Here is a 50,112-nt window from a genome sequence, read left to right as displayed (position 1 = left end):
CAATACAGTCATTTTATCATTCATTATCGACATAACCGCCACTAACAAAGGGAAAGGCCAATTATGAAAAATTCATGATAACTTTTATGACTATAATATTTATAGTCGAGGTATTGATGATTGCCCATTATTTTTCCGCAGTTAAATATCAGATAGGAATGGCAACCGATATCTCAAATATCCTTGGGGCAGTATATTCTATGTTTGATAAACTAAGTATGACCATTGTTTTGTCATTTATGCTAGTTGAAACTTTTCTTTCAATCTTTTTAAAAGAAGGCTTTCAATGTAAAAATAAAAAGAAATCATTAACTGTTCGAGCGGAATATTATATTCTAATATAAGAAACTCCCTTGCATTGAATACATCATTTATTTTTTGTACTACCTTTTCGCCATTACAATCTAAATTAAAAAATGTCTTGTATAAATTATGTAAATCTTTCGCGTTTACTGATTCAATTGCAAACACTCTATCTCTATTCTGAATAACATAGGGTAAGTTATGAGTTAAAAACAAGTTAAAGGATAAGATTAATTAGCTATTCCTATCTTTTTAGAGATATTTACTCAAAAATTCCAAACCCACTTATTTGATATCAATATTTTCTGTATTACATATAATTGACAATAATATTAGAATAAAAGATACTAATATTATGGATAGAATATCCATCAAAAAAGGATCCATAAATGATTATTAATTTTACTGTAGAAAATTTTCTTTCTTTTAAAGAACCCCAAACTTTAAGTTTGGTTGCAGAACCACCCTATGATAATAATAAAGATAATTTATTTGATACTCCTATAGAAGGAATTAAGCTTTTAAAAGCAGTTATTATTTATGGAGCTAATGCATCAGGAAAGTCTAATTTTATTACAGCCCTCGCTCACTTGAGAAGTTTGGTCTTAGAGTCATTGAAATTTACTCCTGATGATAATTTATGGGATCTCTCATCTCCTCAGTTTGCATTAAATTCTGAAAGTCGGCATTCTCCATCACGTTATGAAATTAACTTTTTTTGTAATAATATTCGATATAACTATTCTATTTCATTTTATAAAGACAGAATATTTAATGAACATCTCTCTTATTTTCCAAAACGGTACGAAAAGCTTATATTTGATAGATTTTTAGATACTCAGGACCAGTATATCTTTAATTTTGGTACTGATTTGAAGCCATTAAGGATCTTTAACGATATAGCAAGAAAAACAGCTAAAAATGTACTTTTTTTATCAAAAGCAGTTCAAGAAAATACCCACTTTTTAGAACCTATTTATAATTGGTTTGCGAAAGGCTTATCTGAAGAACCTGAAATGATAGATTTAGCCAGGATGTGTTGCAATGATAATTCTTATAAAAAAAATATATTAGATTTTATTCGCTCTCAAGATATTAATATTGTTGACTTAAGCATTGATGAAAAAAAAATGGAATCAGTTCTTTTTGATGATAATAATATTCCTGAAGAGATAAAAAAGAAATTACTTGATAATTTAAAAGACCAATTTACTTATAAAATATCTACCTACCATAAAGATAATAATGATGACTTAATTGAGTTTCCGATAAAATTTGAATCAAGAGGAACTATTAAGCTACTCGAGCTTTCACCAATTATGATGACAGATTCAATCTATGAGTCAAAAGCTTTTTATATTGATGAACTAGGTTCTGCTTTACATCCACTATTAGTGAAAAACTTTGTAAGTAGTTTTCAAAAAACAAACAATCAGCTTATTGCTGCAACACATGATACTCATTTAATTGACTCTGAATATTTAAGAAAAGACCAAATTTATTTTATTGAGAAAAATTCAGAACAAGCATCTGTTTTATATTCTTTATCAGACTTCCGTCCAAGAAATGATAGAGAAAATTGGGAGCTACGCTATTTAAGCGGAAGATATGGCGCTACACCATTTTTCAAAGATTAAAGCTGGGAGTCTTTAATGGGAAGTGAAGATTTAAAAAAGAAAAAAATAATTGAAAATAAGAAAAACCGGGCCAATAGAAAAGATATAAGACGAAATATTAATCATAGACGTTTAATAATACCCAAAATTTTGATATTGACAGAAGGTGTTTCGGAGAAGATTTATTTTGATGGATTAAAAAATAAGCTTTCTTTATCGACACTATCAGTAATAAAAAGTGAATATACTGATAGTGTTGGAATCATTAAAAATGCTATAACAATCGCAGAAGAATCAATTCAAAAGCTTGAGCCATTTGATTACATATTCTGCATATTTGATCTAGATACGGTTAAAGATAAGAATTTTATTAATGAAGTCACAAATTATGAGAATCAAAATCCTAAACAACCTAAAGTAAAAATTTTTCCAATTTATACTTATCCGTGTTTTGAAATATGGTTCATTTTGCATTTTTGCTTATGCACTAAGCCATTCACTTCTAAGGGTAAGAAATCTATAGGGGATACGGCAAAGTCTTATTTGAAAAAACATGCTAATGAATATAACGAAACAAATAAAAAATGTATAGAAAAATTTATTGATAATTATAAAGAAGCACTAAATAATTCGATGAAACTAATTGAATGGCAAAAGGATAACGAGTCAATTAATCCAATATGTACTATACATAAATTAGTCAAATTATTAGAAAATATTAATCAAAGAAATCATGAGGGATACATTTTTACTAAGGACCATGAAGAAAAATTCATAGAGCTATATATTTAAACATATCAACGGTTATCGATACAGCATAGATAGATAAATTAATATATTTTGCTAGCACAAACTGGGGCTAGCTGTTACCGGTTTTCTATGATCAACTGTTCAAAATTAATACCAAATTGAAAACCTAGATTCGTTTTAACTTTTAAATTTTAACTAAAATCAGTAAGAATAATTTTTCAAATATTAAATACCTCCTCTAACTAAAAATAGAAATTAACACAAAAAATAAAAATTTTATTTATTATGAGTTTTAACAAATTTAATAAGGGAAATAGGTTATTTACATTAATTCCCCCAAATCCTTCCAAAACACCAAAGCGTTTGATAGTAAATGTCATACGTTATTTTATCACGTTATTAATGCAATATTATTCAAATAAAACTTTTATGCTAAGATAATTGGTATCGGTACAAGTTCATGTCAAACTTGACAATTATTTAATTAAAATCATCTAAAACATTTCATGCTATATAAACTAGTACCATAAGAAATATCTGTAGAAAAATAAGAAATGAATTTATATATTATGTGAATGATAGGGAATTAGATGTCGCAAATACTTTATCGATTTCTGATAATACTTAAAGGGCTAAACTAACTTAATTATGGTGTTCAAAATGTCAGTAAAGCCCATTGACTTATTATCTATTAGAACAGAAAAAGTTTTATTTAATCAACAATAACCCGTCCATGTAATGGCTGAATTGGGCGATTATTATCATGGTGCATGATCGAGTGGAATTTTTCGATTTGTTCTGCTGAAGCTTGGGATTGTTGTTGTAACACGATCCATCTTACCCCTTCTGTACATGGAGGAGTTGTTAACGATCCGCTAAAACGGTAATAACTCAATTCTTTGGGGAATAACGCCTTAATATCAACGGCGTTTGCTAAAATGGTGCTTTTTCCTGATTCTGTCGGCATTTGTTGCCATGCTTTTGCTAATTCTGAATTAGCCTCACCTTTATTAAACATTAATGCGATTACGGCCAATTCATTATCTTTGTTTTTATAAACAAAGTGTGCTGCCATTGGGAAATATTTGCCTTTAATGGTGTTTTCACTCGGTGTATGGAAATGAAATTGTTGTAATGTGAATATTTCATCGTCTATTTCTAATTGGTTATTTCCGGAAACATCGATCTCAATAGTATGGCCGTTGTTAATAATATTTTGCTGACCGTCTTCAAAAGTAAGTTTAAGCTTGCTATGTTCTGTTTTTAATACATGATCAATATTGATTGGCGATTGATTTTTACCATTTTCACAAGTTGAATATTCCGGTGAAAGTTTTCCCCAGTTTTCTGGTTTTTCCTGCCCTTCATACCCCCAATGTGGGTGATGTTCTGCTGCGGCGCAAGATAAGCTTGCTAGCATAAACATTGCGATAATTGCGTTACGTTTCATGTTTGCCTTCAATGAGAATTAAATTTCAGTGTATAAATTTTATACCTCATTTATAAAGATGTCTCAATAAAATATATTTTTTTGCCTCGAAATCTAAATAAAAAGCCTTGAACATACTTCTTGTATTATTCCCGCTAATTTTCAATAAATTAAGTGAGATTGATAGTGCAGATATTCTTATTTTATTTCATCAAAATGAGCAAGTCTTATCAAAATATCAAAATTGTAGATGAAAATAATACTGGAAAAATGTATGGCTAAACCCAAAAGGTAAATAGTTTTAGCTTGATGCATGTATTTATGAAGTAAAGATTCAATTAAAAATGAAATACCGAGTTAATAATCACCCTAGCTCTCCTATTAAGGATGAAACCACCGATCATTTTATTGTAATAGTGAGAATGAGGAATGATTCAGCTAGAAAATATTTATTATTTTATGATAATGCTATTGGAAATAAAAACGTAGGTGCCTTCAATGAAAATAAATTGTATTTTATATGCAAAAAATATAAAGTTGAAGGTGTAGCTAATAAAAGAAATACTTATTTTTCACCAACCGGATATAAAAAAATATATAGTATCCCAAATAAGAAAATCTAAAAGAAAATGAAAATAATAGCTCTCTGTTTACTTGTTCCCTTTATCGCTAATTGCAGCAAAGGAAATGTGTCTAACGCCATTAAAAAAAATATAGAATCAGAAGAAGTAAACTTCATTCTTAGTAATTCCCTCACCCTAATAAATGGTGAAAAAATCTCATTATCAAATATATATGCTATACCTAACAATATAGATTCTATACAAGTGGATAATGTGCAATTTGAAGCAACATTATCTGATTATTGTGGGAAAGGAAACTATATATATGATGAAGAAAAAATGGATGGTTTTTTACCTAAAAAACTCAAATTTATCCTTTATTATCAATATAAAAAAAATAATACAGAACCCACCGCATTTAACTTTAAACAAGATAATGCAAATCTTTACTTAACCGTTACTAACCATGAAATAATTACAAAATATTGTAGTAAAACAAATATACGAACACGAAATAACGCATTTTTATTAAAGGTTTATTCAAACGGAGCTAGATATAATTTACTGGCTATTAATGATGTAAAAACTATTGAATAAATATTAAAACAAAAGAATAATGAGGTGAAAAATTTATTTGGCAAGTATAACCGATAATTGAAAAAAAAGATTAAAACCAATGAAATATATTTTAACAATATTAAGCTTTTTAGTTATAGGATGTGTAAATAGTAACATTCAAGGTATTTATTCATTATCTAATAACAGAGTTTGTCACGAACCATTGAAAATAGAATTAACAAATAGTGAAGCTAATAATCTAAAAAAGTTTTCAATAAACTTTATAGAAGAAAAAAGCAGCGCAGAAGAATTCAGTCATATGAAAAAAATTTATGACCCTATGATTGAAAAAAATGATAAAAGATTCATAAAAAAAGAAGAATATCTAAATGTAAATAATAAAATTTATACAAATATTTTAAATGATAACGAACTCATGAAAATTTATAACTATTATGGCTATTGGAAGCCCTTGAATAGCGATATTATTACAGTTTCATATTATGAGGATAGCGAAGTTAAAATTCAGGATAACAATAATAATACAATTACTTTACAAGCAATACCTTATATAAATAAGGCCCAAACGCATTTTACTACCTTTTACATAGATTATGAACAATCAAAATCCATTATAGATTTATATGAGATTGAAAATAATCATATCAAGCATATTTCTTGTTTCGAAACAGAAAAATGGATTATTTGGGATTTGGCTTGGAATGACAATATTTTATACATAAAAGTAACTGATACTATTTGGAACGAAAAAGGTTTTTATAGCACTGATTATAAATATAAAAAATTAATTATTGAAAAAATCAACTAACTTCCTGATAAAAATTAGAATGCAAATTTGTGGATAAACAAATTGATGAATTGAATTAAAGGTTGTGTAGTAAACAAACGATTATTATGCTTATCACTCTCATAATTATGAACGGTAGTAAGTAAACTGATATAAATGAGTAAATTAAAACGAATAATCATTCAAAACTAATCATTATAATGGCGTTAGTTTTTTTGAAATTTAATAACAAGAGTCCGATAACAAAAGATATGTAACTAGAGTGTTTTTTATGATGATATCCCTAAATAATAAATTGATTATCACTACTCTATTAAGCCTTTTTTTATTCAGCTGTAACCCCAATAAACAAGGAAATATGAAATGGATAGCCAAATACGATTTTAATCAATTATACCAATTAACCGACCAAGCAACTGTCTTAGATCCGATGTCTGCTTTTCGTTTTGAAGATTTTATAGCCCCTAATGAAAACACCATTATCTTAATCGGAAGTAAAGATCTTAACGATTTAGATTCAAGCCAAATAGGAGATCAAGCAGTAATACTTATATCGAAAGATCGGGGCAAAAGTTATCAAGAGTTAACGCTTCCTGAACAAGATATGAGATGGATTTATCCCAGCAATGATTATTCATTAATAAAAGCTCAAAGTAGATTACCAGACAACAGTAAAAAAAATTCCATGTATCTTTTAGATAACAACAGCTTAAAAATCGTTAAAATAGATGAATATGATTCTGAAGCTGATATCTCCTATTATAATTTTAATGGAAAATATGCCGTGTATTCCCATAACAAGGCATTAAAACTGGTTAATTTATTGAATCGAGAGGAACACTATCCTTTACCCTACGAATTAAACAACCGTTCTTTTTGGGTTACTGCTGATGATACATTACTTATTCTCGATGCCAAACAACTCATTCGCTACGACCCGAAAAATAATACAAAAACGGTCATACAGCAATTACACAATGATTATGATGTGCTGACTTATAAGGATGGTGAATATTTTTTTACTAAATTCAATGAAAATAAGTCTAAAGGTGGAGGTTCTTATTATAATAATAAAGAAGAGCTTTTATATACTTTCGAAAAAGGGGATAGAAGTAGATATTATCGCTATAAAAATTTTGCATGCGATTATAAACTTACTTCAGCCCTTTATCCTATTTTCCGATATTCGTATGATTATGGTAAAACATGGTATGAAAAAGAGTTTAAGGGCTTTTTTATTGCCTCTAGACCTGTCGGATTTTATAAGGATAAGTTTATCATGTTAGATGCCACATTTTATGATAAAAATGAGAGTGATGACGGAGGAGGAAGGTTATTAATCGGTGAGTTTGAAAAATAGGACGATGTTAAACACGCTTAGTATAATATAATTATTTTTGATTTAATTTATCTATTAATCATACAAATTTTATTGGTATCATGAGCAATTAATGAAATTTAAAAGTCCCCAATGGTTTAGAAGAAGAAAGAAGTTTACAGAAATATTAAAAGGTATAATAAAATATAATGAGTGTATTAATAAAAAATAAAGGAATCTTTTTTATTCTAATAATGATATTAACTTTTTCTTGTCAAGGACAAGTTAAAAATGTTTATAGTAAACAAAAGATTCAAGATGAGAGCGAAGCTGATATTATTAAAAATAATATTTTTCATATTCAATTTGATAATGCAGGGGAACTCCATAAAAATTTAGTATCGGATCAACCGCATGATCATTTTATAATTCAAATAGAACAAGGAAATATAAAATTTAAAGAAAACTATAAATTATTAATTAGTAACTATGGTGATAGAAATGATCTAACATTTACTTTGACAAAAGTAAGTAAAAAAGAATATACCTTAGAAATTATACAAGAAACCAGACATTTAACGGTTGATAAATTCATCTTTGAAAAGGATAAAAACAACTTATTAGAATTAATATCCATGGAACAAATCCAATCAGGAAATACTATTCAAATCTGTAAATATAGTATGTCAAGAAAGAAAGGAAATGAAATTAATTTAATCATAAATTCAATTGATGATCCTAAATGTTTCAACGTCAAAAATAAATAATATTAAAAGTTAGATACATAAACAAAAAATAAGTCTACAACCCAAAATGGAAAAAAGAGCAACCTAGCCGGACAATAAACAATCATAACCCAATCAACCCGACAACAAGGTATTACAACCTCAAACCGATTCCTATTCAGCCAACCCCAATCAAATTGTCTATGATGTGTTACATCAATTTGATTTTGACATTATTGATTTATAAACAAATAGAGATGTATAGATATGAGATAAAGTGGAAAGTTGGCTCCTCCAACTGGACTTGAACCAGTGACATACGGATTAACAGTCCGCCGTTCTACCGACTGAACTATGGAGGAACACTCGACGGACAGAATATTAACTATCTATGACGATTATGTCAATCTATAAAACACTAATTAAGTTTAACTGCTCAGCTTGTAAGCAAATAGCGTGAATACTATGCTAAAATAGTACAGATTAACAAGTAGAGTAAAATTTATGAAAAAGAATATTTGTGTTTTTTGTGGTGCTAGTGAAGGGAATCGTCCAGAGTATCGTACAGCGGCTATGCAATTAGGCAAGGTTATTGCCAATCAAAATAGACGATTAATCTATGGCGGAGGCAATAAAGGATTAATGGGCATAATTGCTAATTCCGTTTTAGATCATGGTGGTGAGGTTATTGGCATCATTCCAGAAAAATTAGTCAAAGCCGAAACTGCACACCTTGGTATTACTCGATTAGAAGTTGTTGAAAATATGCATCAACGTAAAGCAAGACTAACTGAACTTGCCGATGGATTTATTGCAATGCCAGGGGGAACGGGCACGTTAGAAGAGCTTTTTGAAGTTTGGACAGGGATGCAAATTGGTTATCATGAAAAACCCGTCACACTATTTAATAGCCAATTTTGGCAACCTTTACTGAACTTTTTAAAGCACGCAGTACAAGAAGGTTTTATTCGAGAAAGTTTTTATCAAACATTAATTATCTCAGATACTGCTGATTCAATGTTAGAAAAAATGGACAGTTTTATACCAAAAGACTTACAACGCTGGGTAAAAAAATAATTTAATATAAAAAAACGCCATCAATTGATGGCGTTTTTAGTTGCATAATTATTATGCGATAGCTGTTGTTTGTGATTCAGGTTTCTTAATCAATGCGTAAGCAACACCTGCAATTACAGAGCCTGCAACGATTGATAATATATATCCACCAACAGGTTTAACTACGCCAGGGATTGCTAATGCAAATAAACCACCATGTGGCGTCATTAACGTTGAACCAAATGCTAATGCCATACCACCAGTGATTGCACCACCAACAATACAACAAGGGATAACACGTAACGGATCACGCGCTGCAAATGGAATTGCCCCTTCAGAGATAAAGCATAAGCCTAAAACTAAAGACGCTTTACCACTCTCTTGTTCTGCTTTAGCAAATTTTTTACGAGCGATTAAAGTAGCTAATCCCATCGCTAATGGAGGAACCATTCCACCCGCCATAACTGCTGCCATAGGTGCATAAACTTGTGAAGAAATCATACCAGTACCAAAAGCATAAGCAACTTTATTAATTGGTCCACCCATATCAGTACACATCATACCGCCTAATAATGCACCTAACATAACAGCATTAGCACCATTCATGGTATTTAGCCATACAGTAATAATTTTCATTAACCATGCGATTGGCGTACCAACAACAAATTGCATAACAATACCAGTAATTAAAGTTGCAAGTAAAGGCACAATTAATATTGGTTTCAATGCTTCCATACTTTTTGGTAATGGTAAGTATTTTGTAATAGCTAATGCGACATAACCTGCAAAATAACCAATGATAATACCACCTAAGAATCCTGCACCAGTTGAAACTGCAAGTAAACCACCAACTAGGCCAGGAGCAAGCCCTGGTCTATCAGCAATTGAGTAAGCAATATAACCAGCAAGCAATGGAACCATTAACGAGAAGGCTAAACCACCAATTTGGGCTAAATGAGGTTCACCAACAAGCTCATTTACAAGAGTTTGTTTAACAACTTGTACGCCATTTTCAAGTACAGTAACTGTTTTTAATACTTCTTGGAACTGACCAAAAGCAAAAGAAAGCGCAATGATCAAACCACCTGCAACCACCATTGGCAACATGTAAGACACACCTGTTAGTAGATGTTGATAAAAGCCTTTCTTTTCATTGCTTGATGTTGCAACAGAAGTAGAACCAGACGGTTGATAAATTGTTGCTTCTTCAAATGCTTTATCTAATTCCTGAGCGGTCTTTTTAAGAGCTGGACCAGTTTTGGTACGATAAAGTTTTTTACCAGCAAATTTGCTTAAATCAACATCAATATCACATGCAGCTATAACTACATCAGCAGAAGCAATCTCTTCTGGTGTTAATTCATTTCCAACACCAACAGAACCACGAGTTTCTACTTTACACCACCAACCACGTTTTTTCGCTTCTTCTTCAATCGCTTCAGCTGCCATAAATGTATGAGCAACACCTGTTGGACAAGCAGTTACCGCAACAATACGTTTTTGTCCACTGTTTGCCACAGAAGTGCTAGTATCACCAGTCGATTGTTCATAAACAGTTGCTTTACTTTGTGCATCATTTAAGATTTTTTTAGGATCAGCAAAAACATCATTTATATCATTAACAACATAAACTTTTTTGCCAATAACTGATTTGTCACTAATATTACCACTACCAACCGAAATGATAGTATCGGCTGATGTTGCATTATCAACAATTTTAAAATTTAAAGAATTAGCAGCTAACGCTAATTCCGCTTTAGCTAATCGCCCATTAACTGGGCCTGAATTGCTACCTTCAACAATGTATATATTCATGAATACTCCTATCCAGCGATTATTTCAATTTTTTCCGACATGTTGGTAACCGCTTGACGGTCTGACACACCAACACCAGCTTGTTCAACAGATAAAGCGGCAACACTTGATGCAAATACTAGGGTGTCTTTGATTGATTTATTATTTAATAAACCATACATTAACCCACCGACCATTGAATCACCAGCACCAACAGTGCTAACCACTTTACATTTAGGTGGTTTGGCTAACCATGCTTCACGTTTAGTTACCCACAAAGCACCTTTGCTGCCCAGTGAAATTACTACGTTTTCTACCCCACCATCGATAAGTTCCATGGCTGCTGTTTTAATTTCTGATAATGTGGATAGTTTTCTGCCTACCCACATTTCCAGTTCTTTATCATTTGGTTTAATTAACCAAGGGTTGGCCTTAAGCCCTGCTACTAAAGCATCACGGCTACTATCAAATACCACTTTAGGACAAATTGCTTTAACTTGTTTCATCCATTCTGTGAATTTTTCCAGCGATACTCCAGCAGGTAAACTACCACTAATGGCAACCATATCTATCTCTTTCAACCATTCTAAAGAATTGGAAACGAAAGTTTGCCAATCTTGATCGTTAATCGTGAAACCTGAAAAATTTAGGTCAGTGACTTCACTATTTTCTTCAGTGAGTTTAACGTTAATTCGGGTTCGACCATCAACGGTCTGGAATTTATCTTCAACATTCAGAGATTTAAAAAGTAAATTAAAACCATCACGATTCTCTTTACCTAAAAAACCACCCACGGTTAATTTAATACCAAGATCAGATAATACTTTGGCAACATTGATACCTTTACCCGCAGCAAGCAAAGCGTTAGTTTGAACTAAGTTAACATCACCAAGCTCAACTTTTGGACAAAAACCTAATAGATCATAAGCAGGATTTAAAGTGATCGTTGCAACACGATAAGTCATGATTAAGCACCCTCTCCTAAACCACTTTCAATTGCTTTACCGATTGCATCTAATACTTGTTCTGCATCATTACCAACCGCAGTAAATTGTAAACGGCTACCTTTTTTCGCACCTAGCGCAACAATTTTCATTAAACTAGTTGCACTAACTGGCTCGTTTTTACCATCTAGATTAGCTACCGTCACTTTGCTATTGAACTCTTTAACTAATTTGACAAGAACTGATGATGGACGAGTGTGTAAGCCATTTTCATTTGGAATAACAAATACTCGGCTTAATTCTTCACCATTAGTACCACTGTTTGATGAATCATTAACATTTTCTGATGTTTCAGATGATACAGAATGATCCCCTGATAGGAGTAGATTATTAAAATCATCACTTTTTGCAGAAATTAATAATGCTAATTTTTGGTTATAAGCTAATGATGCAATGTTATTCACGATAGCTGTAACTGAATCATCAACAGCTGAAATAGTAATAAGAAGCTTAACTGGTTTGCCATCTTGATTAAGATCATTCACCGTACGGCTAATAGCAATCGCATTTTTTAAATTGCCTTCGCGGCTGTCACTTAACCATACCCCATTACCTAAATAACTTGGTTTATTATCAAGCACGTTCGTAATAAAGCTGACATTAACCGCATCGTGTTGTTTTAAACGTGAAGCATTTAAAGCTTGTAATGTAGTTAAGCTATCAGCTTGTATATCCAATAATAATGAGGATTCATCTATTACAAATTGACTATCTTCTACACTTTCTTTGCCAGTTAAAATAGCTAAAGCTTCATCGGCAGTTTGGATTTTTTTGATTCGCTCTTCAACGCCATCAGCACCAAGGACATGAGTTAATTGACGAAGTAATTCTAAATGCTCATCAGAACTCGCAGCGATACCAATAGCTAGATAAGCTTTTTCGCCATCATCACCCCACTCTACGCCTTGAGGAAAACAAAAAACTTGAACCCCAGTTTTTTTAACTAAGTGGCGAGTTTTAGGTGTGCCATGAGGTATAGCAATACCAATACCTAAATAAGTTGCAGCTTGACTTTCACGTTCAAGCATACCATCAACGTAGCCTTCTTCAACATAACCAGCGCTAGTTAACGCGGCTGCAATCTTCTTAATTGCCTCACTTTTGTTGGTTGCTTGTTCATTTAAATGGATATCTTCTTTAACTAAATGAAACATATAATAAATACCTCTGGGTTATAATATTGGATGTACTAAAAACAACTCAGCAATCCCATAATCGTTATTGAATCATGATTGAATCGTTTCAGCGATAATGAATATAAACGTCCTAATTATCAAATAAATTATATCTATTAATTCCTAAAATGTGATCTAGATCAGCTTTTTGAGTAAATCTTTTTAGCTCTATGACGATTTAATTTGACTTTTTAGCAATTTTTCTCGACTCAGGCTACCTCGATAAATTAAACGTCGCGGTATGACTGTTGTTCCTGGTTGATAGTTCTTTTTATGCAAACTATTTAATAATAATTCAATGGTTACTTCTGATACTGATTTATGATCTTGAGATAACGCAATCAATTTACACGGTAAAAAATCGAGTAACTCATTATCACCAAAGGTGGCAATTGTTAGATTATCCGGTAAACGACCAAACTTTTTCAGAATTGCATCAATGGTGCCTTGTAATAAAGAAAAAGAAGTGGAAAAAATGCCGTTTGGTAAATTATTATTTGCCAACCATTGACTAAAAGTAACCTCTGCATCGCGACGACTATAATTATTTGCACACAAAAAATCAACTTTATTGCTATGATTTAGAGCAACTTCCTTAAAACCCTCCATTCGTAGCTGGCTAACAGACAAGTTAGGTAATGCACCAATATAAGCGACTGTTCCATCAACAAATTGATTAAAAGCTTGAGCTAGCATTTTAGAATCTTCTTTGTCAGATCCAACAACATTCCTAAATTCAGATGTTGAGAGTGTTCTGTCTAATGCAAACAAAGGAGTATCACTATTTTGCCAACCGTTGTAAAACGCATAATCAGAATCATTAACAAACGATGAAGAAATGACTAAAGCATCTACACGGCGTTGCTTTAAATGTTTTACACACTCTTTTTCAATTTCCGGATTATCTTCAGAACAAGAAAGCAATAATTGATAGCCTTCTTTTCTTAACAACTGCTCTAAGTAACTTGCAATTCGGGTATAACTTATATTTTCAAAGTCTGGAATGATGATACCAATAGTACGTGTTTTCCCCGCTCTTAGACCTGCTGCTACAGCATTGGGTTGGTAATTATATTCTTTCACTACTGCCATCACTTTAGCAATGGTTTTATCACTAACTCGGTAGTGTTTAGCTTTACCATTTATTACATAGCTGGCTGTCGTTCTTGAAACGCCAGCTAACAGTGCAATTTGTTCTAATTTCATGAATATATCTCAATAAAAAAATTCATCAGTTATTTAAACTGAACACAAATTAAATGTAAACAGAACTTATCATTTAAACTTAACGAATTATAAGAAAAAAAGGATTTAGTGTGAATCTAAACCCTTTTAGTTAAAAAATCTTTTATTAATAATAAATAGCAATGTTTTGGTTATGGATCGTTTCTATTTTTACTGGCGTATCAAATATATCTTCTAAAATAGTTGAATTCATAATTTCTTTTGGACTACCTTGATAGACAAGTTGGCCATCTTTCATGGCTAAAATATAATCAGAATAAACTGAGGCAAAATTGATATCATGGATAACAATAACAATCGTTTTACCGAGCTCATCGGCCGCTCGGCGTAACTGTTTCATCATCGAAACTGCGTATTTCATATCAAGATTGTTTAGCGGTTCATCAAGCAAAACATACTCAGTATCTTGACAAAGCACCATAGCAACATAAGCACGTTGTCGTTGCCCGCCAGAAAGTTCATCTAAAAACCGATCTTTATACTCAGTTAAATTTAAGAATTCCAGTGCTCGATGGATATGTGCTAAGTCATCTTTATTTAATCGCCCTTTTGAATAAGGATAACGTCCAAATCCTACTAATTCAAAAACAGTTAATCTGCTAGTAAAACGGTTTTCTTGCCTCAATACCGATAAGTAGGTGGCAAGTTTATCACTTGGCGTATTAACCACGTCCATACTTTGTATTTTTACTTGTCCTTCATCAGCCAGTAATAGACGGCTAATAATTGATAATAATGTCGATTTACCTGCACCATTAGGACCTATGATAGCTGTCACTCCACCTTGTGATATGGTCGCATTCACATTTTTTAATACAGATATGGTTTGATATTTTTTACTAATATTATCAATTTCTATCACATTGGAACCTTTTTCAATAATAAGAAGATAAACAGCGAACCACCAATAAACTCAATTACAATAGATAATGCACCAACCATGTTTAAAACATGCTCTAAAAACATTTGCCCACCAACAAGGAAAATAATTCCTAATAAAAATGCGGTTGGCAATAAAAAGCGATGTTGGCTGGAACCACTAATACTGTAAGCTAAATTTGCAATAAGTAAGCCTAAAAACGTAAATGGACCAACTAATGCGGTCGATATTGACACTAATACCGAAACTAATAATAAAATAATGGTGACACTTTTTTGATAATCGATACCAAGATTAATCGCATTATCACGACCTAATGCTAGTACATCAAACCGAAAACGCATTCGCCATAAAAATAGACCAATTATGCTGGAAATAACTAATGAAAAGACAATTAGTACGGGTTCAGCTCGAGTAAATGTTGCAAAAATTCGACTTTGTAATACAGCAAATTCAGTTGGTGTCATTAGGCGTTGTAATAAATTGGAAAAACTACGGAACAGCGTCCCTAGAATAATCCCAATTAATAAAACTAAATGAAGATTTTGTTTAAGTTTGTTAAATAATCCTCGATACAAAAATAGAGAAAATAAAATTAACAGTAATGACTCGAAGATAAATTTACCGACAATACCAATATAAGGGATACCTTGAGCATCAATAAAAAATATTACCACTGTTTGAATCAACACAAACAGTGATTCAAACCCCATTATTGAAGGTGTTAAAATTCGATTATTTGTAACAGTTTGGAAAAGTAATGTTGACGTTGCCGCCGAAAAGGCGACTAAAATCATTGTTAATACAATCCAAGTCCGGTGTGTCAAAATGTAGCTGATATTGCCTTTTAAATTAAATGTCATGAAAAAAACAACACAAAGCACGGCAATACCAAGTAATAACCATACTGTTTTTCGGCTAGAAATATGGCGTTTTTGATTAACTAGCATGACGTTTTTTACTCAACAATACTAAAAAAATAATAGCCCCTACTACACCAAGAATGACACTGGCTGGTATTTCAAATGGATAACGGATAACGCGTCCAATAATATCACATAGCAAAACAAGCCCACTGCCTAATAAACAGATCCAAGGAATCGTTTTTCTAACATTATCACCAAATAATAAACTGACAATATTGGGAACAATCAGTCCTAAAAATGGCAATACACCAACCACCACAACGACTATTCCACCTATCAAAGCAATCACAACAAGACCAATTAACATGACTCGATTATAATTAAGCCCAACATTAACCGAAAAGTCTCTACCTAAACCAGCAACAGTGAACCGATCTGCACTCCAACAAGCGAGTAGAGTAATACCTCCAACTAACCATAATAACTCATAACGACCTTGCAAGATTCCGGAAAAGTCTCCTGACTCCCAACCACCAAGTGATTGTAATAGGTCAAAATACATCGCAAAAAAAGTACAAATGGCACTAATTACCGCACCAAGCATAATTCCAATAAGAGGCACCATCAGGGCAGATTTATGAATAATTTTGCGAGAAATGAACATAAATAACATTGTGCCCGCCATAGCAAATAAGCTGGCAACCACCATTTTCATCATCACACTTGCACCAGGCGCAAGCACCATCATCACTAATAAACCAAGACTAGCCGACTGAGTTGTACCTACTAACGACGGTTCCACAAAACGATTTTGGGTAAGGAGTTGCATAATTAAACCAGCAACACTCATCGCGCTGCCAGCTAATAATAATGCCACTGTTCTAGGTACTCGACTAACAAAAAAGATTTGTCGCATATTACTGTCAGACCATAAATCAGCTAACGTAACATGCCCAGCACCAATAAAAAGGCTTAATGCAGCCATTGCGAATAAAAAAACAATGCCTGCAATAAAGTAAACCGTTTTAGACATGATTTATATTAATTTGCTGATGATTTTTGTAAAACATCACTTATTTGATCCATCAAACGACTATAAGTTTGAATACCACCAGAGATATACATAGAAGTAGAATCTAAATAAACAATATGGTTTTGTTGCCATGCATCGGTTTTTTGAATTAATTCGTTATTTAAAACCTGTTGTGCTGATTGTGCTTCTTTATTACCAATTGCGTTATCTCTATCAAGCACAAATATCCATTGTGGATTAACACTTAATACAAATTCAGAAGTTACTGCATTACCATGACGTCCTGCTTCTTGGAATGTTGTTGCAGGTTGAAAACCTAAGACATCAAAAATAAAACCAAAACGTGATTTAGGACCATAAGCAGACATTTTTCCGCCATTAACCATAATCACTAAAGCCGTTCCAGCAGTGCTAGTTTTTGATTTTAAGCTATCAATTTTCTGATTAAAATCAGCAATTAGTTTTTTAGCTTCTGCTTGTTTACCAAAAATATTACCTAACTGCTCAGTACGCTGCGTCAAACTAGCCAAAAAATTATTAGGATCAATATCAAGCGAAATTGTCGGCGCAATATCACTTAATTTTTTATATACATCATTGGCCCGACCACCTGCAATAATCACATCAGGTTGTAATGAACTTAATACTTCATAATTTGGTTCAAATAATGTACCGACATTGGTATAAGTTTTATCAGCATATTTAGATAAGAACTCGGGAAAATGCACATCAGATTGAGGAACTGCTGTAACGGGAATATTTAATGCATCAATAATATCAAGTGTTGCAGTATTAAATACGACTACTTTTTTCGGATTTTCAGGAACCTCTGTTTTACCTTGAGCATGTTCAACAACAATTGATGTTTTATTAGCGGCAGGTGCTTCTTTTTTATCATCACAACCAACCAAAGCAAATAAAGCGGTTAGTAATACTAAAAATTTAAATTTGATAGATGAAAACATTGTAACTCCTAATTATTAGCTTAGTTCAAAAGCGCGTAAATGATAAATAGAATGATTATCATTTAGACTGAATTGTAACTAAAAATAAATAAGTGTTCAATGAACTTTGATAAACAAAAAAATCAATAATTAATTAGCTTATAAAAACATCAGCCAATAATATTAAATTAAAGGCTGATTATTGATCAATTCTACGTCAATTAATAATTGGAATCTTCGGATAATTCTTTAAGCTTTCTGGTTAACGTATTTCGTCCCCAACCTAAAAGGTTGGCAGCATCTTGTTTGTGACCACGAGTAAAATTAAGTGCGCATTTCAATAAAATCCGTTCAACTTCACTAACGGTTTGTGTCAATATCCCTGTTTGGCCCGCTAATAATGCTTGCTTAGCCCACTGTTCGAGCATCGTTTTCCAATCTGTTAACGGCTGAGGATTGGTATTAATGTCATAATTAACAGATGTAGCAGGCACCGATAACTGTAAAAGTTCTGGAGGTAAATCTTGAACAAAAATTTCATTATTTGACGACATTACAGTCACCCAACGACAAACATTTTCCAATTGCCTAACATTGCCCGGCCAATTAAACATACATAATAAATTAAGCGCTTCAGGACTCAGCACTTTACTTTCGACGCCTAACTCTTTGGCAGTAGTACGTAAAAAATGTTCAGCCAGTTTTGGAATATCTTGTGCTCTATCTCGTAATGGCGGTAATAAAATACGAATAACATTTAAGCGATGGAATAAATCTTCTCTAAACTTACCTTCTCTCACTCTCGCTTGAAGATCTTGATGGGTTGCGGCAATAATACGAACATCAACTTTAACCGGTGAATAACCACCGATTCGATAAAATTGACCATCGGCAAGCACTCTTAATAATCGCGTCTGCACATCTAACGGCATATCGCCAATTTCATCCAAAAATAGCGTACCACCGTTGGCTTGCTCAAAGCGACCATGCCTTATTTGGGCTGCACCAGTAAATGCGCCTTTTTCATGACCAAACAATTCAGATTCAATTAAATCTTTTGGAATGGCAGCCATATTCAGTGCAATAAAAGGTGACTGCGAACGTGGACTATGGGTATGCAATGCTTTAGCAACTAACTCTTTACCCGTTCCTGATTCGCCGTTAATCAGCACACTAATAGATGATTTTGAAAGTCGCCCAATAATACGAAACACTTCCTGCATTGATGGAGCTTCACCGATAATACCAGTAGAAGCTTTACTACTAGAAGAACTGCTCGGTTTATTGCTTTGAGTTTGTAAAATAGCTCGTTCCACCAGTTGAATAACTTCATCAACATCAAAAGGCTTAGGAATATAATCATAAGCACCTTTTTGGTAAGCATTAACAGCGGCATCAAGATCGGAATGCGCCGTCATAATAATCACAGGCAAATTGGGCATTTGCTCTTTAATATAATTAAGTAAAGATAAGCCATCAATTCCAGGCATTTTTATGTCAGATAAAATGACGGCTGGCTTTTGTGGGTGATTCACTAAAGCATCAATCACTTCTTGACCACTTGAAAAACTGATGCAATTAAAATGAGCATTAGTAAGTGCTTTTTCTAACACCCATCTAATCGAACTATCATCATCAACAATCCAAACATTCATTTCAATTAACCTCATTGTTTGATGGGCAGATAGATAGAAAACTCTGTGTGGCCTGGCCAACTATTAAACTCAATTTTTCCATGGTGCTGATCGATAATATTATGAGCAATCGACAAACCGATACCATTACCACCTTCATAACCACTTACCATAGGATAAAACAACGTATCTTGAATATGCACTGGAACGCCAGGTCCATTATCTTCAATATCGATGCGAGCACAAAGTCGGTAACGCTGACCATGCAAAGTAACCTGAAATGCCGTTCGCGTTCTTATTATGATAGAGCCTGTTTTCGAACCAATCGCTTGTATCGCATTACGAATGATATTTAAAACTACCTGTTCAATCTGTTCAGAGTCATGTACTAATTCAGGCAAGCTAGGATCATAATCACGTATAATCGTTACGTTTGACGGCTTTTCTAAACTTAAAAGCGCATAAATTCGCTCAATAGCTTGGTGAATATTCTGCTGTTTTTGTTGTAAACGTTGTTGTGGGCCTAATAACCTATCAACAAGATTCCTTAATCTATCTGCTTGTTCAATAATAATTTGTGTATAGTCTTGCAACTCATTTTTAGGCAGTTCACGTGATAATAGCTGCGCTGCACCTCTAAGCCCACCTAATGGGTTTTTAATTTCATGGGCAAGTCCGCGGACTAGCTCACGTGCTGCATTTTGTTGAGCTTGTTGTAATTGTTCTTGGCTTAGTTTTTTATGGCTATTAAGTGGTGCCATTTCGATCAAAATATGGCCATTAGCAAGCAGTTGTGCCGTCAATGATAAAATATGTAGTTCATTATTTATCACTAAATTTACTTCACTATCGGTAAAACCTTGGTTTTGATCTAAGGCATTTTGCATTAAATCAAGGTCTAACGAAAAATACCCTAACAAATCAGGAAGACAACTTTCTAATATTTTTTTAGAACTTTGGGCTAGTAATTGTTGTGCCGCAGTATTGGCATAAAGAATATTGAGCTTTTTATCAAGTAATAAAATATTGGTTATCATAGAGTCGAGAACAAGATTCGCATCAGATTCATTATCAAATGTCATCGTAAGCACTCCGTTCTCATTAGATACCACCGCCAAACAGCGGTGGTTAAAACTTCAAATAATAAAATAATGACTTATAGGCTATAATACAATTCAAATTCAACCGGATGCGGAGTCATGCGTACACGATCAACATCTTGGCGTTTTAAATCGATATAAGCATCGATAGTGTCATTAGTAAACACATTACCACGGGTTAAGAATTCACGATCCGCATCTAAAGCATTTAACGCTTCTTCAAGTGAACCTGCAACTTGTGGAATTAATTTAGACTCTTCTGGTGGTAAGTCATATAAGTTTTTATCCATCGCATCGCCCGGATGAATCTTATTGATAATACCATCTAAACCAGCCATTAACTGTGCAGCAAATGATAAGTATGGGTTACCAGCTGGATCTGGGAAACGAACTTCAATACGACGAGCCTTAGGACTAGTAACAACAGGGATACGAATTGATGCAGAACGGTTACGAGCAGAATATGCAAGCATAACAGGTGCTTCATAACCCGGTACTAAACGTTTATAAGAGTTAGTTGCTGGATTAGCAAAAGCATTAATTGCTTTAGCGTGTTTGATAATACCACCGATATAGAATAAAGCCATTTCAGAAAGGCCAGCATATTTATCACCAGCAAAAAGGTTCACACCATCTTTAGCAAGTGATTGATGGCAGTGCATACCAGAACCATTATCACCAAACATTGGTTTTGGCATAAATGTCGCGGTTTTACCATAAGCATGTGCAACATTTTGTACAACATATTTATAGATTTGCACTTCGTCAGCTTTTTTAGTTAATGTATTGAAACGGCAAGCAATCTCATTTTGACCAGCAGTTGCAACTTCATGGTGATGAGCTTCAACAACTAAACCTAGTTGCTCCATAATTAAACACATTTCAGAACGAATATCTTGTGAAGAATCAACAGGAGGAAGCGGGAAGTAACCACCTTTAACACCTGGACGGTGACCTTTGTTACCTTCTTCGTATTTAGTACCTGAGTTCCAAGCAGCTTCAATATCATCAATATGAACAAAACTACCTGACATCGGCGTTCCAAAACGCACATCATCAAATAGGAAGAATTCTGGTTCTGGTCCAAAAATAACAGTATCAGCAATGCCTGATGATTTTAAAAACTCTTCAGCGCGTTTAGCAATTGAGCGCGGGTCACGATCATAACCTTGTAATGTTGCTGGCTCTAAAACGTCACAACGAATATTCAATGTCACATCTTCAAAAAATGGGTCAATCACGGCACTAGATGCATCTGGCATTAACACCATATCTGATTCGTTAATCCCCTTCCAACCTGCAATTGAAGAGCCATCAAACATCTTACCATCTTCAAAAAAATCTGCGTCAATTTGACTAACAGGAATGGTAACGTGTTGTTCTTTACCTTTAGTATCAGTAAAACGTAAATCAACAAATTTAACATCGTTTTCTTTTATTAGTGTAAAAACTTTTTGTGTAGACATGTAGCTTCTCCATTGAGGACATATAAAATAAATGTTCAGTTCAAAGGCATATTTGCCTATTTATTAAATTATATGCAAATTTGATGCCAATTTTTTAACCACTATTTTTGAACGGTTTTTATTGGTTAGATAATAGCAAAAATTAACATTAATGCACCAAAATAATGCACATGGCACCAAAATAATGCACCAAAATGTAACATACTGCTACTTGCGTTACATTTTGGTGCCATTAATGAAAAGTGAATTTGCTAACTCTTTTGAATGATCTACGATTCTTTTCGATAACCTTTTATTATTAAATAAAAGGTTGTTTTATCCCAATCCTTTTTTAGGGTTTCTTCCGAAATAAATGTAGCCTCATATAATACATTATCTTTTGGATTGACAATTGCTACTGGTTTTAGTTGTTCCCAATAACAACATACGAATTTCAAATCGCCCATTCCCATAGTCTTAATTAAATATTCATGAGCTTGCTTAGCATATTTACCTTCAACTTTATAAATAACCTCAATAGGCCATGTTTGCCCATAGTCGGTTGTCCTACACTTTTCATATTGAAAAAAATCAGGGGCATTTGGATCAATCTCATGGAAAAAGTCTCGACACGTTAAATTCGGATCAAACCCTAATGAACTAGATTGACTATCTTCCTTTAGTTCCTCTAGGCTTAGTATTTCGTCAGTATTAAGATTATTTGATTCTGCTAATGCTGACGAAATTAAAGTAACGAAAATGAATGGCAACAAAATAAATCTTTTAAATAACATAGTTTCAATCCTTAAAACTTTTAAATCTTATTAGCTTAAAATAAGATTTCTCCCTTTAGGTCTATATTTCAGTAGACAATATCGTTATAATCTTAACCTATTTTTAATAATAATAGGTAATCATAAAAGTATGGACTTTGTTACACTCGAAATTATACCTTTTATCCAAAATCACCTTTTACTTTCATTAGGTTGGATTGTGTTATTCGTTGCAATCATTGTAATGACCGTGAAAAGTAAATTATCAAAAGTGAAAATAATTAATAACGCGCAAGCAATTAGTATGATCAACAAAGAAAACGCAGTTATTGTCGATATTCGCTCAGCAGATAGTTTCAAAAAAGGGCATATTACTGAATCTCACAACATTTTACCCGTTGACATTAAAAATGCTAGCGCAAAAACCATTGAAAAATTTAAAGAAGATATTATCATCGTGGTTGATGATAATGGTTTAACATCAGCAAGCATTGGTGAAGTATTAGTCAAACAGGGCTTTTTGCATGTATTTACATTAAAAGATGGTATTGCTGGATGGAACGGCGAAAACTTACCATTAGTTAGAAAATAATATAATATTAAAATAAGGTTTTATCATGACAGAACAAAACAATACACCTGAAACACAATTTGCTATTCAACGCATTTATACCAAAGATGTTTCATTTGAAACAAACAACGTTCCAGAAATTTTCACAAAACAATGGCAACCAGAAATGAATTTAGAACTAAATTCATCATCACAAGCGTTGAGTGAAGGTGTGCATGAAGTTTCTTTACGTGTCACAGTAACCGTAAAACAACAAGAAGAAGTTGTATATATTTGTGAAGTGACTCAGTCAGGTATTTTCTCGCTTATCGGATTTGACGATGCTCAAATTCAACATTGTGTAGGTGCTTATTGTCCTAATATTTTATTCCCTTATGCGCGTGAAGTTATTTCAAGCTTAGTAAATAAAGGAACTTTCCCACAACTTAATTTAGAACCTGTAAATTTTGAAGCTTTATTCATTAGCTATTTGCAACAGCAAGAAGCTAAAACCGAATCGACTGAAACTTTACAGTAATTACTAGTTAATAAAGTCTATGTTTATGAATAAAAATGCAGCAGTGACAGTGATTGGCGCAGGTTCTTATGGAACCTCGCTGGCAATATTACTGGCACGAAATGGTCACTCAACCTTATTATGGGGACATAACCCAGATAAGATGGCTATTTTGCAACATGATAGACAAAATAGACAATTTTTACCGGATATTTCTTTTCCTGACCAACTTCAAGTTGAAGCGGATCTTAAAACTGCCGTTTCAGCTTCACCAATTTTATTAATTGTTGTTCCAAGCCACGCATTTGGTAGCATTCTTAAACAAATCAAACCATTTTTAAGAAAAGATAGCAAAATTGTTTGGGCAACCAAAGGACTTGAAGTCGATACCGGTCGACTATTACAAGATGTTGCCAGAGAAGTATTGGGTGATAAAATCCCATTAGCGGTTATTTCAGGCCCTACTTTCGCTAAAGAAGTTGCATCAGGCTTACCAACAGCAGTAACCGTTGCCTCAACCGATGATCAATTTTTAACTGAACTCCAAAATTTATTTCACTGTAGTAAATCATTTCGTGTTTATAGCAGTAAAGACTTTATTGGCGTTCAACTTGGTGGCGCGGTAAAAAATGTTATTGCAATTGGTGCTGGTTTGTCCGATGGGCTGGGTTTTGGTGCAAATGCGAGAACAGCTTTAATAACCCGCGGACTTGCCGAAATGATGCGATTAGGCGAAGCTCTTGGGGCCGATCCTGCCACGTTTATGGGGATGGCTGGTTTAGGCGATTTGGTACTTACTTGTACAGATAATCAGTCCCGAAATCGTCGATTTGGTATTTTATTAGGTCAAAACAAATCCATTCAAGAAGCACAAGATATTATTGCTCAAGTGGTTGAGGGTTGCCGAAATACTAAAGAAGTTTGGGCATTAGCTCAAAAATATCATGTTGATATGCCTATCACAGAACAAATCTATAAAGTGCTTTACGAACATAAAGATCCAAAACTTGCAGCCATGTCATTATTGGGTCGCTCACAAAAACAAGAATTAAAAAGCGAGTCTTAGATCTTTAAAAACCCCTCTCCTCAACTTTTTTTATAATTAACCTATTATGAAGTTTAATAAAAACAGAATTAACACTAATTTAAGATCTCAAAAACCCCGTTCCTCAACTTTTTTTAATGATTAACCTGTTACTAAGTTTAATAAAAACACGACTAACACCAATTTAAGATCTCAAAAACCCCGTTCCTCAACTTTTTTTAATGATTAACCTGCTACTAAGTTCAATAAAAACAAGGCTAACACTAATTTAAGATCTCAAAAACCCCGCTCCTCAACTTTTTTTAATGATTAACCTGCTACTAAGTTCAATAAAAACAAGGCTAACACTAATTTAAGATCTCAAAAACCCCGCTCCTCAACTTTTTTTAATGATTAACCTGCTACTAAGTTCAATAAAAACAAGGCTAACACTAATTTAAGATCTCAAAAACCCCGTTCCTCAACTTTTTTTGATATGTCGTGGTTTTTGGGAGGCGTTTTAAACACTCATTCCTAGGCCCTTTTCCTTGGCTTTCTGGTAAATATCATAACCAACATAGACATCTAATACTGCCGTTCCCACACTTTTAAATAACGTGATTTGCTGATCGTTTTGGCGACATTTTTGTGAATCAATAACTAAATCACCTAATTCATAAAAATCTTGTTTTGTAACTAAATGTTGATTGATTGGATCGATAATATCACCCGCCTCAGCAAATACACCATCTTTGGTATCAAGTACGCGAATATCAGCATTTTTAACAATATTACTTGGTATTTCGTGCATTTCTGGCGTGTAAGCACCTACTCCATTGATATGTGTTCCTGGTTTAACCAAATCGCCATTGAATGTCACAACTTTTGATGTGGTGACAGAGGTAATGATATCTGCTTGGCGAATATCTTCATCTAGATCGTTCGAAAAATAGAGGTTAGCGGAAAAATGAGCGAATCGTTTCTTCATCTCTTCAGTAAATTGCTTGCCTTTATTGACATCAAGCCCAAAGATCGCCACATCAGTCAATTGACGGACGGTTAACATCGCTTCTAACTGTGAAGCTGCTTGTCCACCAGTACCAATTAATACAGCACGTTTAGCATCTTTTCTGGCTAATAAATCGGTAGCTGCACCTTGTACCGCGCCTGTGCGTAATTGGGTCACAAATGTGCCATCTAACATCGCACAAACTTCGCCTGTTAACGGATCGATCATAAACACTTGCGCGGGAACAGATGGCTTACCAAGTTTCGGGTTATCAGGAAAAACCGAGACAATTTTCAAGCCAACCACATCATTTTCTTTTATATGAGCAGGCATAATCAAACATTGCCCTTTTTGCATGTCAAAGTTGATGCGTAATGGAACTTCACTATTACCTTGAGTATAGATTTTCAGTGCTTGTTTATCCACTGCAACGGCATCTTTCATAGTATAGAATTGTTGAATATCTTGGGCAGTTAAAATTAACATTTCGATTCCTTATTTAATATTTATTTTCATATTATTTATTATCCATTATTTAATCTTACCAACAAAAAAATAAATACTCTTGTTTAATATAAATAGATAATTTTCACTTTCTTGTATATTTAATTTATTTTCATTATTATTACAAAGTACAATTTTGTACGGAAATTGAGAAATCAGATGTTATTTAAAATATTAAAGTTTTTTTTAAAAATTTTATTTCATGTAAAGATTCAAGGGAATCTCAATAATTTAAAACAAGACAGATTACTTATCACACCTAATCATGTTTCCTTCCTAGACGGCATTTTAATCGGCGTATTTTTACCAGTTAAACCAGTATTTGCTATCTACGCAGGCTACATTGATCATTGGCTAGTCCGTTTAGCCAAACGTTACGTTGATTTTGTGCCAATGGATCCATTAAGTCCAATGGCGATTAAAAGGTTAGTTCGTGAAATTGAAAAAGGACGACCAATTGTTATTTTTCCGGAAGGTCGAATTACCATAACCGGCTCATTAATGAAGATTTATGACGGTGCAGCATTTGTTGCTGCTCGTTCTCAAGCAACGATTGTACCTGTCTGGATTGAAGGTGCAGAATTTACGTTGACTAGCCGTTTAAAAGGCTTATTTAAACGTCATCTATTTCCTAAAATTACAATTCATGTATTGGAACCAACATCAATCCCAATGCCTGATGCACCAAAAGCAAGCGAACGACGATATATTGCTGGTGAAAAATTACATCAAATTATGATGAATGCCAGAATGGCAAGCCGACCAAAATTGACACTTTTTGAAGCGTTGCTCGAAGCCCAAGTTCGTTATGGGGTAAAATCGCGAATGGTCCAAGATCCTACCACTCACGAAGCCTCTTATCGAAACTTGCTTAAGCAAATTATCGGTGTTAGTTGCATTATTTCTAAGATTACCAAACAAAAAGAAAGAGTTGGTTTATTGCTCCCTAATGCAACGATTACTGTTGCAACTATTTTTGGTCTATCAGTCAAAAATCGTATTCCAGCCATGCTTAATTATACAGCAGGAACTAAAGGGTTAACCTGTGCAATTACTGCGGCTGAAATAAAAACGATCATTACTTCACGCAAATTTATTCAAAAAGGTAAGCTTGATTATCTATTAGAAGAAATTAAGGACGTAAATTGGTATTTCCTTGAGGACTTGCGTAGTAGTTTGACTTTTGTTGATAAACTTTATGTTGCACTTCATCAATACATTCCACGTTTAGTGAAACGACAACAATCAAGTGATGATGAAGCTTTAGTGTTATTTACATCAGGCTCAGAAGGCAATCCTAAAGGTGTAGTGCACAGCCATGGTAGTTTATTGGCAAATGTTGAACAGATTCGTACCGTTATCGATCCGACACCGGCTGACCGATTTATGTCCGCATTGCCATTATTCCATGCTTTTGGTATTACTGCCGGCTTATTTTTACCGTTGTTTTCTGGAAGTCGTACCTTTTTATATCCGAACCCATTACATTATCGTATGGTGCCAGAAATCATTTATGATCAAAACTGTACCGTGCTATTTGGCACACCAACATTTTTAGCCAATTATGCTCGCTACGCTCATCCTTATGATTTTATGCGATTACGTTATGTGGTTGCCGGTGCTGAAAAACTTTCCGATGGGGTGCGTGAGCAATGGAAAGATAAATATGGCATTCGAATCTTAGAAGGTTATGGCGTAACCGAATGTGCACCAGTTGTTGCCCTTAATGTGCCAATGGCATTTAAAGCAGGAACTGTTGGTCGGCTATTGCCAGGTATGCAATCAAGATTAATACCTATCCCAGGGATTACCAATGGCGGGGAATTACAGCTTAAAGGACCTAACGTAATGAAAGGTTATTTACGAGTTGAAAAACCCGGTGTACTTGAAGAGCCTGTTGCCGTTGATGAAAATGGTAATGCAGAAAAAGGCTGGTATGATACTGGCGATATCGTAGATATTGATAAAGATGAGTTTTTAACAATTAAAGGAAGATTAAAACGCTTTGCTAAAATTGCGGGTGAAATGGTTTCACTGGAAAGTGTTGAAGCGCTAGCTAGAAAAGTCGATCCTGATGCCATGCATGGCGCTACAGTAAAAGCTGATGCCGCTAAAGGTGAAGCGCTTGTGCTATTTACTACTTCAACTACATTAACTCGAGAACAGCTTAATCAGGCAGCACAAGATTTAGGTATTCCTGCATTAGCCATTCCTAGAGATATTCGTGTGGTTAAAGAATTACCATTGCTTGGTACTGGCAAAATCGATTTTATTACGCTACGCAAAATGGCTGATGAAAATGAATAATAGCAAGGATTCACTATGAATAAACAGCCTTTATTAACCGTTGGCATGGCTGCAACCATGCTAGCCCAGTTTTTTTCAGCCTTTGCTGATAATGCTATTTTCTTTGCAATATTAGCTTTTATTAAACAACTCAATTATCCAGAGTGGAGCCAATCGGCATTACAAATCGGTTTTGTCATCCCTTTCATCCTTCTTTCGCCATTTGTTGGTCAATTTGCTGACAGTATGTCTAAAGGCAAAGCGATGATGATCTCAAATGGTATTAAATTATTAGGTGCTGCTGTTATTTGCCTAAATATCAATCCATTTTTAGGTTATTTTCTAGTTGGTGTGGGAGCAGCCGGTTATTCACCAGCAAAATATGGTATTTTAGGTGAGCTAACCTCAGGCGATAATTTAGTGAAAGCAAATGGTTTAATTGAAGCATCAACAATTGCAGCTATTTTACTAGGCTCACTTGCTGGTGGTCATATTGCTGACTTAAACATCACATTTGCATTACTTACTTGTGTAATAATGTATGGCCTAGCTGTTATAGCAAATATTTTTATTCCTAAACTTCCTGTCGCTCGAAAAGACATTGAGTGGAAGTTTATGAGTATGATAAAGGATTTTGCTAAAACCTTTAAAATCATTTTCAATAATAAACAAGCCCTTTATACTTTACTCGGCACTAGCCTATTTTGGGGAGCGGGTATTACCTTGCGCTTTTTATTAATTAGCTGGGTGCCAATTGTGTTAGGTATTACTGACAACTCAACCCCAACAAATCTAAATGCCGTTGTGGCAATAGGTATTGTTGTTGGTGCTGGCCTTGCTAGTGCTATGGTTTCAATATCCAATACATTACGGTGTATTCCAGCAGGAATATTAATGGGGTTTGCCGTCATTGCATTTACCTTGCAAAGCAATATGACGAGTTCTTATATTCTATTAGTGATTATTGGTGCTTTAGGTGGTTATTTTTTAGTCCCACTAAATGCATTAATTCAAAAAATGGGGAAAGAGCTTATTGGTGCTGGTAGTGTAATTTCAATACAAAACTTAAGCGAATATAGTGCAATGATGATTATGCTCAGCGCTTATACGTTAGCTATAGCTTGTGGATTATCTGTTATTACTATCGGTGTAGGTTTTGGTATGCTATTTGCCATTCTTATCGGGTTTGTATGGTTAGGTTTAAAATCACATGTCAAACATTAATTTATCAGCAATGATCACCGAAAATCGCAATAGTGCGAGCGAGAACATCGACTGCGCATCCACCCTTGAAATACTTCAAATTATCAATAATGAAGATAAAAAAGTGGCAATCGCAGTCGAAAAACAATTAGCTAATATAGCCAATGCGGTAGATGCAATCAGCCAGGCTTTCTTAAATCATGGCCGTTTAATTTACCTTGGTGCCGGCACTTCTGGACGATTAGGTATTTTAGATGCGAGCGAGTGCCCACCTACTTACGGAACGCCTCCAGAACAAGTCGTTGGATTAATTGCTGGCGGGCACCCTGCCATATTTAAAGCGGTTGAAAATGCAGAAGATTCACCTGAGCTAGCAGTTAATGATCTAAAAAATATCAATTTTAGCAAAAAAGATATTTTAGTAGGTATCGCAGCAAGTGGACGCACACCTTATGTTATCGGCGGTATGCAATATGCTCAATCACTGGGTTCAACAGTAATTAGCTTATGTTGCAACCCCAATGCACCGATGATTAACTTGGCCAATATTGCCATTACCCCAATTGTTGGCGCAGAAGTAGTTAGCGGTTCATCAAGAATGAAAGCCGGTACAGCACAAAAATTAGTACTTAATATGTTAACCACAGCCAGCATGATTAAAATGGGTAAGGTTTACGGTAATTTAATGGTTGATGTTGAGGCCACTAATGCTAAACTCGTAGAACGTCAAATATCAATTGTCATGCAAGCGACCGATTGTAACCGGGAGACGGCTATTTCAACACTAAGTCAATGTAACAAAAATTGTAAAACAGCTATTTTAATGATTCTTGCAAGGTTAACAGCTCAGCAAGCAAAAACAGCGTTACAACAAAATAATGGTTTTATCCGTAAAGCATTAGAACAAAGCAACAAATAATCTTTCTTAGCATTACACAAATATTACTGTTCTGATAAAGAAAGATTATTCTAAAATTTAGCAATATATTTTATCAAACCTTGATGAAGATCGAATTTATAAATCATATTGTTAACTAAAATAAGTAAATAGATTTATTTTATTAACTTTATATTAGCAATAATATAAAAAACTGGGAGGTACGTTATGGTTGGAATAATCTTGGCAACTCATGGTGAGTTTGCTGAAGGTATTTTACAATCAGGGACGATGATATTTGGAGAGCAAGAAGACGTTAAAGCCGTTACTTTGCATCCAAGTGATAGTCCTGAAAGCTTAAAGGAACGGATGCTGGCAGCAATTGCTACTTTCGATGATCAAAATGAAGTACTTTTTTTAGTCGACTTATGGGGTGGAACACCATTTAACCAAGCCAATACACTCTGTGGTGAACATCCAAATTGGGCTATCGTTGCAGGTTTAAATCTTCCAATGTTGATTGAGGCATACTCATCACGTTTATCGATGGAGACCGCCAAAGAAGTGGCTGCCGCCATTATTGAATCAGCCCAAGATGGTATTAGAACAACGGTTGAAGTGGCAACTAAACCAACGCAAAACAATCAACAAACAAGCACTATCCCTGAAGGTACTGTTTTAGGTGATGGTAAATTGAAAATTGTATTAGCTCGCGTTGATTCACGCTTGTTACACGGACAAGTGGCAACCTCTTGGACTAAAACGACTAACCCTAATCGTATTATTGTGGTTTCAGACTCAGTTGCCAAAGATGAATTAAGGAAAAAACTGATTGAAGAAGCCGCACCTCCTGGTGTTAAAGCCAATGTTGTGCCAATTAAAAAAATTATTGAAGTTGCGCATGATCCCCGTTTTGGTAACACCAAAGCCTTATTACTTTTCGAAAACCCTGAAGATGTACTTCGCGCTATAGATGGCGGTGTTGATATTCAAACATTAAATGTTGGTTCAATGGCGCATTCTGTCGGCAAGGTAATGGTCAACAAAGTGCTGTCAATGAGCGCTGAAGATGTTGATACATTCGAGAAATTAAAAGCGAAAAATGTGAAATTCGACATTCGCAAAGTACCTAATGATTCTGAGGATAATATGGATGAATTATTAAAGAAAGCGAAACAAGAATTAGCTGAACAAAAGAATTAGTTTAATTAAGGGGTTATTATTATGACTTTATCAATTATTGCTATCATTTTAGTGATAGTTATTGCGTTCTTAGCTGGAATGGAAGGTATTTTAGACCAATTCCAATTCCATCAACCATTAGTTGCTTGTTCACTAATTGGTCTAGTGACAGGAAATCTAGAAGCTGGCGTAATGTTAGGTGGTTCATTACAGATGATAGCATTAGGCTGGGCAAATATTGGCGCAGCGGTTGCACCTGATGCCGCGCTTGCTGCTGTTGCTTCATCTATTATTTTAGTTCTTGGTGGACAAGGTGAGGCTGGAGTATCGACAGCTATCGCTATTGCCATCCCACTAGCAGTTGCTGGCTTATTTTTAACGATGATTGTGCGAACTATTGCCGTCCCATTAGTGCATTTAATGGATGCTGCAGCAGAGCAAGGTAATATCCGTAGAATCGAATGGTTACAAATATTAGGGGTTTGTTTACAAGGTTTACGTATTGCAATACCAGCAGCAGCGCTGTTATTTATTCCTGCTGAAGTGGTAAAGGACGCATTAAATTCAATGCCTAAATGGCTATCCGAAGGTATGGGTATTGGTGGAGGCTTGGTAGTGGCTGTTGGTTACGCGATGGTAATTAATATGATGGCAAGTCGTGAAGTTTGGCCATTTTTCATTATTGGTTTTGTTGTTGCCGCGATATCACAATTAACCTTGATTGCAATTGGTGCTCTAGGTATTGCTCTAGCACTAATTTATCTAAATCTTTCTGAACGTGGCAATTCATCAAATGCTGGTAGTAAAGGCGATCCACTTGATGATATTTTAAATGATTACTAAGAACTTGGAGAAGAACATGACAGATCGAATTCATTTATCGAAAAAAGACCGTTTATCGGTAGCTTGGCGTTCAACTTTCCTTCAAGGTTCTTGGAACTACGAACGTATGCAAAATGGTGGCTTGGTTTATTCAATGATTCCTGCTATCAAAAAATTATATACCACAAAAGAAGATCGTTCGGCAGCACTTAAACGCCATTTAGAATTTTTCAATACACATCCTTATTTAGCATCACCTGTACTTGGTGTGACTTTAGCCCTTGAAGAAGAACGAGCTAATGGTGCGCCTGTAGATGATGTCACTATTCAAGGGGTAAAAGTGGGAATGATGGGACCTTTAGCTGGGGTTGGTGATCCAGTTTTCTGGTTTACACTTCGTCCTATGCTTGGTGGACTAGGTGCCTCACTTGCCTTAAGTGGTAATATTCTAGGTCCAATTCTATTCTTCCTACTTTGGAACATTATTCGCATGTGCTTCATGTGGTTTACCCAAGAATTAGGTTACCGTACTGGTTCTAAAATTACCGATAACTTAAGTGGTGGTGTACTCCAAAAAATCACTAAAGGTGCGTCTATCTTGGGGATGTTTGTACTGGCGGCTTTAGTACAAAGGTGGGTATCAATAAAATTCCAACCAGTCGTATCCACAGTAAAATTAGATAATGGTGCATTTATTGATTGGAATTCCCTACCTGCTGGTGCCGAAGGTATACAAAAAGCATTGATGCAAATGCAAGATGGGCTCGCACTTAGTCAAAACCAAGTAACGACTTTACAAAATAACTTAGATCAGCTAATTCCTGGACTTGTGCCATTACTATTAACGTTCTTCTGTATGTGGTTACTTCGTAAAAAAGTATCACCTATTATAATTATTCTTGCACTATTCTTAGTCGGTGTTACTGGTCATGTTATTGGTCTTTTATAAAGCCAACAATGTTGACTAAAAAAGTTGAGGAGCGCACTTTTTAAGCAAAATTGCTGTTTTTCCTCAAACAAAAATCACCCTTTTCTTTATAAATAATGAGAAAAGGGTGCCTTAGCAACTCAGATTAAAATAATGGATATAAGTAGCTAAATGGTTCAATCATTAAATACCAAAGTAGATTTAACAGTAAAAGCGACTGCTTTTTCAGGTTTTTCAGAATATGGCCATATTATGATTGGTGATAAGGCGTTCGAATTTTATCATCAACGCGATCCTCGGAAATATATTCAAATTCCTTGGGAAGAGGTCGATTATGTTATCGCATCGGTATTTTTTAAAGGTAAGTGGATATCTCGTTACTCCATACAAACTAAAAAAGACGGCACGTTCGCTTTTGCGTCCAAAGAGCCGAAAAAAGTATTAAAAGCAATACGTGTCTATGTTGATAGCAAAAAAATGGTCAAAGCGTTAGGATTTTTTGACGTGTTAAAACGAGCTTTGTTCAAGAAAAAAAGATAATATTTATATTTAAAACAATACACTAATAAATTTAAATATTAATTTATCATGTAATTATTCCGAATAAATTGATATAATTTTTGAGCTTGTTTTGATAATTGTCGATCCCTTTTCTTAATTAGATAAACTGCTCTTTTTAAAGAGATATCTTTAAATGGAATAATCGCAATATTATCATGTTCAAATTGGAATAAGGTTAACCCAGTTGTAATACTAATTCCCTGATTTACAGCAACTAACCCCATCATCGATGTCAACTGCCTAACTTCCATGGCATATTGAATGTTATAGAGCTGAGTCAATTGATCGGTATAAATACGAATACTTGTACCTTTTGAAAAAGCAATAAAGTTATGCCCTTCTAACTCTTTTAACTCAACAGATTGTTTCTGTGCAAGAACATTGTCTTTGTGGCAAATCAAGTAAAATTCATCTGAAAACAATAAATCAGCATGAATATCTTTTAATGTTGGTGTTCCTGCTGCCACCGCCAAATCTGCTGTGTTATCAATAATAGCATGTAAGCATCTATCCCATTGAGTGTCTAAAATATCGACTCTAATTTTAGGGTTTTCTTCATTAAATTTATTAATTACTTGCGGTAACCATTTAACAGCCAAAGACGGTAGAACAGCAACAGTAACACTACCTTCTTCACCGCTAGAATAACGTTTTATTTCACGAATAGTATTATCATAGTTATGAATTAGGTTTCTGGCTAATTCTATAAAATGTAAACCATCAATATTGAGTTGGACTTTTCTGGTATCACGATCGAATAGTCTAAAGCCAACTTCTTGTTCTAATGTTGCTATAAGTGCACTAAATGCGGGTTGTGATAAATTGACAACCTCCGATGCACGAGTAAAGTTTTCTGTTTCAGCTAAAGCAAGAAATGCACGTAATTGCTTAATAGAAATGTTCATATTACAACGAGTCTCTCAATGTTTTTCAAAATGGTAAAAATATAGCTTTCATCATATTTATTTTCAATGAGTTAGCATTACTGAACTGTAACATACTTTTTATTTATTTGAGCTAGTTATCAAAATAGATTTTTATTTTTTGTGACATTTGCACGGTTAAATAAAACTCTATTTTTGACTGTTATTATAACCAACTGAAAAAACTACTATTTTTTAACCAAACATCTATAAAATTAAGCAAATTATTTATCTGTAATTCAAATAAATAATTTCCTATTTTAACTGCAAATAAATTCATATCTTATTTAAATAATTGTCTTGTTTTTAGTTGTATATCATACGGAATGTGTTCACTTTATTAAGGAGATTATCTATGTTAGCACTCACCGGCATTTTAACGATTGTCGTTATGTTGTACTGCATAATGTCAAAGCGAATGTCACCTATTGTTGCATTAATCGTCATTCCCACAATCGGAGCTTTAGTTGCTGGATGTGGTTTAGACACGCCAAAATACATTGTAGCTGGCATTACAAAACTTGCACCAATGGCGGCTATGTTTGTTTTTGCCATTACATTTTTCGGTGTGGTAACAGACGCAGGGATGTTTGACCCCATTATTAAACGCATTTTACGTTTTGTTGGTGCAAATCCTGTTCGAATACTTATTGGTACAGGTATTTTAGCGCTAATTGCCCATTTAGATGGCAATGGTGCTGTAACTTTTCTAGTGACAATACCCACAATGTTACCTTTATTTGAAAAGTTAGGAATGGATAAACGCATGTTAATCGGTATTACCGCATTGAGTGCAGGTGTAAATTTTTTACCTTGGACAGGACCAATGATTCGCGCCGCAAGCGCATTAAATATTGCTACACATGATCTTTTTATTCCTCTCATTCCTGCACAAATAGCTGGGCTAACATTCATGATATTGATGGGCTATTATTGGGGCAAAAAAGAGCAAAAACGTTTAGGACTTACTAAAGAAGCAATACTGGCAACTGGCGGTATTCCACATCATGAAAAAGAGTTAACTGAAGAAGAAAAGAAACTCCGCCGACCTCATCTCTTTTGGGTAAATATCGCTCTAGTTATTGCTGTTTTATGTACCATGGTGTTTACACATATTTCACCTACAGTTGCATTCATGATTGCCCTCACTCTCGCACTTATGATCAACTACCCAAATGTAAAAATGCAATCTGAACGAATTAATGCTCATGCTAAAGCAGCTTTAATGATGGCAAGCATTTTATTTGCTGCAGGTGCCTTTACAGGAATTATGGCTGGTTCAGGAATGTTAAAAGCGATGTCCGAAGCTGCAGTCCATTTTATTCCAGAGCATTTTGCAAGTCATGTACCATTTATCACAGGTATTGTATCAATGCCTTTAAGCCTTATTTTTGATCCTGACTCGTACTATTTTGGCATTATGCCCGTTGTAGCAAATACTGTAGAAATGTTAGGTGTGCCGGGCATCCAAGTTGCTCAAGCATCAATTATGGGACAAATGACCACAGGATTCCCTGTCAGCCCATTAACACCAGCCACATTTCTACTGGTTAGTCTTGCAGGCGTTGATTTAGCCGATCATCAAAAATTTAGTATTCCGATTTTATGGTTAGCAAGCATCATTATGACTGTTGCTTGTGTTGTTACTGGTGTGTTCCCGATTTAAATTTAAAAGAGGTAGTTAACTATGAAAACAATAAGAATTGGTTGTGGTGCAGGTTATGCCGGCGATCGTATTGAGCCAGCAATAGAACTCGCCCAAAAAGGGGAAATTCAATATTTGATATTTGAGTGTTTAGCAGAGCGAACTATTGCAATAGGTCAGAAACAAAAACAAGCTAATCCTAACGCTGGTTTTAATGAGTTACTAGAAGCAAGAATGCGTGCAGTACTACCACTATGTGCTAAAAATAAAATAAAAATTATTAGCAATATGGGTGCCGCAAACCCACAAGCAGCGGGTAAAAGTATCCAATCTATAGCTCAGTCATTGGGTCTATCTGGATTAAAAATTGCGGTTATTGAAGGGGATGATGTTTATCAATCTGTAATTAATCAGGATCTTAAACTTGATGATATTGGTCAAAAAATTTCTGAATCTAACAAAAATATTGTTTCAGCTAATGCATATTTAGGTTGTGAAGCTTTAGTTGAAGCACTTAATTCTGGAGCTGATATCGTTATTACAGGACGAGTAGCCGATCCTTCATTATTTTTATCACCAATGGTTTATGAATTTGGTTGGTCATTATCAGATTGGGATAAATTAGGAAAAGGTACTGTTATTGGTCACTTACTTGAATGTGCAGGTCAAATAACGGGGGGATATTATGCTGATCCTGGGTATAAAGATGTGCAAGGACTTGCTCGTTTAGGTTTTCCAATTGCAGAAGTTAATGAAAATGGTGAAGCCATTATTACTAAAGTTGCTGAAGCTGGTGGTTGCGTCAATATTGATACATGTAAAGAACAGATGCTTTATGAAATTCATAACCCACAATTTTATATAACACCAGATGTAGTTGCTGATTTCTCAAATGTCACTTTCAAACAAGAAGCTAAAGATCGAGTTTCAGTAACTGGAGCAACAGGTAGGCAGAAAACTGAAACATTAAAAGTATCAGTTGGTTATTTAGATGGTTTTATTGGTGAAGGAGAAATGAGTTACGCAGGTCCAGGTGCAACGGAACGAGGCCAATTAGCATTAGACATCGTAAAAGAACGTCTTTCGATTATTCATGCCAATGCTGATGAGTTGCGTTTTGACTTAATCGGCATAAATTCATTACATGGCAACAAGTTATCACAAACAAGCAAACCATATGAAGTAAGAGTTCGTGTTGCGGGTCGTTTCAAAAATAAAGCAGATGCAATTTCAATTGGTAATGAAGTCGAAGCTTTGTATACCAACGGTCCTGCAGCAGGTGGTGGTGCATTTAAATCTGTAAAAGAGATTGTTGCCATGGATTCAACGCTGATTGAACGCAAATTGGTCAAGCCAATCATTAGCTATTTGGAGGTATAAAATGAAATTAAGAGAACTAGCGCATTCACGTACAGGAGATAAAGGTAATATCTCTAATATTTCAGTTATTGCTTATGATATAAATAATTATGAAAAATTAAAGGCTGCTGTTACAGCAGAGAAAGTCAAAGAATTCTTTTCAGACATCGTTAAAGGAAAAGTAGTTCGTTATGAACTACCTAATATTGGTGCATTAAACTTTGTTATGTATGAAGCATTAGGCGGTGGTGTTACTCGTTCTTTAGCTCTTGATATGCATGGAAAAGGACTTAGTGCAGCATTAATGGATATGGATATAGACTAAGACTCTTTTATCATTGTTATTATTACTTTGTAAATCTCATCAATCATCATTGATGAGATTTTTTTATTATCTACCCGAAAATAAGTATAAAGCTTGCTATCATCAATAAACAACCATTGCACTTTTTGCTAGAAAGAGTATAATTTTGGGGCTTTGATTTTGTCCGTGTTGGGCAAAAGAAAGATTATTTTTTAATTTAAGAGGATGTTATGGTAACTATTCGTTTAGCTCGTGGTGGCTCTAAAAAGCGCCCTTTTTATCAAGTAGTTGTCACTGATAGCCGTAACCCACGTGATGGTCGTTTTATTGAGCGCGTTGGCTTTTTTAATCCAATTGCACAAGGTAAAGCAGAAGAATTACGTTTAGATCTTGATCGCGTAAATTATTGGGTTGGTTTAGGTGCTACTATTTCTGATCGTGTTAATACATTGATCAAACAAGCACAAAAAGCTGCTTAATTAAGTAATAGTGTAAAGATGAATACTGAGAATCTAATCGTTGTTGGTAAACTTGGTTCAAGCTACGGCATTCGTGGATGGCTCAGGATTTTTTCGTTTACAGAATTTCCAGATAGTATTTTTGATTACAAACCTTGGTATATCCAGCGTGCTGGAAAATGGCAGGAAGTAATCGTTGAGAGCTTTAAACCTCATAATCAAGATATGATTGTCAAACTCAAAGGCGTTGATGATCGAGATCAAGCCAATGCGTTAACTAATGCTGAAGTATTCGTTGATGCAGAAGAATTGCCTGAGCTTAATCAAGGCGATTTCTATTGGAAAGATTTGATTGGCTGTAGAGTGAAAACAATTAACGGTTATGATTTAGGTCAAGTAACTGATTTAATGGAAACCGGTTCTAATGATGTGTTGGTTGTTAAAGCAAATCTAAAAGATGCATTTGGAGCAACAGAACGTTTAATTCCTTTTGTTGAAGAACAATTTATTAAACAAGTTGATTTAACAACAAAAATGATTGTGGTCGATTGGGATCCCGCATTTTAATCGGTAAGGTAAGAATATGTGGATTGGCGTAATTAGCCTTTTTCCCGAAATGTTCCAAGCTATTACCTGTTATGGTGTAACTGGTCGAGCAGTAAAAAACGGACTGTTAACAGTAGAATATTGGAACCCGCGCGATTTTGCGCATGACAAGCATAAGACTGTCGATGATAGGCCTTATGGTGGTGGTCCCGGCATGTTAATGATGGTACAACCACTTAGAGATGCGATTCATGCTGCGAAAGCAGTAGCAGGTGAAAATACAAAAGTAATCTATCTTTCCCCACAAGGGCGCAAATTAAACCAACAAGGTGTTTGCGAGTTGTCACAATATCAAAAATTGATTTTGATTTGTGGTCGATATGAAGGTATAGATGAACGCGTTATCCAAACCGAAATTGATGAAGAATGGTCAATTGGGGATTACGTGTTAAGTGGCGGTGAATTACCGGCGATGACAATGATTGATGCATTAGCAAGGTTTATTCCAGGCGTATTGAATCATGAATCATCAGCAGAAGAAGACTCTTTTGCAAACGGTTTACTTGATTGTCCACACTATACCAGACCTGAGGTGTTAGATGGAATGGCGGTGCCTGATGTGTTAATGTCTGGTCACCATGAAGCGATTCGTCGCTGGCGATTGAAACAATCACTAGGACGAACTTGGTTGAGAAGAGAAGATCTTCTTGAAAATCTAGCTCTGACTGATGAAGAGCAACGTTTACTCACTGAATTCCAACATGAATATCGTGATAAACCGAGCCATTAATATTTCAGTATAACTAGTAAGAGACAAAATTATGAAAAATGCAATTATTCAGCAATTAGAACAAGAACAAATGAAAAAAGACATCCCGTCTTTTCGTCCGGGTGATACGGTAGAAGTTAAAGTATGGGTTGTTGAAGGTAACAAAAAACGTCTTCAAGCATATGAAGGTGTGGTTATTGCAATTCGCAATCGTGGTTTACATTCTGCATTTACAGTACGTAAAATTTCGAATGGCGAAGGTGTTGAACGAGTATTCCAAACTCACTCACCAACTGTTGATTCAATTACTGTGAAACGTCGTGGTCAAGTACGTCAAGCTAAACTTTACTACTTACGCGAACTTCGTGGTAAAGCGGCTCGTATTAAAGAGCGCCTTAACTAATTCAAATTGGTTAATATTTAATAAACTATTAAAATTATATCCAATTAAATATGGTCACCTTTATGGTGACCGTTTTTATGTGTATAGTTGATTCCCGCCAACAATTGTTGACAGATTTCAAGCAATATCTAAAGCTATAAAGGGTAATACTATGGATAACTATCTTGTTGAAATTCTCGCCACCACAACCAAGTTATTCGCTTTAATGACACCACCAGCAGTGCTAAGTGCATTCTTAAGTGGTACTAAACAATATGATGAACAACAACGCCGAAAGACTGCACTTAAAACATCGTGTGCCGTTTTTATTATTGGTATCGTGTTATTCTTTTTTGGTAATGCCATGTTTAGTGTGTTTGGTTTTACACTCGATGCTTTTAGAATTGGGTCGGGAGCATTACTATTTATTACCGCTGTTTCATTGATGAATGATTCACCTGAAAAAAATAAAATTCATACTGATGATGATGATATTAGTGTGGTTCCTCTTGCAATACCTTTATGTATGGGACCAGCCTCCATTGGTACGATTATTGTTATGGGGACAAGTTCGGTAGGTATGCAAAACCTGATTGGCGCCCTTTCGCTATTGATTGCCTCAAGCGGTATTTATGCCATGTTACTATGCGCAAAAAGCATTGCTAACGTTTTAAAAAATACTGGTATAGCAATTTTGTCAAAACTTACCGGGTTATTAATATCAGCTATTGCCGCTCAAGTTGTATTTACTGGCGTCTCTGCATTTTTAAAATAAGTTTTATAATTCAGATAATTAAAAGTTCAATTCTAACAATAAGTAATCACCTATAATTGATAGTTAAGGTGATTACCTAAACTGATAATAAAGTTAATCGGATTTACGTTTTTTGAAAAAGTAATATGAAGCTAAAATTACGAAAATTAAGATTACCTCAGATAATAAAATAAAATGCCCTGATTCACCAAACCATACCCCAACAATAATAATAATGTTAACAGTAATAGAAATCATCGCTAACCAAGGAAATAGCGGAGATTTAAATTTGATCATATCTTTAGAGTATTTGCCTTCATTCACTCCCTTACGAAATTGATATTGGCACCAAGCAATAATAATCCAAGCAAAACACCCAACTTGTCCAGTACTTGCTACCAAATAGAGATATAATTTTTCAGCAGCAATATATTTAGAAAACAGCGAAACTAACGCAATAATTGCGATAAATAATATTCCTTTAGTTGGCACGCCTCGTTTATTGACTTCTGAAAAGTATTTTGGTGCTAAATCATCTTGAGCCATCGACCATAGCATTCTCGAGCTGGCATAAACAGCCGAATTAGCGGCCGATATTGCAGCACAAAAGATAACAAATAGCATCACATATGAAGCAAAGGTAATCCCGGCTTTATTGAATACCCAAACAAATGGGCTAATTTCATTATGGGTTGCTCCATAAGGGTAAACTAGTGCTAACACCGCAATCGCTAACACATAAAACAAGATGATACGAAAAGCCACACCAGTGATAATTTTTGGCAATACGCTTTGAGGTGATTGCGCTTCACCCGCTGCACTACCAATTAATTCGACGCCCTGAAATGAATAAGTAACAATTGTCATACAAACAAAAATTGATAAAAATCCACTAGGAAACCAACCTTGGTCGGTTTTAAGTGTTGGTAATACATGTGTTTGATTATATTGATGATAGAGTAAATAAATGCCAACAGCTATAAATGCAATAATGGCCAATACTTTTATCGTTGAAAACCAGTATTCACTTTCGCCAAAAGCTCTAACAGACGTTAAATGGACACAAGTAATAACGGTTAAAATAATTAGACTAAGAATATAGATGGGAATAGAGGAAAAAACTTGGTGAGCGATCATCGAAGCTGCAGTTAAGTCAGCAGCCATAGACAGTACCCAGCTTAACCAATATAACCAGCCAATGGTATAACTCCAAATAGGATGTGGAATAAACATTAGTGCATAATGCTGAAAAGAACCCGCATGTGGGAATGCACAAGAAAGTTCACCTAAGCAAAGCATGGTCGACAGCATAATACTACCCGCAAGTAGATATGCGATAATCGTGCCTAACGGTCCAACCGTGCTAAGTGGTGCTGCAATACCAATAAATAATCCAGTTCCTATTGAGCCACCTAACGAAATCATCAATAAATGACGATTTTTTAAGTTTTTCTTTAAGGTACTGGGATAAGGACTTTCTTGAGATTCTGATGTTGCCATGTAAACCGCCTAGTAATCAATAATAGCTGCTGGTTGCCCAGCAGCTGATAGATATTAATAAACAAACCGTTTTTCTACACCATTGGTTTGGCAAGCCATAAGTAGGGCTGTATAATCAAGCTCAAACCCAATCATATCGCCAACACGTAATGTTTCAGAAACATCTTCAATATCAACAATAGTATGATCGCTGGTTTGACCTAAGACCGTAATGTTGTCATTAATCGGTATACAGCTTTCTGCTGGCACATCTTGACGGCCAAAAGCGAGAAGCGCGCGTTTACGAGTACCATGATCAACAAAAGTTTTGCTGTTCAAAAAGGCATCAACACCTAATTCTCCAACAGGAACGGTTGGTTTACTATTAAGCTCGATGATTTGTGCATACAATTTATACATGTCACTACAAGCTTTTTCTACAGGTTTGTTTGAGTGATGAAACTCATCAAGATATTTCATATCCACATACTCAATACCAAACTCATGTAAACCACCAATTCGAATGTGATTAAGCCCTTCTGGCCAGATCCCTTTATCAAGCAGATGGTAACTTGTACAATTACCAGCTGATAGATACTTGATCTTGATATTACAAGCTTCTTCTACTTTACGCGCTATGTGTAAAAAATCCACACCATTTTTAACAGTTGGTAGAACAGTACCATAGCAGTTGAAGTTGGTCCCAAGCCCATAAAGCTCAACACCCGGTAAAGATAAGATTAGTTTGACTGTTTCGATGATATCATCGACATGTTCAAACCAAATACCTTCACGTAAATCGCCCATATCAACCATTAAAAGTACTTGATGGACTTTTTGTTGTTTTACCGCTTCATCAGAAAGTGCTTGGATAACTTGTTTTTCACTGTTTAAGCTAATATCTGCGTATTTCACTACTTCACTGATCTCACTTAAACAAGGACTACGTAATAAACAAGTTTTACAATTTAAAGCATCTTTAAGTTTCTTCAAATTGTAGGTTCTTGATTCAGCAATCACATCAATACCACCATCAAGCACCGCTTTGGCGGTTTCAACACAGCCATCAAAGACTTTATTTACCGCCATCACTTCAATGCCGTGTTTAGCAAGAAGCTCTTTTTCAACACGGGCATTGTCTTTTAATTTACCTAAATCAATTTCCAATATAGGTTTGTACATAAATTTACTCCTCTATATCTTATTGCAAGCGGTTACGTCTTTGTGCGCGATGGTATATCCATTCAGCTAACACAATTGCAAGCACTGCACCACCAACAATTTTAGCGATGTACTCAACATATCCACCCATATCAATTTGTGCTGGTGGAATAAAGACTAAGATCACCGCAAATAGCGTAGATAAGAAACCTAAACCAGGTAAAATAATTGGTAAAACTTTACCAGGAATCTTGAAGCTACGTGGTACATCTGGTTGAGTAATACGTAAGCGATAGTACGCAATAAACATCACTAAATAAGGAATAAAGTAACAAATGGTTGTTAATGCAGTTAACATCCAATATGCAGCAGCAATACTTGGTGATACGAATGTTGAGAAACAAAGTACCGTTACAATTATTGCTTGGATAACTAAAGCAAATGCTGGTGTTTGATATACAGGATGTAATCGACCAATACGTTCACCAAGTAAGTTATCTTCTTTTGATGCTTCTTGTAACATATAGATAGGACCAACTAACCATGAGTTAATTTGACCTAATGCACCAAAGAACAAACAAATTGCCATTACTGGTAATAACCAAGGCATGTGTAGCTCTTTAGCAGCAGCTTCCATCGCTTGCATTACACCGGCAACAATATCAGTATCAGCAGCAGGTAATAAGGTATTAATTGCCCAAGTACCAATCATATAGATACCAACGATAACAACTGCAGATACCGCCATCGCTTTAGGGAAGTCACGTTGTGGATCACGAGTACGACCAGCGATCATTGGTGCAACTTCTAGCCCAGCAAAAGCAAACATCATGCTTGATAAAAATACAATAGTATCCCAGCTACTTAAATCCGGAATCCAATCACTAACATGGCTATAATCAGTTGCCATTGGATGACCAGTCATTAACCATACAATAGCTAATAACACGATAATAGCAGCAGGAATAAATACACCTAACCATGCACTAACACTGTTAATGATTTTAGTCCATTTCATGCCTTTGATATTCATTAACGTTAAGATCCAGAATACTGCCATGGAGCCAACACCAATAAATACCTGATTCTGAGCAAGTTCAGGGCTAAACATATAACCAATTGCAGTAAAACCAAACTGCAACATTAATGGGAAGAAAAGCACACATGAAAACAGGAAGCAAACAACCACTATCCAACCGACACGTTTACCAAATGCTTCTTTTACCCATACAAAGATCCCACCATCTTTTGGCCAGCCTGTTGAAAGCTCACCACAAACCATGGCTAATGGAAAAAACAAACAAAATGCAGCAAGTAGCCAAAGCACCATTGCTGACGCTCCGTAAGGAGCAACATTAGGAATTTGACGTAAACTCAATATTGCAATGACATTCATAAACACAATGTCTTTAATACCAAGTAAACTTGAATCTTTAGAATCACTCATAATAACCTCACATAATAACAACTGGGGCAGTTATTGCCCCAGCCAGTTCATGATTAATACACGTCGTATCCAACCATATCCTCGTAAGTGTCTTCACGGCGAATCAATCGATCTTTGCCTTCTTTATCAATCATAACAACAGCAGTACGTGGGCGGTTGTTATAAACTGTTTGGCTTTCGATGGTATAAGCACCGGCATCAAGGAAAGCAATGATATCGCCAATTTGTGTGTCTTTAGGTAATAAGAATTCTTCACCTTTAACACCCACATGGAAATAGTCACCACCGTCACATAATGGACCCGCTAATTTAATGTACTCATCATGTTGCTCAGTGATTCTTGATGCATCATAAACATAGAAGAACCAATCAAAGTGTTGACTGTCAGATAATACGCTGTAACCCGCATCAACAAATTTCCATTCAACATGTTCTTCGATGTTACCGTCTAAATCGTAGTTAGTTTTACGTTTTTCACAAGCAACTTCAGTTAATAGCACACCAGCTGAACCGGTTACTTTACGACCTGGTTCGATACAAATTTCAACGTCAGTACGCCATTTATGTACTTCACTGATTACCGCATCGGCGAAATCTTGTGCAGTAATACCAGCATACATATTGTCTTCTAATGGATTACCATTTTCTTCGTCATATTTATATGGAACAGGAATACCACCACCAACGTTGATTAAATCAAATTTAATGCCAAGAACTTCTTCTAAACGGCGTGATTCATCAACTAATACTTTAGTCGCTTTTGCAAAAGGTTCTGCTTCTGGTACTTGATCCCCTACGTGCATATGTAAACCACGTAAATGAACATAAGGCATTTCAAGAATACGACGGCAAGTCTCTTCAGCTTGTTCTAAGTCGATACCAGATTTAGCGTGATAAGCGGTTACTAATTCTGCGTGAGTTGCTGACGGTACATTTGGTTCAACACGCACACAAACATTTGCAACTTTTTTCAAACGTCGTGAAATCTCATCAATAATATCAAGCTCATATAGGCTATCTACGTTGATGATGTAAAGATCGTTTTGGATAGCAAATTCTAAATCAACTGGTTTTTTAACCACACCGTTGAAAACAATTTGGCTACCAGGGAAACCGATTTCTAAACATTTACGAACTTCAAACATTGAGTTAGCTTCTGCATAGATACCCGCATCTTTAATCGCTTTAAGCACACCCATTACTGAACATGTTTTTGACGCATAGAAAATCTTAGTATTTGGATGAGCTTTAAACGAATCTTTGATCTCCTGAATATTACGGTCAATTTCTTTTTCAGAAAATACGTAAAAAGGTGTTGGATATTTCTTTGCTAATTCTTCCAAATTCACACCATCAAAACAAAGTTTGCCGCCTTGAGCACTGAAACGACGATCTTTAGTTATAAGATCTGTGCGTATTTTGTTATAATTTGACATAATTGTGTCGGACATATGACCTCCAGTTAATTAGTACATAAAAAAGGTAAGTAAAAAGATTACTCACTTACAATGCAATCAACGTGCCAACTTAAAAAAACACAAACAATCAATTGTTTAACAGAATAATTACAAATTTAATATTAGTCATTTAGTAAAAAATATGTTTTTATGACAAAAATTTGTCACTTTTTTTAGTAATAATTGAAAGATATTTAAATTAACGCTCGCTATACTTAGTAAGAATCCAACTTTCAAAAGGTTTTAGTATCATGATAATTGATCCTGAATTATTACAAGCATTGGAAATATTTAAACATTTTTTTGATCTAATACATCAGCCTATGGCTATTATTGACAAAGAAGGTAAATATATTTACTACAATCAGGAAAGTGCAGAACTTGATGGCTATCCAATGGAACAAGCCATAGGTAAACCAATGCTTAAAGTTTACCCTAATTTGAAAAAAGAAGATAGTACTATGCTACAAGCTTTACATGGTAAAGAATATCAAGATACCTATCAAACCTATTATAATCATGTGGGCAAATTAGTTGATTATCAACATACAACGGTTCCTCTTTATAATCACAAAAAAGAAATTATTGGCGCGGTTGAAATTGGTCGTAATTTATCTAATGTTAGACAACTGCAAGATCAGGTATTCAGTCTTAATAGAAAATTATATCAAAATAAAGAACAGCCATTACCAGAAATCGTTTTTGCTTCAAAAAAAATGCAACAGGTGATCGACCAGACTAATATTTTAGGTAGTAATGATGTGCCAGTATTGATTGTTGGCGAAACCGGCACTGGGAAAGAGCTATTTGCTAGATTAATTCACCAAACTAGCCAACGCCGTGATAAAGCGTTTATTTCACTTAACTGTAGCGCTTTGCCTACAACATTGATTGAAAGTACTTTATTCGGAACTGTTAAAGGAGCTTTCACTGGAGCTGAAAATCGCCAAGGTTATCTTGAACTTGCTAATGGTGGTACGTTATTTCTTGATGAACTTAACGCGATGCCACTTGAAATGCAAAGCAAACTGTTACGATTCTTACAAGAAAAAACCTATTGGCCACTAGGCGGGAATAAAGAGCAACATGCTGATGTTCGAATTGTTGCAGCTATGAATGAATCACCAGCCGATTTATTAAAAACCGGCAAAATGCGTAGCGATCTATTTTATCGATTAAATGTCGGATTAATTAAACTGCCAGCACTACGCGAAAGACAAGAAGATATTCCTGTATTGGCAAGATACTTTATTGATAAACATAAAACTGATGTAAGTGTTTTGATTACTGGTATTAGTGAACATGCATTACAGCAACTTATGTCAGCGCCTTGGCCGGGTAATGTGCGAATGCTAGAAAACGCTATTGTCCGAAGTATGGTTTTACAAAATGAGCCAGGAGAATTGCAGCAGATTATTCTGGATGAAGAATTATTTGACCTTCATAGCCCTTATCCACAAGATGAAGCCAAGCTTGAAAAAACGACTACCAGCGAAATAACTGGTAATCTTACCGAACAAGTCGAAAATTATGAAAAGCAACTTATTATTGATGCATTAAATCAGGCCAATGGGAAAATTATTACAGCGGCAAAATTACTCGATGTTTCGCGAACCACATTACAATATAAAGTTAAGAAATATGATATACATATGGGGGTAATTGATAATTAATCAAAGGATTGCGCGCAAGCAAATGCACTGCTCCAAGCCCATTGGAAATTATAACCACCTAGCCAACCAGCTACATCAACAACTTCACCAATAAAATAGAGATTGAGGTGATTTTTCGCCTCCATCGTCTTTGACGATAAAGCATCACAGCTCACACCACCCAAAGTTACCTCAGCTGTACGATAGCCTTCCGTTCCATTCGGTGTAACCATCCACCTAGTTAACGTTTGGTAAAGCACTTGCTGCTGAGTAGGCGTTAATTGCTTAACGGTTAAATCGGCTATCAAATTTAATTGCATCAAAGCTTCAATTAACCGCTTCGGTAATATTTGCGCCAAACAATTTTTAATGCTTTGATTGCGATTATTTTCTAACAAGCGTTGAAAATCACCTTCAAAGCTTACGTCTGGCAACAAATTAATGGTAATGGCTTCACCTGCTTGCCAATAACTAGAGATTTGTAAAATCGCTGGTCCAGATAATCCTCGATGAGTAAACAGCAAATTCTCTTTAAAAGATATTTGTTCATTAGATACTTCAACCGGCACGGCAACGCCCGACAAAGTGGATAATACTTCTAGCAAAGGTTTATGTAAGGTAAATGGCACCAACCCTGCTTTTACGGGCACAACAGGAATCGAAAATTTTTCGGCAATTTTATATCCGATCGCGGTCATACCTAGTGCTGGCATAGATTGCCCACCAGTTGCTACAATTAATTTATCAGTATGAACAAAACCTTGTGAAGTCGATAGTTTAAATCCTTGCTGCTCAGCCTCAACATCTTCAAGCTGAGTGTTTAACATGAATTTAACTTGCCCCTTTTGGCACTCTTGGGCAAGCATATCAACAATATCTTGCGCTGAATTATCACAAAATAACTGACCATGATCTTTTTCATGATAGGCAATACTGTATTGATTAACCAGTTGAATAAAATCCCATTGAGTAAAGCGCTTTAATGCAGACTTACAAAAATGACGATTTTCTGAAATATAATGGGTCGATTCTACGTTAAGGTTGGTAAAATTACATTTACCACCACCAGACATTAAAATTTTGCGTCCTAATTTTTTACCATTATCAATAACAGTTACATCATAACCTTTTTGTCCTAATAATCCGGCACAAAAAAGCCCAGCAGCACCCGCACCAATAATTGTAATTTTATTTTGCATATAAGACCTATTACCCATAATAAAGATTATCTATTATATAAGAGTAGCGATTCTAACTCACTCATTCTTGAAAAAATGTGTAAAAATCGCCAATT

The 50,112-nt window shown here is 34.9% G+C and carries 47 protein-coding genes, 1 tRNA gene and 2 pseudogenes; 29 read left to right on the top strand and 21 right to left on the bottom strand.

The features are described from left to right. Positions 1–86: 86 nt before the first annotated feature. The 3 genes from A9G07_RS10825 (at position 87) to A9G07_RS10815 (ending at position 2,711) form a co-directional block, all read left to right on the top strand. On the top strand, positions 87–344 hold the full coding sequence (locus A9G07_RS10825; protein WP_141677514.1) for a hypothetical protein: 258 nt from the start codon (positions 87–89) through the stop codon (positions 342–344). Between the two features lie 348 nt (positions 345–692). After that, positions 693–1,940, top strand: coding sequence for an AAA family ATPase (locus A9G07_RS10820; protein WP_065735144.1), 1,248 nt, complete (start codon positions 693–695; stop codon positions 1,938–1,940). A gap of 15 nt (positions 1,941–1,955) precedes the next feature. Next, on the top strand, positions 1,956–2,711 hold the full coding sequence (locus tag A9G07_RS10815) for an RloB family protein (RefSeq protein WP_065735143.1): 756 nt from the start codon (positions 1,956–1,958) through the stop codon (positions 2,709–2,711). 670 nt (positions 2,712–3,381) lie between these two features. Here A9G07_RS10815 and A9G07_RS10810 read toward each other — a convergent pair. Further along, the gene (locus tag A9G07_RS10810; protein ID WP_065735142.1) at positions 3,382–4,119 is read right to left on the bottom strand and encodes a carbonic anhydrase; all 738 of its coding nucleotides are present in this window, start codon (positions 4,117–4,119) and stop codon (positions 3,382–3,384) included. Between the two features lie 323 nt (positions 4,120–4,442). On the opposite strand from A9G07_RS10810, the gene A9G07_RS10805 reads away from it, so the two are divergent. The 5 genes from A9G07_RS10805 to A9G07_RS10785 all read left to right on the top strand — a co-directional run bounded on the left by A9G07_RS10805 (position 4,443) and on the right by A9G07_RS10785 (position 8,112). Next, the gene (locus A9G07_RS10805; RefSeq protein ID WP_065735141.1) at positions 4,443–4,721 is read left to right on the top strand and encodes a hypothetical protein; all 279 of its coding nucleotides are present in this window, start codon (positions 4,443–4,445) and stop codon (positions 4,719–4,721) included. Between the two features lie 6 nt (positions 4,722–4,727). Next, complete coding sequence (locus A9G07_RS10800; protein ID WP_065735140.1) at positions 4,728–5,258, top strand: hypothetical protein; 531 nt, start codon at positions 4,728–4,730, stop codon at positions 5,256–5,258. A 79-nt stretch (positions 5,259–5,337) separates the two neighbouring features. Then, entirely contained in the window at positions 5,338–6,048 is a 711-nt protein-coding gene (locus A9G07_RS10795; RefSeq protein ID WP_065735139.1) for a hypothetical protein, read from the top strand. A gap of 337 nt (positions 6,049–6,385) precedes the next feature. Then, on the top strand, positions 6,386–7,387 hold the full coding sequence (locus tag A9G07_RS10790; protein WP_065735138.1) for a hypothetical protein: 1,002 nt from the start codon (positions 6,386–6,388) through the stop codon (positions 7,385–7,387). A 167-nt stretch (positions 7,388–7,554) separates the two neighbouring features. Then, complete coding sequence (locus tag A9G07_RS10785; protein WP_065735137.1) at positions 7,555–8,112, top strand: hypothetical protein; 558 nt, start codon at positions 7,555–7,557, stop codon at positions 8,110–8,112. A gap of 244 nt (positions 8,113–8,356) precedes the next feature. Here A9G07_RS10785 and A9G07_RS10780 read toward each other — a convergent pair. Beyond that, a tRNA-Asn gene (locus tag A9G07_RS10780) sits at positions 8,357–8,432 on the bottom strand. A 142-nt stretch (positions 8,433–8,574) separates the two neighbouring features. On the opposite strand from A9G07_RS10780, the gene A9G07_RS10775 reads away from it, so the two are divergent. Further along, positions 8,575–9,147 (top strand): TIGR00730 family Rossman fold protein, encoded by a 573-nt coding sequence (locus A9G07_RS10775; RefSeq protein ID WP_065735136.1) that lies wholly within the window; start codon positions 8,575–8,577, stop codon positions 9,145–9,147. Positions 9,148–9,198: 51 nt separating this feature from the next. On the opposite strand, the gene fruA is transcribed toward A9G07_RS10775, so the two are convergent. The 12 genes from fruA to A9G07_RS10715 all read right to left on the bottom strand — a co-directional run bounded on the left by fruA (position 9,199) and on the right by A9G07_RS10715 (position 23,040). Then, positions 9,199–10,941: a PTS fructose transporter subunit IIBC gene (gene fruA / locus A9G07_RS10770; protein ID WP_065735135.1), complete on the bottom strand. Its 1,743-nt coding sequence runs from the start codon at positions 10,939–10,941 to the stop codon at positions 9,199–9,201. Between the two features lie 8 nt (positions 10,942–10,949). Further along, on the bottom strand, positions 10,950–11,885 hold the full coding sequence (gene fruK, locus A9G07_RS10765) for a 1-phosphofructokinase (protein ID WP_065735134.1): 936 nt from the start codon (positions 11,883–11,885) through the stop codon (positions 10,950–10,952). A 2-nt stretch (positions 11,886–11,887) separates the two neighbouring features. Beyond that, complete coding sequence (gene fruB, locus A9G07_RS10760) at positions 11,888–13,078, bottom strand: fused PTS fructose transporter subunit IIA/HPr protein (protein ID WP_065735132.1); 1,191 nt, start codon at positions 13,076–13,078, stop codon at positions 11,888–11,890. A 189-nt stretch (positions 13,079–13,267) separates the two neighbouring features. Beyond that, complete coding sequence (gene cra / locus A9G07_RS10755; RefSeq protein ID WP_065735130.1) at positions 13,268–14,305, bottom strand: catabolite repressor/activator; 1,038 nt, start codon at positions 14,303–14,305, stop codon at positions 13,268–13,270. 145 nt (positions 14,306–14,450) lie between these two features. Beyond that, positions 14,451–15,206 carry an iron ABC transporter ATP-binding protein gene (locus A9G07_RS10750; protein ID WP_065735128.1) on the bottom strand — a complete coding sequence of 252 codons (756 nt, stop codon included), beginning with the start codon at positions 15,204–15,206 and terminating at the stop codon, positions 14,451–14,453. Then, entirely contained in the window at positions 15,203–16,174 is a 972-nt protein-coding gene (locus A9G07_RS10745; RefSeq protein ID WP_065735126.1) for an iron chelate uptake ABC transporter family permease subunit, read from the bottom strand. Before A9G07_RS10745 ends, A9G07_RS10750 begins: the two co-directional genes overlap by 4 nt. After that, a complete protein-coding gene (locus A9G07_RS10740) occupies positions 16,164–17,123 on the bottom strand; it encodes an ABC transporter permease (protein ID WP_065735124.1) in 960 nt (319 codons plus the stop codon). The genes A9G07_RS10745 and A9G07_RS10740 overlap by 11 nt, the downstream gene beginning before the upstream one ends. Positions 17,124–17,131: 8 nt before the next feature. After that, positions 17,132–18,088 carry a siderophore ABC transporter substrate-binding protein gene (locus A9G07_RS10735; RefSeq protein WP_065735122.1) on the bottom strand — a complete coding sequence of 319 codons (957 nt, stop codon included), beginning with the start codon at positions 18,086–18,088 and terminating at the stop codon, positions 17,132–17,134. A 200-nt stretch (positions 18,089–18,288) separates the two neighbouring features. Continuing rightward, complete coding sequence (gene glnG / locus A9G07_RS10730) at positions 18,289–19,722, bottom strand: nitrogen regulation protein NR(I) (RefSeq protein ID WP_218060064.1); 1,434 nt, start codon at positions 19,720–19,722, stop codon at positions 18,289–18,291. 11 nt (positions 19,723–19,733) lie between these two features. Continuing rightward, complete coding sequence (glnL, locus tag A9G07_RS10725) at positions 19,734–20,783, bottom strand: nitrogen regulation protein NR(II) (RefSeq protein ID WP_065563710.1); 1,050 nt, start codon at positions 20,781–20,783, stop codon at positions 19,734–19,736. A 74-nt stretch (positions 20,784–20,857) separates the two neighbouring features. Continuing rightward, positions 20,858–22,267, bottom strand: a complete 1,410-nt coding sequence (glnA, locus tag A9G07_RS10720; RefSeq protein ID WP_065563711.1) for a glutamate--ammonia ligase — start codon at positions 22,265–22,267, stop codon at positions 20,858–20,860. Between the two features lie 269 nt (positions 22,268–22,536). Beyond that, positions 22,537–23,040, bottom strand: coding sequence for a DUF4952 domain-containing protein (locus A9G07_RS10715; protein ID WP_065563712.1), 504 nt, complete (start codon positions 23,038–23,040; stop codon positions 22,537–22,539). Between the two features lie 130 nt (positions 23,041–23,170). Between A9G07_RS10715 and A9G07_RS10710 the strand changes: the two genes are divergently transcribed. From A9G07_RS10710 to gpsA, 3 genes are read left to right on the top strand one after another with little or no spacing between them, the layout of a single operon-like run. After that, the gene (locus A9G07_RS10710) at positions 23,171–23,611 is read left to right on the top strand and encodes a rhodanese-like domain-containing protein (protein WP_065735119.1); all 441 of its coding nucleotides are present in this window, start codon (positions 23,171–23,173) and stop codon (positions 23,609–23,611) included. Positions 23,612–23,636: 25 nt separating this feature from the next. Beyond that, on the top strand, positions 23,637–24,107 hold the full coding sequence (gene secB / locus A9G07_RS10705; RefSeq protein ID WP_065563714.1) for a protein-export chaperone SecB: 471 nt from the start codon (positions 23,637–23,639) through the stop codon (positions 24,105–24,107). Positions 24,108–24,132: 25 nt separating this feature from the next. Beyond that, on the top strand, positions 24,133–25,152 hold the full coding sequence (gpsA, locus tag A9G07_RS10700; RefSeq protein WP_065735117.1) for an NAD(P)H-dependent glycerol-3-phosphate dehydrogenase: 1,020 nt from the start codon (positions 24,133–24,135) through the stop codon (positions 25,150–25,152). A 478-nt stretch (positions 25,153–25,630) separates the two neighbouring features. On the opposite strand, the gene A9G07_RS10695 is transcribed toward gpsA, so the two are convergent. Further along, positions 25,631–26,605: an ornithine cyclodeaminase family protein gene (locus A9G07_RS10695; protein WP_065735115.1), complete on the bottom strand. Its 975-nt coding sequence runs from the start codon at positions 26,603–26,605 to the stop codon at positions 25,631–25,633. 177 nt (positions 26,606–26,782) lie between these two features. On the opposite strand from A9G07_RS10695, the gene aas reads away from it, so the two are divergent. The 8 genes and pseudogenes from aas to A9G07_RS10660 all read left to right on the top strand — a co-directional run bounded on the left by aas (position 26,783) and on the right by A9G07_RS10660 (position 34,461). Beyond that, positions 26,783–28,930: a bifunctional acyl-ACP--phospholipid O-acyltransferase/long-chain-fatty-acid--ACP ligase gene (gene aas / locus A9G07_RS10690; RefSeq protein ID WP_065735113.1), complete on the top strand. Its 2,148-nt coding sequence runs from the start codon at positions 26,783–26,785 to the stop codon at positions 28,928–28,930. Positions 28,931–28,945: 15 nt separating this feature from the next. After that, positions 28,946–30,133: a lysophospholipid transporter LplT gene (lplT, locus tag A9G07_RS10685; protein ID WP_065735111.1), complete on the top strand. Its 1,188-nt coding sequence runs from the start codon at positions 28,946–28,948 to the stop codon at positions 30,131–30,133. Beyond that, positions 30,120–31,031, top strand: coding sequence for an N-acetylmuramic acid 6-phosphate etherase (gene murQ, locus A9G07_RS10680; RefSeq protein ID WP_065735109.1), 912 nt, complete (start codon positions 30,120–30,122; stop codon positions 31,029–31,031). Before lplT ends, murQ begins: the two co-directional genes overlap by 14 nt. 186 nt (positions 31,032–31,217) lie before the next feature. Further along, positions 31,218–31,590 (top strand): annotated as a pseudogene (locus tag A9G07_RS12235) (PTS sugar transporter subunit IIA); the annotation flags it as partial. A 59-nt stretch (positions 31,591–31,649) separates the two neighbouring features. Further along, a pseudogene (locus A9G07_RS12230) lies at positions 31,650–32,192 on the top strand (PTS system mannose/fructose/N-acetylgalactosamine-transporter subunit IIB); the annotation flags it as partial. Between the two features lie 21 nt (positions 32,193–32,213). Then, on the top strand, positions 32,214–33,014 hold the full coding sequence (locus A9G07_RS10670) for a PTS mannose/fructose/sorbose transporter subunit IIC (protein ID WP_065735105.1): 801 nt from the start codon (positions 32,214–32,216) through the stop codon (positions 33,012–33,014). A gap of 16 nt (positions 33,015–33,030) precedes the next feature. Continuing rightward, positions 33,031–33,942, top strand: coding sequence for a PTS system mannose/fructose/sorbose family transporter subunit IID (locus A9G07_RS10665; RefSeq protein WP_065735103.1), 912 nt, complete (start codon positions 33,031–33,033; stop codon positions 33,940–33,942). A gap of 150 nt (positions 33,943–34,092) precedes the next feature. After that, a complete protein-coding gene (locus A9G07_RS10660; RefSeq protein WP_065735101.1) occupies positions 34,093–34,461 on the top strand; it encodes a DUF956 family protein in 369 nt (122 codons plus the stop codon). Between the two features lie 38 nt (positions 34,462–34,499). Here A9G07_RS10660 and A9G07_RS10655 read toward each other — a convergent pair whose 3' ends face one another. After that, a complete protein-coding gene (locus tag A9G07_RS10655; protein ID WP_065735099.1) occupies positions 34,500–35,387 on the bottom strand; it encodes a LysR family transcriptional regulator in 888 nt (295 codons plus the stop codon). 373 nt (positions 35,388–35,760) lie between these two features. On the opposite strand from A9G07_RS10655, the gene A9G07_RS10650 reads away from it, so the two are divergent. From A9G07_RS10650 to A9G07_RS10615, 8 genes are all read left to right on the top strand, one after another. Then, positions 35,761–37,071, top strand: coding sequence for a CitMHS family transporter (locus tag A9G07_RS10650; protein ID WP_065735097.1), 1,311 nt, complete (start codon positions 35,761–35,763; stop codon positions 37,069–37,071). Between the two features lie 21 nt (positions 37,072–37,092). After that, entirely contained in the window at positions 37,093–38,430 is a 1,338-nt protein-coding gene (locus A9G07_RS10645; protein WP_065735095.1) for an acyclic terpene utilization AtuA family protein, read from the top strand. Between the two features lies 1 nt (position 38,431). Beyond that, positions 38,432–38,734: an AtuA-related protein gene (locus A9G07_RS10640; RefSeq protein WP_065735093.1), complete on the top strand. Its 303-nt coding sequence runs from the start codon at positions 38,432–38,434 to the stop codon at positions 38,732–38,734. Between the two features lie 209 nt (positions 38,735–38,943). Next, complete coding sequence (gene rpsP, locus A9G07_RS10635) at positions 38,944–39,192, top strand: 30S ribosomal protein S16 (RefSeq protein WP_065563724.1); 249 nt, start codon at positions 38,944–38,946, stop codon at positions 39,190–39,192. 18 nt (positions 39,193–39,210) lie between these two features. After that, on the top strand, positions 39,211–39,738 hold the full coding sequence (rimM, locus tag A9G07_RS10630) for a ribosome maturation factor RimM (RefSeq protein WP_065563725.1): 528 nt from the start codon (positions 39,211–39,213) through the stop codon (positions 39,736–39,738). Between the two features lie 16 nt (positions 39,739–39,754). After that, complete coding sequence (trmD, locus tag A9G07_RS10625) at positions 39,755–40,507, top strand: tRNA (guanosine(37)-N1)-methyltransferase TrmD (protein WP_065735092.1); 753 nt, start codon at positions 39,755–39,757, stop codon at positions 40,505–40,507. Positions 40,508–40,538: 31 nt separating this feature from the next. After that, the gene (gene rplS / locus A9G07_RS10620) at positions 40,539–40,889 is read left to right on the top strand and encodes a 50S ribosomal protein L19 (protein ID WP_065563727.1); all 351 of its coding nucleotides are present in this window, start codon (positions 40,539–40,541) and stop codon (positions 40,887–40,889) included. 151 nt (positions 40,890–41,040) lie between these two features. Beyond that, complete coding sequence (locus A9G07_RS10615; protein WP_065735090.1) at positions 41,041–41,643, top strand: MarC family protein; 603 nt, start codon at positions 41,041–41,043, stop codon at positions 41,641–41,643. 93 nt (positions 41,644–41,736) lie between these two features. On the opposite strand, the gene A9G07_RS10610 is transcribed toward A9G07_RS10615, so the two are convergent. Genes A9G07_RS10610 through lysA form a run of 4 tightly spaced genes read right to left on the bottom strand, consistent with a single transcriptional unit; the run spans position 41,737 to position 47,160 of the window. After that, positions 41,737–43,122 carry an amino acid permease gene (locus A9G07_RS10610; protein ID WP_065735088.1) on the bottom strand — a complete coding sequence of 462 codons (1,386 nt, stop codon included), beginning with the start codon at positions 43,120–43,122 and terminating at the stop codon, positions 41,737–41,739. Positions 43,123–43,176: 54 nt separating this feature from the next. Beyond that, positions 43,177–44,283 (bottom strand): alanine/ornithine racemase family PLP-dependent enzyme, encoded by a 1,107-nt coding sequence (locus tag A9G07_RS10605; protein ID WP_065735086.1) that lies wholly within the window; start codon positions 44,281–44,283, stop codon positions 43,177–43,179. Positions 44,284–44,302: 19 nt separating this feature from the next. Beyond that, on the bottom strand, positions 44,303–45,709 hold the full coding sequence (locus A9G07_RS10600; protein WP_065563731.1) for an APC family permease: 1,407 nt from the start codon (positions 45,707–45,709) through the stop codon (positions 44,303–44,305). 53 nt (positions 45,710–45,762) lie between these two features. Then, on the bottom strand, positions 45,763–47,160 hold the full coding sequence (gene lysA, locus A9G07_RS10595) for a diaminopimelate decarboxylase (protein ID WP_065563732.1): 1,398 nt from the start codon (positions 47,158–47,160) through the stop codon (positions 45,763–45,765). 254 nt (positions 47,161–47,414) lie between these two features. Here lysA and A9G07_RS10590 point away from each other — a divergent pair, with 254 nt between their 5' ends. Beyond that, positions 47,415–48,839, top strand: a complete 1,425-nt coding sequence (locus tag A9G07_RS10590; RefSeq protein WP_141677513.1) for a sigma 54-interacting transcriptional regulator — start codon at positions 47,415–47,417, stop codon at positions 48,837–48,839. On the opposite strand, the gene A9G07_RS10585 is transcribed toward A9G07_RS10590, so the two are convergent. After that, positions 48,836–50,017: an NAD(P)/FAD-dependent oxidoreductase gene (locus tag A9G07_RS10585; RefSeq protein WP_065735078.1), complete on the bottom strand. Its 1,182-nt coding sequence runs from the start codon at positions 50,015–50,017 to the stop codon at positions 48,836–48,838. The two genes, A9G07_RS10590 and A9G07_RS10585, sit on opposite strands and share 4 nt — an antisense overlap. Positions 50,018–50,112 lie beyond the last annotated feature (95 nt).

The organism is Gilliamella sp. wkB72 (genome assembly GCF_001693745.1).
In the GTDB taxonomy this organism is placed as follows: Bacteria; Pseudomonadota; Gammaproteobacteria; order Enterobacterales; family Orbaceae; genus Gilliamella; species Gilliamella apicola_E.
This window is presented reverse-complemented; position numbering and strand designations above follow the sequence as displayed.

Excerpts from the sequence above, each read along its gene's own strand:
- A9G07_RS10805 (WP_065735141.1), top strand. The coding sequence starts at position 4,443 with ATGAAATACCGAGTTAATAATCACCCTAGCTCTCCTATTAAGGATGAA.
- glnL (WP_065563710.1), bottom strand. The coding sequence starts at position 20,783 with ATGACATTTGATAATGAATCTGATGCGAATCTTGTTCTCGACTCTATG.
- A9G07_RS10800 (WP_065735140.1), top strand. The coding sequence starts at position 4,728 with ATGAAAATAATAGCTCTCTGTTTACTTGTTCCCTTTATCGCTAATTGC.
- A9G07_RS10795 (WP_065735139.1), top strand. The coding sequence starts at position 5,338 with ATGAAATATATTTTAACAATATTAAGCTTTTTAGTTATAGGATGTGTA.
- A9G07_RS10775 (WP_065735136.1), top strand. The coding sequence starts at position 8,575 with ATGAAAAAGAATATTTGTGTTTTTTGTGGTGCTAGTGAAGGGAATCGT.
- A9G07_RS10825 (WP_141677514.1), top strand. The coding sequence starts at position 87 with ATGACTATAATATTTATAGTCGAGGTATTGATGATTGCCCATTATTTT.
- A9G07_RS10670 (WP_065735105.1), top strand. The coding sequence starts at position 32,214 with ATGACTTTATCAATTATTGCTATCATTTTAGTGATAGTTATTGCGTTC.
- trmD (WP_065735092.1), top strand. The coding sequence starts at position 39,755 with ATGTGGATTGGCGTAATTAGCCTTTTTCCCGAAATGTTCCAAGCTATT.
- A9G07_RS10650 (WP_065735097.1), top strand. The coding sequence starts at position 35,761 with ATGTTAGCACTCACCGGCATTTTAACGATTGTCGTTATGTTGTACTGC.
- A9G07_RS10645 (WP_065735095.1), top strand. The coding sequence starts at position 37,093 with ATGAAAACAATAAGAATTGGTTGTGGTGCAGGTTATGCCGGCGATCGT.
- A9G07_RS10785 (WP_065735137.1), top strand. The coding sequence starts at position 7,555 with ATGAGTGTATTAATAAAAAATAAAGGAATCTTTTTTATTCTAATAATG.
- rpsP (WP_065563724.1), top strand. The coding sequence starts at position 38,944 with ATGGTAACTATTCGTTTAGCTCGTGGTGGCTCTAAAAAGCGCCCTTTT.
- rimM (WP_065563725.1), top strand. The coding sequence starts at position 39,211 with ATGAATACTGAGAATCTAATCGTTGTTGGTAAACTTGGTTCAAGCTAC.
- A9G07_RS10610 (WP_065735088.1), bottom strand. The coding sequence starts at position 43,122 with ATGGCAACATCAGAATCTCAAGAAAGTCCTTATCCCAGTACCTTAAAG.
- fruK (WP_065735134.1), bottom strand. The coding sequence starts at position 11,885 with ATGACTTATCGTGTTGCAACGATCACTTTAAATCCTGCTTATGATCTA.
- fruB (WP_065735132.1), bottom strand. The coding sequence starts at position 13,078 with ATGTTTCATTTAGTTAAAGAAGATATCCATTTAAATGAACAAGCAACC.
- glnG (WP_218060064.1), bottom strand. The coding sequence starts at position 19,722 with ATGAATGTTTGGATTGTTGATGATGATAGTTCGATTAGATGGGTGTTA.
- A9G07_RS10735 (WP_065735122.1), bottom strand. The coding sequence starts at position 18,088 with ATGTTTTCATCTATCAAATTTAAATTTTTAGTATTACTAACCGCTTTA.
- A9G07_RS10585 (WP_065735078.1), bottom strand. The coding sequence starts at position 50,017 with ATGCAAAATAAAATTACAATTATTGGTGCGGGTGCTGCTGGGCTTTTT.
- A9G07_RS10740 (WP_065735124.1), bottom strand. The coding sequence starts at position 17,123 with ATGTCTAAAACGGTTTACTTTATTGCAGGCATTGTTTTTTTATTCGCA.
- cra (WP_065735130.1), bottom strand. The coding sequence starts at position 14,305 with ATGAAATTAGAACAAATTGCACTGTTAGCTGGCGTTTCAAGAACGACA.
- glnA (WP_065563711.1), bottom strand. The coding sequence starts at position 22,267 with ATGTCTACACAAAAAGTTTTTACACTAATAAAAGAAAACGATGTTAAA.
- A9G07_RS10710 (WP_065735119.1), top strand. The coding sequence starts at position 23,171 with ATGGACTTTGTTACACTCGAAATTATACCTTTTATCCAAAATCACCTT.
- A9G07_RS10660 (WP_065735101.1), top strand. The coding sequence starts at position 34,093 with ATGGTTCAATCATTAAATACCAAAGTAGATTTAACAGTAAAAGCGACT.
- lplT (WP_065735111.1), top strand. The coding sequence starts at position 28,946 with ATGAATAAACAGCCTTTATTAACCGTTGGCATGGCTGCAACCATGCTA.
- A9G07_RS10790 (WP_065735138.1), top strand. The coding sequence starts at position 6,386 with ATGAAATGGATAGCCAAATACGATTTTAATCAATTATACCAATTAACC.
- fruA (WP_065735135.1), bottom strand. The coding sequence starts at position 10,941 with ATGAATATATACATTGTTGAAGGTAGCAATTCAGGCCCAGTTAATGGG.
- murQ (WP_065735109.1), top strand. The coding sequence starts at position 30,120 with ATGTCAAACATTAATTTATCAGCAATGATCACCGAAAATCGCAATAGT.
- A9G07_RS10715 (WP_065563712.1), bottom strand. The coding sequence starts at position 23,040 with ATGTTATTTAAAAGATTTATTTTGTTGCCATTCATTTTCGTTACTTTA.
- A9G07_RS10820 (WP_065735144.1), top strand. The coding sequence starts at position 693 with ATGATTATTAATTTTACTGTAGAAAATTTTCTTTCTTTTAAAGAACCC.
- A9G07_RS10745 (WP_065735126.1), bottom strand. The coding sequence starts at position 16,174 with ATGCTAGTTAATCAAAAACGCCATATTTCTAGCCGAAAAACAGTATGG.
- A9G07_RS10640 (WP_065735093.1), top strand. The coding sequence starts at position 38,432 with ATGAAATTAAGAGAACTAGCGCATTCACGTACAGGAGATAAAGGTAAT.
- A9G07_RS10695 (WP_065735115.1), bottom strand. The coding sequence starts at position 26,605 with ATGTTAATTTTAACTGCCCAAGATATTCAACAATTCTATACTATGAAA.
- A9G07_RS10615 (WP_065735090.1), top strand. The coding sequence starts at position 41,041 with ATGGATAACTATCTTGTTGAAATTCTCGCCACCACAACCAAGTTATTC.
- secB (WP_065563714.1), top strand. The coding sequence starts at position 23,637 with ATGACAGAACAAAACAATACACCTGAAACACAATTTGCTATTCAACGC.
- A9G07_RS10600 (WP_065563731.1), bottom strand. The coding sequence starts at position 45,709 with ATGAGTGATTCTAAAGATTCAAGTTTACTTGGTATTAAAGACATTGTG.
- A9G07_RS10655 (WP_065735099.1), bottom strand. The coding sequence starts at position 35,387 with ATGAACATTTCTATTAAGCAATTACGTGCATTTCTTGCTTTAGCTGAA.
- A9G07_RS10815 (WP_065735143.1), top strand. The coding sequence starts at position 1,956 with ATGGGAAGTGAAGATTTAAAAAAGAAAAAAATAATTGAAAATAAGAAA.
- aas (WP_065735113.1), top strand. The coding sequence starts at position 26,783 with ATGTTATTTAAAATATTAAAGTTTTTTTTAAAAATTTTATTTCATGTA.
- gpsA (WP_065735117.1), top strand. The coding sequence starts at position 24,133 with ATGAATAAAAATGCAGCAGTGACAGTGATTGGCGCAGGTTCTTATGGA.
- A9G07_RS10665 (WP_065735103.1), top strand. The coding sequence starts at position 33,031 with ATGACAGATCGAATTCATTTATCGAAAAAAGACCGTTTATCGGTAGCT.
- A9G07_RS10810 (WP_065735142.1), bottom strand. The coding sequence starts at position 4,119 with ATGAAACGTAACGCAATTATCGCAATGTTTATGCTAGCAAGCTTATCT.
- lysA (WP_065563732.1), bottom strand. The coding sequence starts at position 47,160 with ATGTCCGACACAATTATGTCAAATTATAACAAAATACGCACAGATCTT.
- rplS (WP_065563727.1), top strand. The coding sequence starts at position 40,539 with ATGAAAAATGCAATTATTCAGCAATTAGAACAAGAACAAATGAAAAAA.
- A9G07_RS10605 (WP_065735086.1), bottom strand. The coding sequence starts at position 44,283 with ATGTACAAACCTATATTGGAAATTGATTTAGGTAAATTAAAAGACAAT.